The organism is Sphaerisporangium aureirubrum, from assembly GCF_042658925.1.
Lineage (GTDB): Bacteria > Actinomycetota > Actinomycetes > Streptosporangiales > Streptosporangiaceae > Sphaerisporangium > Sphaerisporangium aureirubrum.
This window is the reverse complement of record NZ_JBHSRF010000054.1, coordinates 1-57,671: the sequence shown is the minus strand read 5'-3', so window position 1 is coordinate 57,671 and position 57,671 is coordinate 1. Positions and strand designations below refer to the sequence as shown.

The 57,671-nt window shown below is 70.5% G+C and carries 46 protein-coding genes (1 of these 46 running past the window's edge); 16 read left to right on the top strand and 30 right to left on the bottom strand.

The window, feature by feature from the left end:
* From ACFP1K_RS28220 to ACFP1K_RS28175, 10 genes are all read right to left on the bottom strand, one after another.
* Positions 1-2,754 carry the 5' portion of a hypothetical protein gene (locus ACFP1K_RS28220; RefSeq protein WP_380758823.1) on the bottom strand. Its footprint begins 159 nt before the window's first position, so the window shows 2,754 of its 2,913 coding nt (coding positions 1-2,754); the start codon lies at positions 2,752-2,754; its stop codon lies off the left edge, out of view.
* Positions 2,751-4,142 carry a lipopolysaccharide biosynthesis protein gene (locus ACFP1K_RS28215; RefSeq protein ID WP_380758821.1) on the bottom strand — a complete coding sequence of 464 codons (1,392 nt, stop codon included), beginning with the start codon at positions 4,140-4,142 and terminating at the stop codon, positions 2,751-2,753. The genes ACFP1K_RS28220 and ACFP1K_RS28215 overlap by 4 nt, the downstream gene beginning before the upstream one ends.
* Positions 4,143-4,190: 48 nt before the next feature.
* On the bottom strand, positions 4,191-4,991 hold the full coding sequence (locus ACFP1K_RS28210) for a polysaccharide deacetylase family protein (protein ID WP_380758819.1): 801 nt from the start codon (positions 4,989-4,991) through the stop codon (positions 4,191-4,193).
* 4 nt (positions 4,992-4,995) lie between these two features.
* Entirely contained in the window at positions 4,996-5,982 is a 987-nt protein-coding gene (locus tag ACFP1K_RS28205; RefSeq protein WP_380758817.1) for a glycosyltransferase family 2 protein, read from the bottom strand.
* Between the two features lie 5 nt (positions 5,983-5,987).
* Positions 5,988-6,815, bottom strand: a complete 828-nt coding sequence (locus ACFP1K_RS28200) for a glycosyltransferase family 2 protein (protein ID WP_380758814.1) — start codon at positions 6,813-6,815, stop codon at positions 5,988-5,990.
* A 148-nt stretch (positions 6,816-6,963) separates the two neighbouring features.
* Positions 6,964-7,998 (bottom strand): GNAT family N-acetyltransferase, encoded by a 1,035-nt coding sequence (locus tag ACFP1K_RS28195; RefSeq protein WP_380758812.1) that lies wholly within the window; start codon positions 7,996-7,998, stop codon positions 6,964-6,966.
* A gap of 80 nt (positions 7,999-8,078) precedes the next feature.
* Positions 8,079-8,450 carry a hypothetical protein gene (locus ACFP1K_RS28190; protein WP_380758810.1) on the bottom strand — a complete coding sequence of 124 codons (372 nt, stop codon included), beginning with the start codon at positions 8,448-8,450 and terminating at the stop codon, positions 8,079-8,081.
* Positions 8,451-8,707: 257 nt separating this feature from the next.
* Positions 8,708-10,768: a sigma-70 family RNA polymerase sigma factor gene (locus ACFP1K_RS28185; protein WP_380758808.1), complete on the bottom strand. Its 2,061-nt coding sequence runs from the start codon at positions 10,766-10,768 to the stop codon at positions 8,708-8,710.
* Positions 10,769-11,096: 328 nt separating this feature from the next.
* Positions 11,097-12,890, bottom strand: a complete 1,794-nt coding sequence (locus ACFP1K_RS28180; protein ID WP_380758805.1) for a substrate-binding and VWA domain-containing protein — start codon at positions 12,888-12,890, stop codon at positions 11,097-11,099.
* A 535-nt stretch (positions 12,891-13,425) separates the two neighbouring features.
* Positions 13,426-14,073, bottom strand: a complete 648-nt coding sequence (locus ACFP1K_RS28175; protein WP_380758803.1) for a cation transporter — start codon at positions 14,071-14,073, stop codon at positions 13,426-13,428.
* A gap of 112 nt (positions 14,074-14,185) precedes the next feature.
* Between ACFP1K_RS28175 and ACFP1K_RS28170 the strand changes: the two genes are divergently transcribed.
* Positions 14,186-14,959 (top strand): DUF4184 family protein, encoded by a 774-nt coding sequence (locus ACFP1K_RS28170; RefSeq protein ID WP_380758800.1) that lies wholly within the window; start codon positions 14,186-14,188, stop codon positions 14,957-14,959.
* A gap of 156 nt (positions 14,960-15,115) precedes the next feature.
* Positions 15,116-15,910, top strand: a complete 795-nt coding sequence (locus ACFP1K_RS28165; protein ID WP_380758833.1) for a TrmH family RNA methyltransferase — start codon at positions 15,116-15,118, stop codon at positions 15,908-15,910.
* Here the strand turns inward: ACFP1K_RS28165 and atzF are convergent.
* From atzF to ACFP1K_RS28140, 5 genes are all read right to left on the bottom strand, one after another.
* On the bottom strand, positions 15,880-17,715 hold the full coding sequence (gene atzF, locus ACFP1K_RS28160) for an allophanate hydrolase (protein WP_380758797.1): 1,836 nt from the start codon (positions 17,713-17,715) through the stop codon (positions 15,880-15,882). The genes ACFP1K_RS28165 and atzF overlap by 31 nt on opposite strands.
* A 22-nt stretch (positions 17,716-17,737) precedes the next feature.
* Positions 17,738-19,351: a hypothetical protein gene (locus ACFP1K_RS28155; protein WP_380758795.1), complete on the bottom strand. Its 1,614-nt coding sequence runs from the start codon at positions 19,349-19,351 to the stop codon at positions 17,738-17,740.
* Between the two features lie 3 nt (positions 19,352-19,354).
* Complete coding sequence (locus ACFP1K_RS28150; RefSeq protein ID WP_380758793.1) at positions 19,355-20,035, bottom strand: cysteine hydrolase family protein; 681 nt, start codon at positions 20,033-20,035, stop codon at positions 19,355-19,357.
* A 145-nt stretch (positions 20,036-20,180) separates the two neighbouring features.
* Positions 20,181-20,822 (bottom strand): GntR family transcriptional regulator, encoded by a 642-nt coding sequence (locus ACFP1K_RS28145; RefSeq protein ID WP_380758790.1) that lies wholly within the window; start codon positions 20,820-20,822, stop codon positions 20,181-20,183.
* 97 nt (positions 20,823-20,919) lie between these two features.
* A complete protein-coding gene (locus ACFP1K_RS28140; protein WP_380758788.1) occupies positions 20,920-21,741 on the bottom strand; it encodes a D-alanyl-D-alanine carboxypeptidase family protein in 822 nt (273 codons plus the stop codon).
* Between the two features lie 133 nt (positions 21,742-21,874).
* On the opposite strand from ACFP1K_RS28140, the gene ACFP1K_RS28135 reads away from it, so the two are divergent.
* Complete coding sequence (locus ACFP1K_RS28135) at positions 21,875-22,390, top strand: hypothetical protein (RefSeq protein WP_380758786.1); 516 nt, start codon at positions 21,875-21,877, stop codon at positions 22,388-22,390.
* Between the two features lie 96 nt (positions 22,391-22,486).
* Here the strand turns inward: ACFP1K_RS28135 and ACFP1K_RS28130 are convergent, their stop codons facing one another.
* Entirely contained in the window at positions 22,487-25,885 is a 3,399-nt protein-coding gene (locus ACFP1K_RS28130) for a BTAD domain-containing putative transcriptional regulator (RefSeq protein WP_380758784.1), read from the bottom strand.
* Positions 25,886-26,284: 399 nt separating this feature from the next.
* Positions 26,285-27,349: a lysylphosphatidylglycerol synthase domain-containing protein gene (locus tag ACFP1K_RS28125; RefSeq protein ID WP_380758782.1), complete on the bottom strand. Its 1,065-nt coding sequence runs from the start codon at positions 27,347-27,349 to the stop codon at positions 26,285-26,287.
* 499 nt (positions 27,350-27,848) lie between these two features.
* Here ACFP1K_RS28125 and ACFP1K_RS28120 point away from each other — a divergent pair, with 499 nt between their 5' ends.
* From ACFP1K_RS28120 to ACFP1K_RS28110, 3 genes are all read left to right on the top strand, one after another.
* On the top strand, positions 27,849-28,670 hold the full coding sequence (locus tag ACFP1K_RS28120; protein WP_380758779.1) for a helix-turn-helix domain-containing protein: 822 nt from the start codon (positions 27,849-27,851) through the stop codon (positions 28,668-28,670).
* Positions 28,661-28,855 (top strand): DUF397 domain-containing protein, encoded by a 195-nt coding sequence (locus ACFP1K_RS28115; protein ID WP_380758777.1) that lies wholly within the window; start codon positions 28,661-28,663, stop codon positions 28,853-28,855. The genes ACFP1K_RS28120 and ACFP1K_RS28115 overlap by 10 nt, the downstream gene beginning before the upstream one ends.
* 127 nt (positions 28,856-28,982) lie before the next feature.
* On the top strand, positions 28,983-29,357 hold the full coding sequence (locus ACFP1K_RS28110) for a hypothetical protein (RefSeq protein WP_380758775.1): 375 nt from the start codon (positions 28,983-28,985) through the stop codon (positions 29,355-29,357).
* A 30-nt stretch (positions 29,358-29,387) separates the two neighbouring features.
* On the opposite strand, the gene ACFP1K_RS28105 is transcribed toward ACFP1K_RS28110, so the two are convergent.
* Both ACFP1K_RS28105 and ACFP1K_RS28100 read right to left on the bottom strand, forming a co-directional pair.
* Complete coding sequence (locus ACFP1K_RS28105) at positions 29,388-30,326, bottom strand: hypothetical protein (RefSeq protein WP_380758773.1); 939 nt, start codon at positions 30,324-30,326, stop codon at positions 29,388-29,390.
* On the bottom strand, positions 30,323-30,670 hold the full coding sequence (locus tag ACFP1K_RS28100; RefSeq protein WP_380758771.1) for a PadR family transcriptional regulator: 348 nt from the start codon (positions 30,668-30,670) through the stop codon (positions 30,323-30,325). The genes ACFP1K_RS28105 and ACFP1K_RS28100 overlap by 4 nt, the downstream gene beginning before the upstream one ends.
* A 59-nt stretch (positions 30,671-30,729) precedes the next feature.
* Between ACFP1K_RS28100 and ACFP1K_RS28095 the strand changes: the two genes are divergently transcribed.
* A complete protein-coding gene (locus tag ACFP1K_RS28095; protein ID WP_380758768.1) occupies positions 30,730-31,305 on the top strand; it encodes a hypothetical protein in 576 nt (191 codons plus the stop codon).
* A 143-nt stretch (positions 31,306-31,448) separates the two neighbouring features.
* Positions 31,449-32,078: a LysR family transcriptional regulator gene (locus ACFP1K_RS28090; protein ID WP_380758765.1), complete on the top strand. Its 630-nt coding sequence runs from the start codon at positions 31,449-31,451 to the stop codon at positions 32,076-32,078.
* Here ACFP1K_RS28090 and ACFP1K_RS28085 read toward each other — a convergent pair.
* Positions 32,075-32,899, bottom strand: a complete 825-nt coding sequence (locus ACFP1K_RS28085; RefSeq protein WP_380758763.1) for a PIG-L deacetylase family protein — start codon at positions 32,897-32,899, stop codon at positions 32,075-32,077. The genes ACFP1K_RS28090 and ACFP1K_RS28085 overlap by 4 nt on opposite strands.
* Positions 32,900-33,011: 112 nt before the next feature.
* Between ACFP1K_RS28085 and ACFP1K_RS28080 the strand changes: the two genes are divergently transcribed.
* Positions 33,012-34,118 (top strand): glycosyltransferase family 4 protein, encoded by a 1,107-nt coding sequence (locus ACFP1K_RS28080; protein ID WP_380758761.1) that lies wholly within the window; start codon positions 33,012-33,014, stop codon positions 34,116-34,118.
* Between the two features lie 523 nt (positions 34,119-34,641).
* On the opposite strand, the gene ACFP1K_RS28075 is transcribed toward ACFP1K_RS28080, so the two are convergent.
* The 6 genes from ACFP1K_RS28075 to ACFP1K_RS28050 form a co-directional block, all read right to left on the bottom strand.
* Positions 34,642-35,781: an acyl-CoA dehydrogenase family protein gene (locus ACFP1K_RS28075; protein ID WP_380758759.1), complete on the bottom strand. Its 1,140-nt coding sequence runs from the start codon at positions 35,779-35,781 to the stop codon at positions 34,642-34,644.
* Positions 35,782-35,823: 42 nt separating this feature from the next.
* Positions 35,824-37,011 carry an acyl-CoA dehydrogenase family protein gene (locus ACFP1K_RS28070; protein WP_380758757.1) on the bottom strand — a complete coding sequence of 396 codons (1,188 nt, stop codon included), beginning with the start codon at positions 37,009-37,011 and terminating at the stop codon, positions 35,824-35,826.
* Between the two features lie 79 nt (positions 37,012-37,090).
* Complete coding sequence (locus ACFP1K_RS28065) at positions 37,091-37,672, bottom strand: Pycsar system effector family protein (protein ID WP_380758755.1); 582 nt, start codon at positions 37,670-37,672, stop codon at positions 37,091-37,093.
* A gap of 88 nt (positions 37,673-37,760) precedes the next feature.
* Complete coding sequence (locus tag ACFP1K_RS28060) at positions 37,761-38,783, bottom strand: TerC family protein (RefSeq protein WP_380758753.1); 1,023 nt, start codon at positions 38,781-38,783, stop codon at positions 37,761-37,763.
* A gap of 154 nt (positions 38,784-38,937) precedes the next feature.
* The gene (locus ACFP1K_RS28055; RefSeq protein ID WP_380758751.1) at positions 38,938-40,131 is read right to left on the bottom strand and encodes a hypothetical protein; all 1,194 of its coding nucleotides are present in this window, start codon (positions 40,129-40,131) and stop codon (positions 38,938-38,940) included.
* Between the two features lie 110 nt (positions 40,132-40,241).
* A complete protein-coding gene (locus ACFP1K_RS28050) occupies positions 40,242-40,541 on the bottom strand; it encodes a hypothetical protein (protein WP_347635266.1) in 300 nt (99 codons plus the stop codon).
* A 239-nt stretch (positions 40,542-40,780) separates the two neighbouring features.
* Between ACFP1K_RS28050 and ACFP1K_RS28045 the strand changes: the two genes are divergently transcribed.
* The 7 genes from ACFP1K_RS28045 to ACFP1K_RS28015 all read left to right on the top strand — a co-directional run bounded on the left by ACFP1K_RS28045 (position 40,781) and on the right by ACFP1K_RS28015 (position 50,107).
* The gene (locus ACFP1K_RS28045) at positions 40,781-42,289 is read left to right on the top strand and encodes a helix-turn-helix domain-containing protein (protein WP_380758748.1); all 1,509 of its coding nucleotides are present in this window, start codon (positions 40,781-40,783) and stop codon (positions 42,287-42,289) included.
* A 5-nt stretch (positions 42,290-42,294) separates the two neighbouring features.
* Complete coding sequence (locus ACFP1K_RS28040) at positions 42,295-43,185, top strand: phosphotransferase enzyme family protein (RefSeq protein WP_380758746.1); 891 nt, start codon at positions 42,295-42,297, stop codon at positions 43,183-43,185.
* A 1,021-nt stretch (positions 43,186-44,206) separates the two neighbouring features.
* Positions 44,207-45,382, top strand: coding sequence for a 3-carboxy-cis,cis-muconate cycloisomerase (gene pcaB, locus ACFP1K_RS28035; RefSeq protein WP_380758744.1), 1,176 nt, complete (start codon positions 44,207-44,209; stop codon positions 45,380-45,382).
* Between the two features lie 43 nt (positions 45,383-45,425).
* Entirely contained in the window at positions 45,426-46,553 is a 1,128-nt protein-coding gene (gene pcaDC / locus ACFP1K_RS28030) for a bifunctional 3-oxoadipate enol-lactonase/4-carboxymuconolactone decarboxylase PcaDC (protein ID WP_380758742.1), read from the top strand.
* Positions 46,554-46,860: 307 nt separating this feature from the next.
* Positions 46,861-47,064 (top strand): cold-shock protein, encoded by a 204-nt coding sequence (locus ACFP1K_RS28025; protein ID WP_347635276.1) that lies wholly within the window; start codon positions 46,861-46,863, stop codon positions 47,062-47,064.
* A 138-nt stretch (positions 47,065-47,202) separates the two neighbouring features.
* Positions 47,203-48,921 (top strand): alpha-amylase family protein, encoded by a 1,719-nt coding sequence (locus ACFP1K_RS28020; protein WP_380758739.1) that lies wholly within the window; start codon positions 47,203-47,205, stop codon positions 48,919-48,921.
* Positions 48,922-49,012: 91 nt separating this feature from the next.
* Positions 49,013-50,107, top strand: coding sequence for a phosphorylase family protein (locus ACFP1K_RS28015; protein WP_380758738.1), 1,095 nt, complete (start codon positions 49,013-49,015; stop codon positions 50,105-50,107).
* On the opposite strand, the gene ACFP1K_RS28010 is transcribed toward ACFP1K_RS28015, so the two are convergent.
* From ACFP1K_RS28010 to ACFP1K_RS27995, 4 genes are all read right to left on the bottom strand, one after another.
* Positions 50,098-50,412: a DUF397 domain-containing protein gene (locus ACFP1K_RS28010; RefSeq protein WP_380758736.1), complete on the bottom strand. Its 315-nt coding sequence runs from the start codon at positions 50,410-50,412 to the stop codon at positions 50,098-50,100. The two genes, ACFP1K_RS28015 and ACFP1K_RS28010, sit on opposite strands and share 10 nt — an antisense overlap.
* A 17-nt stretch (positions 50,413-50,429) precedes the next feature.
* On the bottom strand, positions 50,430-54,656 hold the full coding sequence (gene fxsT, locus ACFP1K_RS28005) for an FxSxx-COOH system tetratricopeptide repeat protein (protein ID WP_380758734.1): 4,227 nt from the start codon (positions 54,654-54,656) through the stop codon (positions 50,430-50,432).
* Entirely contained in the window at positions 54,653-55,753 is a 1,101-nt protein-coding gene (locus ACFP1K_RS28000; RefSeq protein ID WP_380758732.1) for an AAA family ATPase, read from the bottom strand. Before ACFP1K_RS28000 ends, fxsT begins: the two co-directional genes overlap by 4 nt.
* 84 nt (positions 55,754-55,837) lie before the next feature.
* Complete coding sequence (locus tag ACFP1K_RS27995) at positions 55,838-57,280, bottom strand: VMAP-C domain-containing protein (RefSeq protein WP_380758730.1); 1,443 nt, start codon at positions 57,278-57,280, stop codon at positions 55,838-55,840.
* Between the last annotated feature and the right edge of the window lie 391 nt (positions 57,281-57,671).

The window sequence follows — 57,671 nt, the reverse complement described above, 5'->3', positions numbered from 1 at the left end:
GAACAGGGCCACCAGGCCGAACGGCGTCCACGGGGTGGAGCGGTCGCCGACCAGGGTCATGCCGGACGGCGGCGGGATCTCCGCGCCCCTCGGGTAGGACCGCAGGGTGTAGATGGCCGCGTCGCGGTTGGTGAAGACCCGTTTCAGGTACTGCGAGGAGTCCAGCGAGGCGCGGAAACGCGCGCCCCAGTCGCCGGAGAAGCCGTGGTTGAGCTCCAGGTACGCCGCCTGGCCCCTGCTCATGATCACGAAGGAGTTGGGCGGCTGGGCCCGCAGCGCGGTGAGCACCCCGGCGAGGTCGGAGGGATCCTGGGTGACCAGGGCCTGGAAGTAGTCGACCCGGTCGATGTCGCGCTCGCGCCACGGCACCGTCGGCGTCACCTCGTCGCCCAGCACCGGCACCAGGTACAACAGCCGCGCGCTCGGCCGGTCGTGGTCGTAGATGTACCGCATCGCGGCGGCCTCGCCGGAGGTGACCCGCTCGAACTTCTCGTTGCCGTACCGCGCCACCAGGAACGCCACCGCCAGCGACAGCGCCGTGCAGGCCGCCAGCACCGCCGAAATCCGTCTGGTGGTCTCCGGCCGCAGCCGCACCTGGCGCCGCCGCACCGGCACGGTCTCCTCCTCCCGCGCCGTGCCGGTGTGCGCGGGGAGGTTCGGGAAGAAGGCGTACGAGCCGAGGATGCACGCCGCGGGCAGCGCGAACAGGTACACCCGCAGGCCGATCTCGCCGCCGTAGCTCTGCAGCCCGAGCGCCAGGGTCGGCACGGCCAGCAGGAGCACCGCCACCCGGTCGCCGACCCCCCGGCGCAGCCGCCGCAGCAGGCCCACCCCGGCGAACAGCAGGATCACCCCGCAGATGCCGAGCCGCACCTGGAGCACGAGGGCGTGCTGCGGGTCGGTGCCCTGGAGGCGGTCCCCGGTGTTCTCCTGGAGGTTGGCGAAGATCTTGCCGATGCCGCCGAACAGCTCGTCGATCCTGCCGGACCAGAACGGCGTGGCCTGGTAGTTGATCCACGCGAGGACGATCAGGCCGAGGAACACCGGCAGCGCCAGCGACAGCGTGCTGCGCCGCAGCAGGATCAGGCCGGTCAGCGCGCCGAGCATCATGAACGGCGTGATCTGGTGGGTGGCCGTGGTCGCCACGAACAGCCCCACCAGCAGGGTCAGCAGCACCACCCGGTCGGTCACGGTCGTCGGCCTGGACGGCAGTTCGCCGGGGGCCAGCCGGTCCAGCCGGGCCAGCAGCCGCCGGATCAGCCCCTTGGGGGGCAGCGGCGCCGAGCGTGGCTCGGCCTTGCCGAACCACCGCAGCAGGATCGCGATGAACACCAGGTACAGGGCGTAGGTGAAGCCCTGTGGCGAGAAGTAGTCCTGCCCGATCCACTGCACCACGATGAACAGCAGCGCGGCGAACCACCGGGCGCGGGTGGTCGCCACCAGGCGGCGCAGGATCAGCACGAACGGCAGCAGGTACAGCAGGTTCGACACGAACGGCGTCCACGCCAGGATGGTCGACATGTCGTCGACCCCGGCGGCGCGCAGCACGAACCCGAACAACGCGAAGAAGCCCGGCCAGGCGAACCGCGCGTCCAGGCCCGGCAGCGTCTCGCCCGCCCGGCCGATGTACTCGGTGAAGCCCGCGTGCACCCAGGCGGTGTGGAACCTCGGCTCGGCCTCCACCAGCGCGGCGGCGCCGTGCAGGGTGAACGTCACCGCGGCCAGCTGGAACAGCAGCAGGCCCTTGCGGTCGGTGTTCTGGGTGAGCGTCACGAAGAACGAGACGATGATCAGCGCGATGGCCGCGAACGCGGTGACCGGCAGCACCGAGACCAGGCCGAGCCCGTCGATGCCGTTCAGGTCCACGCCGCGCATGGGCCCGTACGGCACGCGCAGCGCGAGCACGTACATGGCCAGGCCCTCAAGGGTCAGCAACGGCGGCAGCCACGTCGCCGCGCTCCCCGTCACCCGCGTCACCAGCGACGGCCGCGCCTCCGCCACGGGCCCCCGCCCGATCCGCACCGGCGCCGCCTGCGGCACGGGCTCCGGCTCGGGCTCCACAGGAGGCGCCACGGGCACCAAGGGCTTACGCACCTCGACGGTGGCCTCCGTCAGCTCGGCGACAGGCTCCGGGTCGGGCTCAGGCTCGGGCTCGGGCTCGCTTTCGGGCTCGGGCTCCGGTTCCGGCTGTGGCGCGGTTCCGGACGGCGCCGGCTCGGCGTCGAGCTTCGAGCCGACGTCAAGCTCTGGATCGGTGTCGATCGCCGGATCGCCGTCGAGCCCCGGCTCGGCGTCGAGCGCTGGGTCGGTGTCAGGTCCCGGGACGTCGTCGAGCTCCGCGTCGGTGTCGAGTGCCTCCCCGGTGTCGGCGTCGAGTTCCGCGTCCGTGTCGAGATCCGCGTCGTCCTCGGGCTCGTCCGGGTCGGTGTCCCGCTCCGGCTCCGCGGGTGCGACGACGTCCTCGGGGGGTGCGACGACGTCCTCGGGGGGCGCGACGACGTCCTCGGGGGGCGCGACGACGTCCTCGGGGGGCGCGACGACGTCCTCAGGGGGCGCGACGACGTCCTCAGGGGGCGCGGGCGGGGCCGCCGGGGCGGTGCTCCGGGCCGCGACCACGACCGGGAGGGGGATCACCTGGGTGGCGTCCTCGTCCAGGGGCTCGGGCGGTTCGGGGGCGGGCTCCAGATCCACGCCGGGACCATCGCCGGTGACGGCCGCCTGATCTTTCACGTCGTCGCCTGTCCGTCGCCTCACGTAGACCATGATGCGGCCTCGGCCGCCTCCCGCGCGCTCGCCGTCCGCGGCGTCCCGGGGTGATTGAGTATTTTGCGCAGTCCCGGGAGGATCAGCAACGCGACCAGGAGCTCGCTGAACAGCAGGCCGTACCCCACCGCCGCGACGCCCGCCACCGGCAGCAGCACCACCGAGGACGTCAGCACCAGCACCGCCAGCCCGATCTGCACCACCGCGAGCGTGCGCGGCCTGCTCTGCGCCCGCACCCCGCTCAGATAGATCTCGATGAGCACCCGGGGCAGCACCGCCAGCGCCATCAGCCGCAGCAGCAGCGTGCCGTGCTCGGCGAAGCCGGGCCCGAAGACCGAGAGGATCAGCGGCGCCGCCAGGAACGTCAGCAGCGACACCGGCGCGATGATGAGATACGACCGCCGCATCGCCTGGCGGCAGTTGGCGGCCAGCCGGGACCGGTCGGTGGCCCCCTCCACGGTCAGCGAGACCGCCATGTTGATGGCGAGCAGCTCGATCATCGCGCCGAGGGTCTGCGCCATCGCGAAGTACCCGAACATCTCGCCGCTGATCCGCGAGGCGACGTACACCGGCAGGAAGTACACGATCGCCAGGATGGAGAACGCACCTGGGTAGTCCCCGGCCAGGAACCGGCCGATCTCGCGCAGCCGCGGCGGCCGGGACCCCGCGGGGGCCCGCTTGGCGTGCCGGGGCACCAGCACACCGAAGATGAAGAGGTTGACCGGGACCAGCGCGATCGCGGTCGGGATGATCCACGACACGTAGATGCCGTCGTCGGGCAGCGCGCCCGCCAGCGCGACCAGCAGCCCCATCTTGATCAGCCCGAAGCACAGGCTGTTCACCGGCACCCACACGGCCTTGCGCAGCCCGGCGAGCACCACGTCCTGCAGGGTGAAGATGCACCAGATGGCCACGGAGGCCAGGAAGAACAGCCCCGGCCCGACCCCGGCGAGGGTCGAGTAGTTCTCCCCCCACACCGGCAGTGTGAGCAGGAACCCGACGGCGGCGGCCACGGCGGTCAGCGTGGCGATGAGGTACCCGCGCCCGATCAGCCCGCCCGTGCGCCGCCCGGCGATCGGCACGAACCGCGCCAGCGCGCCGGTGAGGCCGAGCGCGATCAGCCCGGCGAACAGCCGCATGGCCGTGATGAGGGCCTGGCTGCGCCCGAAGTCCTCGGGGGAGTACATGCGCGCGGCGAGCAGCCAGTAGCCCATGCCGAGCACCGCCGTGAGGCCGGTGTTGGCCATCAGGGCGTAGCCGTTCAGGAAGAGAGGATTGCGCAGGTCGCGTAAGAATCGGCGCCGCAGTACGGCCAGCCGTCCGGCCGTCTCGCGCCCTTCCTCCCGCTCCGGCTCGTCGTGCGCGGCGGTCGTGCTCATGGCCGCGTCACCCCCCTCATTCGTCACGCGGCGTCCTCGCGGAAGTGGTCACTCACGCCCGGCCACGTGGCGCAGACCGTACCGCGTGCGCCGCACCACCGCGTATCCCTTGGTCAGGGCGCGCTCCTTCAGGTAGATCATCGGCACGCCGCGGCCCTCCACCGCACGGCGGAAGCGGTCCATGGTGGTGGACCGGCCCACGGTCAGGCGTGGCAGCGCCATCACGTCGGCGCCGTCGTCGGCGAGCGCGTTGGCCACCGCGCAGGCGGCCCAGTATCCGGCCTTGCGCACCTCGCGGCGCACCCGGGTGCTGGAGTAACCGTACGGGTAGGCCATGGTGGCCACCGGGCGGCCCACCTTGTCCTCCAGCAGCGCCTTGTTGCGGCGCAGCTCCTGGCGCAGGTCGTTGTCGGAGAGCTGGTCGAGCTGCGGGTGGCTGTGGCTGTGCCCGGCGATCTCGACGCCGCAGGACGCGGCCTCGCGGATCTGGCTCCAGCTCAGCATGCGGTCCAGCGGCTTGCCCGCGGCGTCCTGCCCGGCGTCGCTGAGCCACCCGCTGGTCACGAACACGGTCGCGGGGAAGCCGAGGCGCTCCAGCACGGGCAGGGCCTCTGTGTGGAAGTCGGCGTACCCGTCGTCGAACGTCACCACCACCGGCCGCTCGGGCTCGGGGGCGCCGCCGGTGCCGTACAGCGTGGCGACGAGGTCGCCGAGGGTCAGCGGGGTGAAGCCGCGGTCCTTGAGGTAGGTCATCTGCGACTCGAACATCGACGGACGGACCGCCAGCGGCTTCGTCCCGCTGGTCGGCCGGTCGGTGACCGAGTGGTACATCAGGATGGGTACGCGCATGTGATCACTGTTCCTGGTCGTTGGGCGCGCCCGTCCGGGTCCCGCGCAGCCGCAGCCGGGCGGATCCGACGGCGAGTCCCCAGGCGGTCCAGGCCAGCCCGACGACGATCGCCCCCGCCCTGGACAGGCCCGCCGGGTCGCCCCGCAGCGCCTCGCCCACGCCGCGCAGCACACCCGCGGGCAATGCCTTCATCGCGTGGGCGCGCTCGCTGGACAGCCCGTCCGCGGCGCCCACGCTCTGCGCCACCAGGGCCTTGGACAGGCCTTCGGCGTAGCAGCGGGAACGGAAGTAGCGGAACGTCGCCCGCACGGCCGGCACCCGGTGCCCGATCATCGCCCGCGGCTCGAACATCATGATCGAGCCGGGTCTGCGCTGGGAGAGCCGGATGCAGAACTCGGTCTCCTCGCAGCCGAGGGGGCGGCTCTTGCGCCCCTGCACGCTGCGGCCGATGCCGGAGTGGAAACCGCCGACCCCCTGCACGGCCTCCCGGCGGAAGGCCGCGTTGCCGCCCATCACGTTGCGGATGGGTTTGCGTTCCGCGGGCAGGCCGCGATAGGTGCACCCGACGGTCCAGTCGAACTCCTCGGGGAACCACCGCGGCCGTGCGCCCGTGTCCCAGAGCGGCTTGGTCAACCCGCCGACCCCCACGACGGCCGGGTCCGCGCCATGCCGCTCGGACATCGCCTCCTCGAACGCCTCCAGCCATCCGGCGTCCGCCACCGCGTCGTCATCCAGGAACGCCACGACGTCACCCGTCGCGGTCGCCGTCCCGGTGTTCTTCCCGCCGGACAGACCCCGGTCGTGGCTGTTCTCCACGACGATCGCGTCGGTGTACTCGCCCTTCAGCCGCAGGTGCAGCTCGGGGTTGTAGTCGACGACGAGGATCAGCTCGTCCGGTGGGCGCCGCTGGCCGCGCACCGAGCGCACGGCCGCGCCGATGTCGTCCCACCGCTCCTCGGTGTAGACGCAGATGACGACGGAGATCTTCATCGTGGTTACGCCGCGCCCTGGTCGGCCGCGGGCTGCCGCTCGGCCGGCACGAGGCCGACGTCGAGCGTGGGCCGCCGCCACTCGCGCATGATGGTCTTGAGCACCCGCCAGCCGTCGCGGACGGCGCGGAGGTTGCTCTCGCCGTGGATGCGGCACCGCTCGTGGCTCGGCACCTCGTGCACCTTCAGGCCCGCCTTGGCCGCCCGGATGTTCATGAGGGTCTCCACCTCGAAACCCGCGCAGTCGAGGTCCAGGGTGTCCAGGTGGCGCGCCCAGAAGGCGTTGTAGCCGTAGCACAGGTCGGTGTACTTCGTGCCGTAGATCCAGTTGACCAGGGTGCGCAGCACGCTGTTGCCGAGCCTGCGGCTGAAGGTGAGGTCGTCGCTGCCGCCGCCGCTGGCGTACCGGGAGCCCTTGACGAAGTCGGCCCCGGCGACCAGCGCGCTGACGAAGTGGACGATCTCGCGGCCGTCGGTGGAGCCGTCGGCGTCGATCATGACGATGATGTCGCCGGTGCACGCGGCGAAACCGGTCGACAGGGCGTCGCCCTTGCCCTTGCCGCGCTGCATCACGACGCGGAGGTTGGGGCGGAGCCTGCGGGCCACCGCGACGGTGTCGTCGGTGGAGTTGCCGTCGACGAGCACGATCTCGTCGATCCAGTGCGGCAGCGTGGCGAAGACGTGCGGAAGGTTCTCCGCCTCGTTCATGGCCGGGACGACCACGCTGACGGTCGGGGATATGGCCAGGTGCGGGGTGAGGGGGGTGAAACGGTCCACGGTGGGAAGCGGTCTCAGGGTGCCAAGCTGAGTCTTCCCATTGTGCTTGGTGGTCATCTCGGGACTCATTTTTGAGGGATGTCCTTCCGGGCGGTCTGACATCGGCGGCGACTGCCAATAGGACCGGCGCGACTGGACGGAGAGGGGTTTCCCCGTCCCGGTCAGAGCAGTAGAGGGGTGTCGGCTCGTTTCGGGGGAGAGCTTTTCAGCTGGCCCCCGAGGGTTCCTTCTGTATGGCGTCGGGCTGGAGGGTGGTACGGACGCGCCCGAAGCCCTTGAGTAACCGGTCGGCCAACCGGTAGAGCGACGGACGATCGACGACGATGCTGCGTGCTTTGTTCACGGGTGTCCGGCCCATCCAGTGAACGGCGGCCGTCGGCGACGGCCGGGAGACCCGGCCCTCGGAGACGTGGATGACGCCGCTCTTCAACCAGCCTTTGTACTCCCGGCCCCCCTTGCCCATGTCGACCTGGCCCAGACCGTGGGACGCGGCCTGCTCCGCCATGTGCAAGTGGTGCATTATCCCGGGGGAGTACCGGGCGAACTCCGGGTCGTACGCGGGGAACCAGCCGACCAGCGTGTTGTGCGTACGCAGGCCGAAGTGCCCCGCCACCGGGGTGTCCCCGGCGTAGAGCATGGTCAGCACGCCGCCGAACGACGGGGTGTCGGTGGCGTGCATCTGCTCGATCAGCTCGACGATCCAGGGCTGGGCGAAGCGGTCCACCCGTCCGGTCCGGCGGTACTGATCGGACTTCCAGTTGGTCAGCGTGCGCATCGACTCGGGATCGGTGGCGCGCCATTCCATCCGGACCTCGCCGTGCTCGCGGGCGAGCTTGCGTTCCTTGTAGCGGATGGTCTTGTAGTTCTTCGGCGAGTGTTCGCGCACGTGCGCGACATAGGCCTCGAACCCCGAGGTGAGGTCCATGACCGGCACGGGCCGCACCGCCGACTCGTGCGGCACGAACGTCGGTTGTCCCGCCACCATATGGTCGAAGTCGAACACCGAGAGCCCGCAGGCCCGCAGCAGCGTGCGGGCGCACAGCTCCAGGCCCGGCTCCGAGATGAGGCCGTGGCAGGTGGTCAGCCAGCTGCCGAGCGGCTTGCCGATGCCGAACGAATGCCGCTCGAAGGGCAGGAACGCGACCACGTCGCCGCCGTCCTCGACGACGGCGACGCGCGCGAAGGAGCGGAGCCGGTCGACGGCCAGGGCGAACTCGACGGAGAGAAAGGGGTTGTCCAAGGAAGGGCACGTCCGCTGGAGGTCACGCCACAGCGCGAGCTCGGGCTCGCCTAAGTCCCCCGGGCGGACCACTGTCACTTTCACTTCGACCGGGCCCCCTCTTCGGTGTGCAGACTGCCGTTCCCCCGGTACAGAGACCGAAGCACCCACATGAACCCACCGAGGACCGCGACGGTGGCCACCCCGGCGCGGGGAGACCAGGCGTCGAAAAGGAGCATGGCCTCGGCTAATAAGACGTTTATAACGAGACTCGCCGCGGCGCCCACCGTTAGAGCGGCGAGTGGGTCACGATCACGCAACAGTCCGACGACCGCGGCGCCCGGGACCACCAGCAGGAACAACGGCGTGAGGATCACGCGCACCGGCGTCTGGATGTCGGCCAGCGCGATCACCGCTCCCGCGGCGCACGCGATCGCCAGCACCCACCCGAGCACTGTCCGATTCGTACGCATGTCTCCTGGCTCCGCGGGTCAGTGGCGTGCAAATAGCTGGTTGATCGCTGTCCTCATAGGACCAACCACCCGATCCGATCGTCAATGCCGACGCCCCAACCCGGTCGCGGGTTTACCGCTTCGCGGAAACAACCGCGGCGCGGCCGGACAGACCACCAACGCCGAATAGCCGATACCCCCGAGACTTTTGGGGTTTCAGGGACCGGCGGTACCCAAGGTACCGCCGGTTTGCCCGGAGTGTGATGCCGAGGGGGGAATCAGCTCGGATCACCTGTCGCGTCACCGCTCGGCGCGTCCGTCGGGACGGGGTCCGGCGGCGAGGTCGGGTCCGGCGGAGGCTCCGACTCCGGCGGCTGCTCCTGCCCGTCCCACGACACCGCGCAGGCGGCCTCTCCCGCCGCCGATCTGAAGGTGACCAGGCCCTCGCCGGATTCGCCCGGCTCGGCCACCACGACCGCCAGGCGCGCCTTCACGCCCACGCCGAGCACGCCCCGGCCCGGCGACACCGAGAGGCCGCCGGACGCCGCCGCCGACCATTCCAGGGCGGCGTTGCGCGCTGAGATGAGGATCACACCTCCGCCTTCCTGCCCGAGCGCCCCCGGGCAGGAGAGCACCAGCCGGGCCGCGGGCTGCGCCGGGGCGCTGCGGGACGGGGAGCGCGTGGCCGAGGGGCGCGGCCTGTCCGTCGGACCGGCCGGGAACGCCGCCTCCTGGGACGGTGTCGGCGAGGCCGCGGGGGACCTGCCCGGCGAGGACCTGCTCGCGGACGGGGCGGGCCCGGTCGGGTCGGGATAGGTGATCTGCAGATCCCCGGGGGTCCGGCTGGGGAACCGCAGCATCTGCGTCCCCGGCGGCGTCGCGTCCTGTCCCGTCGCGACCACCATCGCCCCCGTGGCCAGCAGCACACACGCCACGGCCGCGAACACCGGCGTCGTCCGCCGCCCCTTACGCACCCCGGCCCGCACCGCCCGCCGATCCCTCCGGCCCCGGCCCCGTGGCGCCGTGGCCTGCCCGCCATCCGGTCCGGCGGCGGGCTCGGTCTCCCACTCATGGCCGGAACCGGCGCCGTCCGCGCCGCCGGAGAACCCGTGCTCGGTGCCGCCGGCGTAGCCGGACGACCCGTGCTTCGCGCCGCCGGACGATCCGCGTCTCGCGCCGCCGGACCTGTGCTGAGTACCGGCGTCGTACCTGTCCTCCGCGCCGGCGGCACCTGCGCCGTTCGCGTCCTCGTACCCGTGCGTCGTCCCGGTGGCGTGGCGCCCGTTCGCACCGCTCGCGACGGCGCCGTTCGTCCCCGCGGTGTACCGGACGATGGCGGTGCCGGCGGGATACCGGACGGTGTCCGGGCCGGTGGCGTGCCGTGCGGTGTCCGGGCCTGTGGCGTGCCGTGCGGCGTCCGGGCCGGTTGGCTGCCGGGCGGGGTCCGCGGCGGTGCGGTCGGCCTTTGTGCGGCGGCCCAGGCCGGTGCGATCGCCCCGGGCGCGGCGGTCGGTGCCGGGCGGGGGGAAACCGTTCTTGTCGAACCGCTCGGTCGCGGCGAGGACGGCGGCGCGCTCCGCGTCGTCCCCGATCCCCGAGCACGTCTCGGCGACCCTGCGGCGCAGGGACAGCGGCGGGAACGCGACCGGCACGGCGTCCAGGAGCCGCTCCGAGGTCACCCGGCGGCGCCGCCCGTCGGTGCATTCCTCGCACCCGCCGATGTGCCGGGTCAACCGTCGGCGCAGCGGCTGCGGGAAGGGCCCCTCCAGGGAGTCCACGAGCGCCGACAGGTCCGGGCAGTGCGCCCGCCCCGTCCTGGCCAGGATCACCGCCGCGCCCGCGTTGTCGAGCTGCTCACGGGCCCGCCCGAGCCTGTTCCCCGCCTGCCGGGACGTCAGCCCGAGCACCACCCCGATCTCGGCCGTCGTCAGCCCGTGCCGCACCGCCAGCAGCAGCACGTCCCGCTCCCGCTGCCCGAGCTCGCCGAGCGCCTCCCGGACCACCGCCGTGAGCTCGGGGTCCTCCACGTCCTGGTCGTGCTCGTGCGGCCGCCCCCCGGCGAACCCGTACGCCGGGGTCCGCCCGCGCCGGTCACCGCCCTGCACCCGCGACTCACCGGCGTGAAACCGCGTCAGCGCGTACAGCCACGCCCGCAGCCGCGACGTCTCCCGCAGCAGATCCGCGCGCCCGTGCGCCGTGACGATGGCCGCGTGCACCGCGTCCGCCGCCGCGTCGGTCTCGTGGACCAGCGAGTAGGCGTAGTCGTTCAGCCGATCGGCGTAGGCGTCGTAGAGCCCGTCGGCCGCACGCTCCTCCGCCCGGCGCGCTGCCTCCGCCAATCGCTGATCGTCGGCACGCCCGACCTCCGGCCATCCAGGCACGAATATTCCTCCCCGCAGTACGGGCCCTGACTTGCCGTGCTCTCACACTCGCGAGGACGAAAACCCCTCGCGCCCGGCCCCACACCGCGTAGGACGTCTTATTCCCCAACCCGGTTCACCCGGGATCGTTTGATAATCATCTGGTATGACCTGGGAAAACAGGGTTTGCTGAGGTATGTGAAACGCGTGTGACCCACGAGTCACGCCGCTACTCGGGAACGCGCGGGCCGGGGCACGGCGAAGGCCCCGCGGGCGGGTGCTCGCGGGGCCTTCGGGAGGCGGCGGGTTACTGGCCGCCGTTGCAGTTGGGGGCGCAGAGGCGGCGGGAGATGCCCTCCAGGAAGACCTTGCGGATCTCCAGGGCGTTGTTGGGGAAGAACGCCTCGCCCTGCGTGGCCTTCGCCAGGTTCTGCATCTGGCGGCGGCCGGCCGCGTCGTTGGCGCCGAGGCCGATGATGATGACGCTGATGGGCTGCGTCTCGTCGAACTCGTCGCGGAGCTTGCGGAGGATCTCGGCGTTGGTGATGCCGCCCTCGGGGTCGTCGTTGCCCACGCCGTCGGTGAAGATCAGGATCGTGTTGATCTTGTCGGCCTCGTACTCGGCCTTCATCTTGTCGTAGGCGGCGGCCAGGGTGTCGTTGAGGCCGGTGTCCCCGGTGGGCTTGGCCTTGATGGAGGCCAGGGAGCGGCTGATGACCTCGCGCCGCGTGGTGCCGTCCAGTGGGCCGCCGATGGGGCCGATGCCGACCGCCTGGCGGTAGTCGACGCCCTTGCCGTTGAGGTTGGTGGAGAAGACCCAGGTGCCGATCTCGGTCTTGTCGGGGAAGAGCTTGAGGCCCTCGATCGCGGTCTGCGAGATCAGCCGCATGCGGTCGCCGGGGGCGCCGACGGCGGGCAGGGCCATCGTGCCGGAGATGTCGAGCAGCGCCAGGATGCGCCCGCCGAGCTTCAGGCGGGACCACGCCTGCGACAGCTGGGTCACCGTCGCGGCGTCGGGGATCTTGATCGCCCGGGGCGCCTTCGGGTTGAGGCCGTTGGCCTGGCTGATGGCGCCGCCGCCCTTCCCGTCGGGGGTGCGGAAGCCGTGGTCGCGGATCGTCTTGCGGGCCGTCGCGCCGTTCAGGGCGGTGGCGAACGCCTTGGCCGCGTTCCGGGTGGCCTGGTCCTTGGCGGTGATCAGCACGGGGTAGTCGAGGCTGATCGTGCCCTCGGCCGGGTAGAGGCCGACCATCTGGCCGCCGTTCTTGTTGTTGAACGCCCAGATGCTCTGCTCGGACGCGATGCCGATGGGCGCGCGCGACGACTGCTTGCCCATGGTGGCGAACATGTTCGCCGGGGAGGTCACCGCCGACTCCGACAGCTGCCGCAGCACGCCGACCAGCTGCTCGTCGCCCGCGCCCGAGGTCTTCAGGATGCCGGCGCCGGCGAGCAGCGCGCTCAGGCCGGCGGCGTTCTGGGTGGGGTCGAGCGGCAGCACGCGGACCCGGCGGCCGAGGCCGTCCGGGGTGGCGGCGTTGGCGGCGGACATCAGGCCGCTCCAGCTCGGCTCGCCGAACGCGCTGCCGAGCTTCTCCACCACGGCCTTGGGGGCGGTGAGGATCACGGGGGAGCGGGCGATGCTGCCGACCGGCGCCGAGATGCCCGACCCCTTGGGGGTGGAGCGCAGCTTGGCGACCCAGAGGCTGGAGTCGGGGATCCACATGTCGGAGTCGAACCTGCCCGCCGTCGCGCCCGAACCCGCGATGGAGTTGGTCACACCCGCGGAGTCGCTGTCCTTGACCGTCACCGCGACACAGCCGCCGTTGTCCGGAGTGGCGCTCTTGGAGAAGCCTGCGGCGATCTTGGTGATCGCGGGGGCGATGTCCGGCGACGCGACCACCTGGAGGGCGACCTTGTTCTCCCCGCAGCCCTGATCCCTGCTCATGATCACGTACGCCGCCACACCGAGCAGCACGGCCAGCGCCACGGCGCCGGCCAGGGGTACCAGCACCTTCCCCCGGCCCGCCCGGCGGCGACTCGACGGCTCCTGATAGGGGTTGTAGCCGCCGTCAAGCTCGTCAGTGCGGTGACGTCCGCCCACGGTTTGTCCTCATTAAGGTGTCGATCTTTCCGGAATCCGGACCGCTGTTCAGCGACCATATAGGGAGATCCGGGGTAATGCGTACGGAACCATAGCGGTAACCGTTTTGTCAGCAAAACCGATCTTTTGGTGCGCCGATTACGTTCTGTGAGGCACCGATGGACGCCTTGTACCGATAAACGCGATACATCTTGACAGCCCCCTGACGCGATGTATCGTAACCGCCATACCGAAAGCCCCGGAGGGGGCGAACGGGGGAGGCGCCCATGACCACGCTGGTACGGCTGCGGCCCGCAGAGGCGGCCCCGGTGGCCGGCGCGCGGGTGCCGAGAGGCGCCAGGCCCGATCTCCTGCTGATCGAGTTCGGCGGGCCCGAGTGCCTGGAGGTCATCCGCCGGGTGCTGCGGGACTCGGAGAACGTGCGGGACGTGCTGGTGGCCGGGCGGGTGTGCCGGGCCCTGGCCGATCCCGGGACCGGGCCGGGCGTCGCGGGAGACCTGCGGGCGCAGGGACTGGAGCTGGCCGTGGTCATCCTTCAGTGGGGGCAGGACTCCCCGCGCCAGGCCCTGCCCCCCTCCCGTACCGCCACGCCCGCGAGGACCAGCGCGACCGCGGGGTCCAGCCACCACCAGCCGAACGAGTTGGCCGTGAGCCCCACGAGCACCCCGCCCGCCAGCAGGGAGCACAACACGTTCTGGGTGCCCTCGCCGGTGGTCGCCGCCGACCCGAGGCGCCTGCCGAGCCTGCGCTTGGCCACGCCCAGCAGCGGCATGCTCACCAGGCTGATCGTCGTCACCACCATGCCGAGCACGGTGGGCGCCGACCGCTGACCCGCGCCGAGGTCGTACAGCACGTGCGCCACGAGATACGGCGCCAGCACCCAGAAGCTCACCGCGACGGCCTTCCCCGCCCGCTCCTCCGCCGTGTGCGAGTGGAGCCTGCGGCCGGTGAACCGCCATATGACGATCAGGCTGGCCAGCGCCTCCACCAGCGCCGAGCAGCCCCACCCGATCAGCGCCACCGAGTGGGCCGCGAGGCCCGCCGCCAGGCCGAGCACGCTCTCCGCGCCCAGCCACACCAGCGTTCCCACCGACAGCGCACGCGCCCGCCGCGCGTCCCGCAGGAACGTTCCCACCGCCTCAGCCGGCGGTGGCGGACGTAGGGGGGTGTTGGGATCTGGCACGATGACTCCCTGATCGATTGGAAATCGTCCTGACGACTTTGAGTAGCGTACTCGTCACTCAGAGTGTCGGCGCGTGCTCCGCAGGGGTTGTGGACGGGATGGAGGATGGGCGGTGCCGTTCACGCCCGCGCATGTGGCGGTGGTGATACCGCTGGTCCGGTGGAGGCGGGTGCGGGGGGTGCTCGACCCCTGGGCGCTGGCGGTGGGGGCGATGGTGCCCGACCTGCCGCTGTTCCTGCCTTACCTGCAGGACTACACGCGGTGGCACACGCCCGCGGGGGTGGTCACCGACGACGTGGTGGCGGTGGTCGTGGTGCTGGCGTTCTTCCAGTTCGTGGTGCGCGATCCCCTTACGGCGCTGCTGCCGCCGTCGCTGTCCGGCCGGGTCGCCGCGCTGCCGGGGCCCGCGTGGCGGCGGGCGCACGCCATCGTGCTGGGCGCGGTGGCGGGGGCGGGCAGCCATGTGCTGTGGGACTCGTTCACGCACGACTGGGGCGCGGAGTTCTGGGGCTGGGCGTGGTTGTCGGAGCCGCTGGTGCCGGGACTGCCCGGCTTCCGTGCGGCCCAGTACGCCTCGTCGCTGCTCGGGATGGCGGTGACCGCCTGGTGGGTGGTGACGGCCCTGCGTGCCGAGCCCTCGCAGCCGCCACCCGACCGGCTGGCCCTCCCGGCGGCCGTCCGCTGGGGCGTGCTCGGCGGCGCGGTCGCCGCGGCCTGCGGCGCGGCGGCCGTGTGGACGCTGGTCGACCCGCCCAACCCCGTGTTCGGCTGGGCGGGCGTGGTCACCAAGACCGGCGTCGGCGTGATCGTCGGCTGGTGCGCGGTCATCGCCGCGTACGCCCTGACCTGGTGGCTCCGCCGCGCCGTACGCTCCTCCCGCGCCTGACGGCGGCTCGCACGCTCTTCCCCCGCGTGACGGCGCGGCCCCGCCCGTCGTCCGCGGGGTCTCCGGACCTGGTGTCCGGCGGCGGGGCATACGCTTGAGCGCGTGCCTGATCTCGTTCCGGTGGAGGATCCCGCCGATCCCAGGCTCGCCGACTACATGCGGCTGCGCGACGTCGAGCTGCGCAAGAGCCTGGAGGCCGAGCGCGGGCTGTTCATCGCCGAGGGGGAGAAGGTCATCCGGCGGGCCGTCGCCACCGGGTACCCGATCCGGTCGGTGCTCACCACGCCCCGCTGGCTCCCCGGGCTGGCCGGCGTCCTGGGGGACGCCACGGTCTACCTGGTGCCGCCGGACGTGATGGAGGGCATCGCGGGCTTCACCGTCCACCGGGGCGCCCTCGCGTCCATGGCGCGCGTCGAGCTGCCCGCCGTGCGGGACCTGCTGGCCGGGGGCGGGGACCGTCCGCCCCGCCGGGTGGTCGTCCTGGAGGACCTGGTGGACCACGGCAACGTCGGCGCGGTGTTCCGGTGCGCCGCGGCGCTCGGGGTGGACGCGGTCGTGTTGTCGCCCCGGTGCGCCGACCCGCTCTACCGGCGGTCGATCAAGGTGTCCATGGGCGCGGTGTTCGCCGTCCCCTACGCCCGGATGACCGACTGGCACCACGGCCTGGCCGAGCTGCGCGACGCCGGTTTCCAGACCCTCGCGCTCACCCCCGACCAGACCGCCGCCCCGCTGGACGGGGTCGCCATGGGCGAACGGGTGGCCCTGCTGCTCGGCTCGGAGGGCGACGGCCTGTCGTCCCGCTGGCTGCACGCCGCCGACCAGGCCGTCTGCATCCCGATGAGCCCGCAGGCGATGGCCCTCGGCGTCGACTCCCTCAACGTGGTCGCCGCCGCGGCCATCGCCTGCCACGGGCTGGTCGGTCAGGTCGGGGACAGGCGGGAGAGCAGGTAGCCGGGCCAGCTGCCGTGGGCGCTGATGTCCAGGGCGCCCGCGGCGGCGTAGGACTCGCAGAGGAAGCCGTGGACGTACCGGCCGCCGTCGAGTTCCAGCGTGCCGAGGCCGAGCGGTGGGGCGATCATGGTGAGCAGCGTGCCGAGCGCGGCGGCGCCGATCTCGTACAGCTCCACCTCGACCCGCACCCCGCCCGCCGCGGCCCGCACCAGCCCGGCCCGGGGCACCGCGCCGTCCAGTGCGTAGAGGTGGTAGCGGGGGGCGGTCAGCGCGGTGCCGAGCGGGGTGGCGCCGAGCCCGACCAGTTCCCCGTGCAGCGGCTGGCCCGACCGGTGCGCTCCCACGACGGCCAGCACCGGCACCGGGCCGTCCCCCGGAGGAGCCGGGGACGGCACCGAGGCGAGCGCGGGGGAGCGGGTGGCGGACACCGATCCGTTGGACGCCCTCGGCGCGGCCCCGGCGGCCTTCGCGGACGGGACGGGGTAGGAGGCCGCGACACCCGCCAGGAGGGCGTCGGAGCCCGCGGGGCCGAGCAGGGTGATGCCGTGCGGGCGCCCCGCCGCGGTCATGCCGGCCGGGACGGAGAGACCGGCCAGGTCCAGCAGGTTGGTGAACTTGGTGTAGTGCCCGAGCATGTCGTTGCGGGCGATCGGGTCGGCCAGCATCTCGCCGATCGTGAACGTCGTGGGCACCGTGGGCACGACCAGCACGTCCATCGACGCCCACTCCCGCATGGTGCGGGCCCGCAGCTCCCGCAGCCGGTAGTACCCCTCGAAGGCGTCCACCGCGGTGAGCTGCCGCCCGCCGTCCAGGATCTTCAGCGTCACCGGGTGCACCATGTCGCGATGTCGTTCGGCGAAGCCCCCGAAGGCGGCCAGCCGCTCGGCCACCCACGGCCCCTCGTACAGCAGCCGCCCCGCCGCGACGAACGGATCGAGGTCGACGGGCACCAGCCGGTGCCCGAGCCGGGCCAGCGCCCCGGCCGCCTCCTCGAACGCCGCCGCGGCCGCGTCGTCCCCGAAGAACTCCGGCTCGCGCGGCACCCCGATCCGCAGCGGCCCCACCGGCGGCGCCGTCGCGGGCACCGCCGGGAACGGCCGGGACCACGGGTCGCCCGGCTCGGTCCCCGCGATGACCGACAGAACGGCGAGCCCGTCCGCCACCGACGTGGCGAACACGCTCGGGCAGTCCAGCGACGCGCACGCCGGGACCACGCCGAGCGTGCTGACCAGGCCCCGGCTGGGCTTCACCCCGACCGTCCCGGTGAGCGCGGCGGGCACCCGCCCGGACCCGGCGGTGTCGGTGCCGATGGCGAAGGACACCAGCCCGGCGGCCACCGCCACCGCCGAGCCGGAGCTGGACCCGCCGGAGATCAGCCCCGGCACGAGCGGCGACTCGCACGCGCCGTACGGGCTGCGGGTGCCCGACAGCCCGGTGGCGAACTGGTCCAGGTTCGTCTTCCCGACGAGCAGCGCGCCCGCCGCGATCAGCCGGTCCACCAGAGGCGCGTTGCGGTCGGCGATGTACGCGTACCCGGGACACGCCGCCGTGGTGGGCATCCCCGCCACGTCGACGTTGTCCTTGACCGCGAACGGCACCCCGTACAGCGGCGGCCGGTCCGTCGCCTCGGCGGCCAGCAGCGCCGCGTCGGCGAGCACGTCCCCGGCCGAGCGCAGGGTGATCCACACGTGGTCGTCACCCCGCGCCGCGATCCGCCGTAACACTTCCTCGGCGACGCCGACTGGATCGGCCGATCCGGTCCGGTAGCGGTGGGCGAGTGTCGCGAGGTCGAGGGCGCCGTCCATGCGGTTCCTTCCTAAGCGAGGGTCATGACGCCGCCGGGAGGTCGGCGGTGGCGGGGGCCGGGGGTGCCGGTTCCTCCCGGGCGGCGTCGGTCGTGCCGGGGCCGTCGTCGGCGGCCCCGGTCTTGATGAGGGGGAACAGCAGCAGGATCAGGCCGGCGAACAGGTACCCGAGCGCGACCTGTGGATTGGCGCCCCATTCGACCTTCTCGCCGTGGATGAGGCCGATGTACGCCAGCGCCGCGCCCGCCGCGGCGTACCCGGCGGCCCACAGGAACGACCGGTCGATGATGAACGCCGTGATCGACCCGAGGATCAGACCGGCGAGCACCGCGCCGCCGCCGAGCAGCGCCGTCCCCTCGTACACCGTGCCGCTGGCCGCGATGGTGTCGTATCCGACCTGCCGGGCGCTGGTGCCCGCCGCCGCCAGCGCGTTGTCCATGTACCCCTGCGCCCACGCGGCGATGTTGGGGATGATCGCCATGACCACGGCCACCGCGTGCGCCTTGGGCACGGCCTGGAACGCCTGGGCGCCGATCAGCAGGCCGATGTACAGCAGGATCGGCACGATCGCCGGTGCGGGCAGGATCGCGCCGAGCACGGCGAACATGCCGAGGAAGCAGAACAACGCGATGACGACGCCGGTGGCCATCGAGTAGCTGCCCCGGCCGCCCGCGGCCTTCCATCCGGGGTGGCCGATGTACACGGCGGGCGGGAACGGCGAGCCGAGCATGGAGCCGACCACCGCGCCGGTGCCGTCGGCGAGCAGCACTGACCGCAGGTTGTACGCGTCGCCCGCGGCGGCGGCGCTCTCGACGTTGCTCATGCCCTCGGTGAAGTTGTAGATGCCGAGCGGGATGGCGGTGGCGAGCAGCGGCGAGACCTCGCGCAGGCCGTCGATCAGCAGGTCGAGGTTGAGCGTCGGCAGGCTGATCGCGATGTTGCTCGCGGCGGCGCCCACGTCGGCGGGCTCCATGTAGCCGCCGATCCACGCGATGGCGGTGCCGACGAGCAGCGCGGCCAGCCCGACCGGGATGTTCCCCGGCAGCTTCAGGTTGGTGAAGAACCCGACCAGGATGATGACCAGGACGGGCAGCGCGATCCAGGCGGCCTCCCACATCTGCGCGGCGGGCCGCATCGAGATGAAGGCGATCGAGATGCCGGCCAGGGTGCCGAGCATGGCCGCCCGGGGCGTGAAGCGGCGGATGTACGGCCCGACGAAGGCGCCGATCAGCACGATGACGCCGATGATGAAGCACCAGGCCAGCCCGGCCGCCCACGCCTGGATGGGGTTCTTGGTGGCCAGGTAGGTGGGCAGCATGATGACGAACACCACGATGAACATGTGCGGCACGCTCGGGCCGTACGGCATCGCGCAGACGTCGGTGCGTCCCTCGCGCCGGGCCAGCCGCCGGGCGAGGTAGGAGTAGTACACGTTGCCGATGAGCAGCTGAATGCCCATGGCGGGCAGGATGACGCCGAACACGTCGGAGCCCGGCAGGTGCACGACCCCGAGGCACAGGCCGCTCAGCACCAGCACGTTCACCATGACGTTGAAGCCGAGCCCGAAGAAGGCGTTGGTGTCCCCGGCCACCCACCAGGAGAGACGTTGCTGGTCCGGGGGGGTTGTGGTGGTCATCGGTCAGCTCCGGGTCTCTAGGGCCTTGATGTAGTGGGCGGCGGGGGCGACCCAGCCGAAGATGCCGCCCTGCGCGGCGATCATTTCGAGGCCGTACCGCTGGAATTCGGCGAAGTACGAGCCCACGCAGTCCGACAGCACCAGGCACTCGTAGCCCCGGTCGTTGGCCTCGCGGACCGTGGTGTGCACGCACACCTCGGTGGTGACGCCGGTGACGATGAGGCTGCGGATCTCCCCGTCCTTGAGCACCTGGTCCAGGTCGGTGGCGTAGAACGATCCCTTGCCGGGTTTGTCGATGACCAGCTCGCCGGCGACCGGGGCGAGCTCGTCGATGATGTCGTGCCCGTACTCCCCGCGGATCAGGATCCGGCCCTTCGGGCCCGGGTCGCCGATGCGCAGGGACGGCGCGCCGCGGTTCAGCTTTGCGGGCGGGCAGTCGGACAGGTCGGGCCGGTGGCCCTCCCGTGTGTGGATGACGGTGACTCCGGCCGCACGGGTGGCGGTCAGCGCGTCGCGCAGCGGCGGGATGACCCGCCGGAGCATGTTGACGTCGTTGCCCAGGGTCTCCCCGAATCCCCCGGGCTCGACGAAGTCGCGTTGCATGTCGATGACCAGCAGTGCCGTGTGTCTGGGGTCGAATCCGTAGGCGTACGGCTCAGCCTCGACGAGAAGCGGATCGGACACGTTGGCTCCGTTCTCCTTCAGATCCTCAATCGTCGATTGTCGACAGAATTGTGTCCGGCGCCGGTCGCTACGGTTACGACTCTGTTAGCGGTGCCGCTGAGTGCCGGGGCGACGCCGTGCGGCGACCGTGGATCGGTAGGGGGCGCTAGCCGATGTAGGTCCGCGCGCCGTGCCGCGCGAGGCCGTCCAGGGCGCGCACCTGGTCGCCCGAGGCGATGGCCTCGAACAGCCGCCGGTGCCGCTCCACGCCCTCCGACGGGGCACGCTGCTCGGCCTCCCTGCGCAGGTTGGCGGCCATGTAGAGCTGCAACTTGAGGATGACCGGCTCGTACGCCAGCAGCAGCTGGCGGTGCCCGGACAGCGCCACCAGCGCCACGTGGTACCGCCGGTGCGCCTCGTTCTCGGAGTACGGGTCGTCCTGCTCCACCGCCGCGGCCATGTCGTCCAGAGCCTTGGCGAGGTCGCGCAGGTCGGTCACCCCGGGCAGCGCGGTCTCCACCGCGTAGCGCTCCAGCACGTCGCGCAGGCCGAACAGCTCGTCCACGTCGTCGTGGGACAGCTCGGCGACCCGCACACCCCGGCGCGGCGAGTGCTCCACCAGGCCCTGCTGGCCGAGCAGGCGCAGCGCCTCGCGCAACGGGGCCCTGCTCGTGCCGAACCGCTGGGTGAGCTGCTCCTCGATCAACCGCTCGCCGGGGGCCAGGGTCCCGCTGAGGATCTCGTGACGGATACGCCGCATCGAGAGCTCGACGAGGCTGTGGGGACGCAGCACCCCCTCAGGTTCCACCCGTGCACCTCCTAGGGACGTCGCCACAACTGTCGCAGAGCAGGGACGGCCGTCCGCGTGCGGCCTGGTCCCATCTTCATTTTGTGGGACGACGGGCTCAGGTGGCCGCCACCGCGTCCAGCAGTCGCCGCGCGGTGCGGAAACGGGCGGCGGGCCCGGTGTCGCCGAGCACCACGCCGATCAGTACGTGCCCGTCCCGCTCGGCCGCGAACATCAGGCAGTGCCCGGCCGCCCTGGTGTAACCGGTCTTGACGCCGAACGCCTCGTCCGGCACCAGCTCGTTGGTGTTGCGCCACACGTGCGCCCGGTGCGCCCGGGTCTTCGCCACCGCGTGCCTCTCGGTGCCGACGATCGCGGCGATGACCGGGTCGCGCAGCGCCGCCTGGGCGAGGAGCACCTGGTCGCGGGCGGTGGAGCGGTCGCCGCCGGTCTGCGGCAGGCCGTCGGCGTTGGTGTACCAGGTGTCCTTCATGCCGAGGCTTCTCGCGGCGGCGTTCATCCGCGACACGAACCGACCCACCCCCGGGCCGTACCGCCGGGCCAGCGCCTGGGAGGCGTCCGCGCCGGACGGCAGCAGCATGGCGTACAGCAGGTCCCGCACGGTCAGGCGCTCCCCGGCGCGCAGGCCCGCGCGTGTGGCGCCGCCGGACACCGCGTGCCGCACGTCGGACGCCGAGACGGTGACCACGTCGGTCAGCGGGGCCACCTTGCGCACCACGTACGCCGTCATCACCTTGGCGAGGCTGGCCACCGGCACCCGCCGGGTCTCGCGCTTGGCGAAACGGACGGTGCCCTCGGTCGCGTCGATGAGGTACACCTCGGCGGCCGTCACCTTGGGGGCGGTGCGGGCCTGTGCCGGGGCGAGGAGGCCGGTGGCGGTCAGGACCGCCGCCAGCATGACGGTGATCACCATGCGCATCAGGTCATGATCGCACGTTCGCCTCGATGATCCGGATTCCGAGGGGAAACCAAGCCGCCACACACTGCAAGCGGACGGCAAGCGGGGAGCAACTGCGCGGGCGTAGACCTGAGGTGACTAAAGGGGAGGGATCATGAACACGCGAGGCGGTCTGGTACCGGCGATCTGGAGCGGCACGTCCACGGCGGTCAAGCTGCTGATCGCCAGCCTCGCCTTCGCCGGCGCGTACAGCGGGGTGGAGGCCACGCGCGTCGCCGCCGCGCCCCCGGCCGCCGCGCCCGCCTCGCGCACGGTCATCCAGCTGTCGGCGCAGGCGATGCCCGCCGAGTCGGTCCGCGTCCCCGAGACCGGCGTCATCAGCGTGGCCGCCGCCGAGGGCACCGGGTGCACCCGCACCTACCGCGCGCAGAGCGTCATCGACCCGCGAGGCGCGGACACCGCCGTCCTGTATGACTGGCGGCTGCTGCGCTGGAGCACCGCGACCCGCCAGTGGCGGCCGTACACCGCCTCGTCCCCGGCCGGGTTCCTCGGCGCCGGGCGCGCCGTCGCCTGGCACCCCCGCATCGTGGACAACCCCGGCCTGTACCGGGTCGAGCTGTCGGTCGCCGGCGAGGTCATGCTCAGCGAGAAGTTCCGGGTGAGCTGCTGAGCGCCGGCGCCGGCCGTCGCGGCCCGGCGAAGGGGTGTCCCGGATGGGGCGCCCCTTTTCCGTTGGTCGCTCAGGTTCCGGGTTCGATCGGCCGGCTCAGGTGCCGGGCGGGTCGCCGAGTCCCTTGCGCGCCGCGGTCACCCACCGGGGCACGCCTACCCGCTCGGCCACCGCCAGCGCCTTCTCGTAGTGCGTGCGGCCCTCCTCGGGCTGGCCCAGCCACACCGCGAGGTCGCCGAGGGTCTGCGCCACCGGCCACAACGCGACCACGCCCGTTCCCGCGCCCGCGATGCGGTCGGAGAACGGCCCGAGGGTCGAGTAGGCGTCCTGCATGCGGCCGCGGTCGTCCAGCAGCATGCCCGCGAGCGCCCGCCACATCATGGCCAGCTCGTACAGGAAGTCGGGGCGCACGGCGGGCCGGGTGGCCGCGATCGCGCGGGCGTCCTTGAGGTGGCCGGCCGAGGCCAGGGCGACCGCGTAGGCGTCCAGTGTCCACTTGGCGCCGCGGCGGTGCGCCTCCTCCAGGGGCTCCACCATGTCGGCGGCCTTGCCCTCCACCAGGCGCAGGCAGAACGTGGTGATGAGCGGGAGGTCCTGGCGGCCCTCCAGCATGCCGGCCCGCGCGGTGAGCCGGGCCGCGTTGCGGTACGCCCGCTCGGCCCCCGCCCAGTCACCGGCGATCATCAGCCGCTGGCCCGCGTACCAGGCGCCCACCGCGGACGGCGCGGGCATGTCGTACCGCCTGGCCAGCTGCTCGGCCGCGTTGATCTGGGCGTCCGCCTCGGCGAAGTCGCCGCGGGCCGCCGCGCACTCCATCAGCACCAGGTGCGCGAGGGCCTGGACGGCGATCTGCCCGGACGCCTGGCCCACCTCCAGCAGCTCGCGGCCGATGGCCTCGCGCTCGTCCACCACCGTGATGACGTACGACTGCCGCAGCCGCCCGCTCAGCGCGACCGCCAGCAGGGCCGGGTCGCCGCTGCGCCTGGCCAGCTCCTCGGCCTCCAGCGACGCCTCGTAGCCCCGTCCGGTGTTCGAGCCCTCCAGCTCCAGGGCCAGGGTGGCGAGCAGGCTGGCGCGCAGCGACTGCTCGCCCGGCGGCAGCTCGATCAGCGCCCGCTCGGTGACGTCGACGATCTCCCACGCGGTGCGGGTCAGGTCCCGGGCGATGCCCTTGTGCGGGACCGCGACCGAGGCCGCGATGCGGGCGGTCAGCTCCAGGTCGCCGAGCGGCAGGGCGGCGTCCATCGCCTCGCGGCGGCGGGCCCGCGCGGACGTCATGTCCCCGCACAGCGCGAGCGCCCGGATCAGCCGCAGCTGCAGCAGCAGGCGTTCCTTGGGGACGCCCGCGTCGGCGTGCGCCCGGTCGAACGCCGCGATGGCCCGCTCCCATAACGTCGCGGCCTCCCGGTGCGCGTAGCGCCGCTCGGCCTGCTCGGCGGCGAGGCCCGCGTAGTGGACTGCCTTGGCGGCGGTCTCGACGGTCCCCGCGGAGTCGTAGTGGTGGGCGAGGGCCGCGACGTCCGAGGGCGACATGCTCTCGATGACGTACGCGACGGCGGCGTGCAGGCGGGAGCGGCGCAGGCGCGAGGCGTCGGAGTACAGCGTGTCGCGGACCAGGTCGTGGTCGAAGCGCAGCCTGCCCGGCCCCGGCTCGGTGACCAGCCCGGCGAGCAGCGCGGCCTCCACCGCGTCCACCACGGCGTCCTCGTCGCCCGAGACGTCCACCAGCACGTCGATGTCCACGTCCCGGCCGATCACCGCGGCCTGGAGGAGGATCTGCTGGGCCGTCACCGGGAGGCGTGCGATGCGGCGGCGCAGCACGTCGCGCACCCCCGAGGGGACCTCGGAGATGATCTCGGCGGCGGTGGCGCGGCCGGTGGCGGCCTCGGAGTCCAGCAGGCGCACGGTCTCGCGGACGAAGAACGGGTTGCCGCCGGTCCGCTCGATGATGGTGCCGACCGCGTCCTCGTCGACCTCGCGGACGCAGGTGGCCCGCACCAGCTCGGCCACCGCCTCCTCGCTCAGGCCCTCCAGCTCGACCCGCACCGGGCCGAGGCGGGCCAGGGCGGCGAGCACGTCGGACTGCTGGTCGTTCAGCTCGCCGTCGCGGCAGGTCACGACCAGCAGCACCCGGCTGGTGGCCAGCAGGCTCGGCAGGGCGCGCAGCAGCGCGAGGGTCTGGTCGTCCGCCCAGTGCAGGTCCTCCAGGACGAGCAGCACGGGGGCGTCCCTGGTGATCCCGGCGATGTAGCCGCCGACCGCGCGGTGCAGGCGGAAGCCGCCGGACGCCTGGTCGTCCTCGTCGGCCGGCGCGGCGTCGTCCAGCAGCGGGGCCAGCAGGGAGCCGTACTCGCCGGTGCCGCGGACCGCGACCAGCGTGCGCAGCACCTCGACCCAGGCCCAGCCCGGCGGGGTGGCGCTGCTGTCCGGGCAGCCACCCGCGGTGGTGATCCAGCCCTGGCTGCCGAGGGTCTCGGCCAGCCGTCGTATCAGGGTGGTCTTGCCCGCGCCCGGGTCGCCGCCGACCACCGCGGCGGTGAAGCGGCCCGACAGGGCGTGCGGCGCGGCGCCGGTGAGGCGGGCCAGCTCGGCGTCCCTGCCGACGAACGGCTCGGGGGACAGCGGCGGCATGTCCGGCTGCTCCGGGCGGGGCGGCCAGGTGCCCCGGGGCTCGGCCTTCGGGCGTTGCTGCGGGACGAGTTCCAGGCCCGGATCCTGCGACAGGATGTCGGACTCCATCTTGCGTAACGCGGGTCCCGGGTCGATGCCGAGCTCGTCGGCCAGCGTGGTGCGCGCGCGGCGCAGCGCCGCCAGCGCGTCTCCCTGACGGCCGCAGCGGTACAGGCCGAGCGACAGCAGCCGCCAGCCCTCCTCACGCAGCGGGTTCTCCCCGGTCAGGGCTTCGAGGTCCGGCACGACTTCAGCGTGCAGCCCGAGACGCAGCCCCGCGTCCGCGTGCCGCTCCCTGGCCACCAGCCGCAGCTCGGTCAGCCTGCTGACCTCGGCCTCCGCCCACTGCTGCTCCGCGAAGTCCGCGTACGGCGTGCCGCTCCACAACCCGAGCGCCGTCTCCAGCGCCCCCCGCGCCGCCTCGGGATCGTCGTTGTCGAGATATTTCCCCGCCGACCGCACCAGCGACTCGAACCCGAGCGCGTCCACCTGCTCGGGCGTCGTCCGCAGGGCGTACCCCGAAGCCACCGTCACCAGCAGCCTGTTCGGCCCACCCCGGGGCCTCCCCGGCTCCAGCACCCGCCGCAGCCGTGAAATGTACACCTGGAGCCCCGACTGGGCTCCCTTCGCCGCCTCGTCCGTCCAAAGATCGAACAGCAGCGTGTCCACCGGCACGACCTGTCCCCGCGCGACAAGTAGCCGCGCGAGTACCGCGCGCTGCCGGAGCCCGCCGAGATCAACCTCGTCATCGCCGTCGTACGCCTCGACCGGCCCTAAAACCCGGAACGTCACCATCTCAGCCGCCACGCTATGCGGGCCCGTCAAGCACGCACAAGATATACGCCAAGGCCCGCCATCCTTTCCTGCCCATCCGGAACAGGGCCTCGACCCGATCACCAACGCCACGAGGCTACAGCTCCCACCCCCCGCACCATAACGATGATTCCCCCCCGACCCCCCACACTCCCCCAAACCATTCCCGCAACGCATACCCCAACCCCGCTCCGCCTCCCAGTCCCGGCGTCACGACACGACACGGTCCATACAGAGGCCGCGCTCCGCGCGAAACCCGCAAGGGCTGTTCCCTGTGGGGGGCAAGCCCCCCACACCCCCCGCCTGCCGGGCGCGCCCGTACCGGACCGCGACACGACCCGCCGAATCAAATGCGCTACAGCGGATCGCGCCGCAGCCGCATGAGCGCCGTCCGGTAGTCGGCCTCAGTGGTCAGTTGCGGGTGGCGGGTTGGGGGTCGGGGGTCGAGGGGGTGGGGGAGTTGCGGCGGAGGAGGGTCCAGCCGCCTAGGGCCAGGCCGCCCCAGGGGATTTCGATGGTGTAGGTCCAGAAGCCGAAGAGGATGGCGGCGGCGGTGGCGGCGGCCGGGGGCTGGCCGAAGGCTATGAGGAGGGCGGCGGTGCCGCTTTCCATGATGCCGGCGCCGCTGGGGGTGATCACGGCGCTGGTGAGGACGCGGCTCAGGGCGAAGACGGCCACGGTCTCCGCGGGGCCGGGGTAGGAGCCGGTGGCGGTGAGGCAGGCGGCCATGATCATGCATTGCAGGGCCAGGAAGCCGGTCATGCCCAGGGACAGGCCTGGCCAGCGGTGGTGGACGATGTCGGTGGTGTCGGCGCGGAGGCGGTGGATGGCGTCCCGGGCGAAGCGGTCGGCGGGGCGGATCTTGCGGGGGAGGATTCGCAGGAGGCCGTCCACGGCGCGGCCGAGGAGGTCGGCGGCGCGCTCCCAGTACAGGGCGGCGGCCACGACGGCCACCAGGACGAGGATGGAGACGGCGCCGCCCCAGGCGGCCGTGGTCACGCGGGAGTCGGGGATGCGGCCGGCCAGGAGCAGGCCGACGATTCCGATGGCGGGGAGGATGAAGCGGAACAACGTGTTCCAGATGCCGGTGACCAGCGTGTACACCACCACCGACCGTGTGGCGAACCCCCAGCCCTTGGTCATCGCGAACGTCAGCGCCACCCCGGCGGCGCCGCCGAACGGCAGCAGGTTGCTCACCGCGCTCCCGGCGGCGTTCAGCGTCAGGGCCCGCAGGTGCCCGAGCCCCGGCAGCGCGGACGTCATCACGTAGGTGTAGGCCCACAGGCTGGCGAACCACAGCCCGGTCATCAGCAGCACCATCGGCCAGCTCAGCGCCGCGAACTGCGCCCCGATGCTCTCCCAGCTGACCGTGGCCCCGGTGAGCCCGTGCACGATCTCCGGCAGGAACACCACGAGCAAGACCGCAAGCGCCAGCGACACCACCGACGCCCCGCCCTGCACCCACTTGTTCCCCATCCGGCCCCCTCCGCGCTTCCCGGCCACCGCCACCCCGGGCGACCCCTCCAGTCTCCTCGCCCGCCGCCCGATCGAGCGCCACGGGTACACGCAAACGTACCGGCCCCACCCCTCACACCCCCACCTCGAACCACACCACCCACCCCGAGCCCTCCCCCTCCCACCTCAGGCCGAGGACGGCGCCCGCACGAGCCGCAGAGGGTAGGGAATCCGATAAATCGGGAGAATCGGCTGCTTTCCCCTGAACAGGTCTACTGCTCCGCCTAAGCCGCACTTATGTAGATCTCACGCCAATCGGAACAAGATGAATGTACTGCTCTTCCTGTCGATCGCGTGCTTTCATGGGCCACCCTCGGGCTCTCGTCTTCGGAAATCGCCTTCTAAGGGTGCAGGTCATCGGGTAGTTTTGATTTAGGAATGAATTCACAGTCTCAGCACATTATTCGTGAGACCGGTCCGGTCTCCGTGAGATCCAGTGAGATCATCGGAGAAAAAGGATATGCCTAACCCAATAGACATCAATCCCGAGGAATCTCCGCTGGCGCGTTTCGCGTACGAGGTGCGCACCCAGCGGCTCGCGATCGGCTGGACGCAACTTCAGCTGGCTCGCAAGCTCACCGTGTCCGTCAGTGCGATCGGCATGCTGGAGACCCTCAGGCGCAGGCCCGACCGCCGGTTCGCCGACGCCTGCGACAGGCTGTTCAAGCTGGACGGGGTCTTCCACGAGCTCTGGAAGCAGACGCGCTGGGAGATGGCACCGGAGCACTTCCGGGACTTCATGGAACTGGAGGCGCAGGCCTCCGCGCTCCGGATCTGGGATCCGCTGCTGATTCCCGGGCTCTTTCAGATCGAGCCGTATGCCCGGCGGATCTTCGAGGATGAGCCCGGTATCACTGCTGAACTCGTCGATCAGCGCGTCGCACACCGGATCCAGCGCCAGGCCCTGCTGGGACGCGAGCGGGCGCCCTTGGTCTGGAGTCTCATCGACGAGGGTGTTCTTCATCGGCCCATGGGTGACAAGGGCCTGATGCACGAGCAGATGGTGCGGCTTCGCGAGGCCGTCAAGAACCCCCGGGTGACGATCCAGATCGTCCCCTACTCCGCCTGGTCCGCCGTCGGGCTCCAGGCTTCATTCACGATCGCCGAACTGCGCGGATCACCACATAGCGTGTATGTAGAAAGCGCACCACGTGGTATCACGATAGGAGACCGTGAAACGATAACGGCATTGGTGGGGCGTTTCGACGCTTTACGATCTGCGGCCTTCCCGCAGGCTCTGTCGCTCGGCATCGTCGAGGAAGTGATGACGCAATGGACCTGAGTGGTGCGAAGTGGCGGAAGTCATCCTGGTCAAGTGGTGACGGTGGGACGTGCGTGGAGGTGGCTTCCAATCTGCCTGGTGTGGTCGCCGTCCGGGACAGTAAGAAGCCCGGGGGGCCCGCTGTCGTCGTTGCGCCGGGGGAGTGGCGGGTGTTTCTGTGGGGGGCGCGGGACGGGAGAGTCTGACGTTCGTGGGGGTTTCTGGGGGCGTTTCAATTGCATGACAAGCGCATGCCAACTGCTTGCCAAGTGGGGGAGGTGAACCTGGGTGCACGAGCCGGTGATCGGCCGGCGTTAGTACGGGGAAGAGATCATGAGGAAGCGAATCGGTGCGCTGCTCGGGGGAGTGGCGCTGGTGGGGGCGGGTGTTCTGGGGCTGGCGCAGCCTGCGGCGGCGGCGACGGCTGAGCCTGCGATCTGTGCGCAGGGGGGCAGGCACTTCGTGAAGGTCGTCGGGCTGCCGGGGACGCCGCAGTACACGGTGGTCGGGTACGCGAACTGTGAGCCGGCCGACGGCAAGTACCACTCGTTCGAGGTGGACCGGCTCGGGTCGCAGGGCGAGGTCACGGGGCGTACGACCTTCTGCGTGGCGGACGGGCAGCAGGTGATCTTCGGCTGGGGCTGGCAGTGGGGCCAGTTGTCGCCGGTGCGCGAGGCCGACACCTGCACCCGCCCGCCGGTGGGCTGAGCACTCGGTAAGCCCTCGGGGAGGGCACGCTCAGGAGAGGCGAGTGGCGTACGCGGCGCGGCGCCACTCGCGTCTCAGTCTCTGGCCCGCGTCGATCAGGCCGACCAGCATGATCAGGACGACGATGCCTTTGGCGGTCTGGTCGGCGAGGGGGGTCGCGAAGACGGGGCCGGCCAGGAGGATCCAGGTCAGGACGGCGCAGATCGCGAGATTCAGGGCGATGTCGGCGCGGCGGGTCAGGGTGTGCCACTGGCCCTGCACGACCAGGATGGCCTGGAGCGACAGGCTCGGGATCACGAAGGCGAGCAGCCACGGGGCGCGGTGGCGGAAGGCGTCGTCGTAGGCGAACGCGGTGGTGGGTACACGGCCGGCGAACGCCCAGTCCATGAAGGCGTCGGGGGCGAGCAGGACGACGGTGCCGCAGAGGAAGAAGACGAGCCCGGCGGCGCGGCCGGTGCGGCTGACCCGGTCGTTGTCCACGGGCCTCGGCTTCCAGCGCGCCGTGTCCGGACGGCGGCGGCGGGCCCAGGCGGCCAAGGCGAAGAAGACGAACAGGACGCCGGGCCACCACAGCGATTGGATCGCGACGCCCAGCCACCAGTCGCGGAGCGCGTAGACGGCGTCGTCCGGTGAGGTGATCCGGCGGTGGGTGACGATGTCCAGCAGGCCGAGCAGCCAGATGACGGCCATGCCGATGACGGTGAGGCGCAGGAGGCGGCGGGAGTCGGCGGGGTCGATGAGGTTCAGGGGCGGGCGGTAGCGGGCGGCCACCTCGGCGGGGCGGCCGAAGGTGTGCAGCAGGTCGTGGGTCATGGGTTCGTCGGCGGTGCGGCGCGTCGCGACGGCGCGGTCGGCGAGTTCCTCGCGCAGGAGGGCGCGCAACTCCAGGGCGACGTCCCCGCGTTGCCTGCGGGGGAGCAGCCTGGTCACGTCAGAGACGTAACTGTCGATGAGGTCGTGGGGATTCATGACGGGCCTCCACCGGCCAGGAGGATGTCCATGGTGTCGTTCAGGCCGCGCCAGGTCTCGGAGAGTCTCCGGTACAGGCGGCGGCCCTCGTCGCTGAGCACGTAGTAACGGCGCGGCGGCCCGTCGCCGGTCCGCCATTCGCTGGTCAGGACGCCCTGGGATTCGAGGCGCCGCAGCAGGGGGTAGAGCGTGCCCTCCTCGATGGGCATGCCCTTGTCGATCAGGGACTGACGCAGCTCGTAGCCGTAGCGGAGCGTGTGCAGCTGGGAGAGGACGGCGAGCACGATGGCGCCTCGGCGCAGCTCGAGTTCGAGCTTGTCGAACGCGTGGCCGTCGGTACCCATGTGGCACACAGTACTGTGCGTCGCACGGTAGTGGCAATCGTGCGTGGCACAATCCAGGGGTGCGGTTGTGGACGGTCCAGCACCGAGCGGTCCTCGACGTGCTGGAGGGCTCCGGTGAGCTGGTCGGCGACTGGGCCAGGATGATGATCGGCTCGTACCGTCCCGCCTACGTCGAGATGGTGGCGGAGATGGCGCGGCGCGGCGTCGGCTGCGCGGGGCGGCCCCCGGTGTGGGCGTGGAGCGGCCCGGACACCCGTGACGACCGGGTGGCGCTGACGGCGGAACTGCTGCTGTGCCCCGAAGCGCCGGAGGAGTACGCGCGCTACGTCATCATCGATTTGGAGGTGCCCGGCGAGCTGGTCGTCCTCAGCTCGTACGGACGCTGGAACGACTATCTGGACGCGGTCCTCGCGGGCGGGGGATCGGCGCGCATGGACTGGACGATCGACCCGGAGGAGTTCGAGCGATCCGCCTACGCCGGTGTCCAGGCGTGCCTTCCGCGCCTGGACGGCCAGTGGGTCCTGAGCGTCCGGCCCTTCGAGCCCTCGGACGAGCCGGACGAGAGCGGCGCCGAGGCAGGCGGACTCGCCTCGCCGCACGGGGCCGCGCCGGCTCCGGCGGCCGGGCCGCAGTGATCCGTCTCCGGTACGGTTGACGGGACCCCCGGGCCGGCGACGAGCCGCCGTGATGGCGTCACCGCAATGCGATTCGGGCATCATGCCAGTTCAGCATGGGCGTTAGCGAGCGCGTGCGAACGGACGCGGAGTACGCTTCGGAAATGCCCGACTCAGCTCCCGTGCTGGACCTCGACCTTCGGCTGGTGCGGTACTTCACGGCTGTCGCCGAGCACCGGCACTTCGGCCGTGCCGCCGTGGCCCTCCACATCACCCAGCCGTCCCTGAGCCGCCAGATCCGCCGTCTCGAACAACAACTGGGCGCCCGCCTGCTGGACCGCACCCCGCAGGGCACCCTGCTCACCGAGGCCGGGGTGGTCTTCCTGCCCCGGGCCAAGGCGCTGCTGCGCTCCGCCGCCCAGGCCGCCGCCCAGACCCGGGCCGCGGCCCGGCCCAGCCGCATCACCATCGGCTACACCAGCGATCTCACCGTCACCCCCGCGGTGCGCGAGATGCGCCACCGCCACCCGGACGCCGACGTGCGCACCCTGCATCTGGACGGCAACGAACCGCGGGGAGCCTTGCTCGACCACCGGGTGGACGCGGCGGTGACCCGCCTGCCCCTGCGGACCGACCAGCTCCATGTGACGGTCCTCTACGACGACCTGACCGCCATCCCCCTGCACGGCGTCGAGCCCGGCCACGTCGTGCTCGCGACCCGCGCCGGCGACCGCAACCGCCTGCTCACGGCCTTCCGCAGGTGCGCCGAGGCCCACCTCACGGGTCCCGGTTAGACGGGCTCGCCCGGCGCGGGGTCGAAGGGGTGCTTCAGGCGGGTGCCCGGCGGAAGGTCGCGCCGCACGTACCACTCGGTGCCGAAGACGAGGCGGTACAGCGGGCCGGGGACCCGGAGCATCACGCCGAGCGTGCGCTCACCGCCGCCGCCCGAGGCCTGGGTCGCGTGGGCGGACATGCTGGCGCGTTTGGACTTCGCGTACTTGCGGACGTTCACGCGGTGGGTGATGACGTCGCCGGGGGAGTAGGCGAGCTCGAAGGAGCGCATGTCGAACTCGGGGGGGAAGCGATGGACGCGCTGGGCGAGACGCAGCGCCCGTAGCAGGGGGTCACGGTTGACGGTGGCCTCCAGCAGGATGGGGGTGCCGGCGATCACCGCGGCCCGGCCGCCCACGCGGTAGACCTGGACGTGGTCGGGGTGGCCGTAGCCGCCCGCCGGGTCGTAGATCGTCAACAGGTCGGCCTGCTCCTCCTTGAGCACGGTGGCCAGCCGCTGCGCGGCCTCCTCGATGTCGGCGTCCATGAAGGCGTTCTCGGGCCGGTCCGCCCCGCCGCCGCCGCTCTCGCTGAGCCCGGAGTCGCCGTAGCCGAGCAGCACGACCCGGGCCACGCCGAGGACGGCGGCCGATTCGTACAGCTCGGCGGTGCGCGCCTCGGCCAGCTCGTCGCCGTGCGGAAGGTCGGCCAGGCCGCGCTCGCCCGCCGTGGCCACGACCAGCACCACCCGATGGCCCTCGGCCGCGAGCATCGCCATGGTCCCGGCCGTCAGCAGGGCCTCGTCGTCGGGATGGGCGTGGAAGAACACCGCGGTACGTGCCATCGCCCAATGATCCCACGGGGCGTTCCCTCGGATAGCGGGGGTCTCCTGGTCGAGGCGGATTTTTTCGATGATCGCGTTTGAAGCGGGCAGAGGGCTCTGACAGTCTGGCGGGGTGCGGATCCTCCACGTCAGCGACTGTTATCTGCCCAGGCTCGGCGGCATCGAGGTCCAGGTGGCCGATCTGGTGCGGTCGCAGGGCGAGGCCGGGCACGAGGTCGAGGTCGTCACGGCCACGCCCGGCGAGACCATCGCCGGGGTGCACCGCGTCGTCGCGTCCATGCCCTTCGACCTGCCCGTCCATCCCCGGGGGGTGGGGCACATGCTGCGGCTGATGGCCGCGCGGCGCCCCGATGTCGTGCACGTGCACACCGGGGCGGTGTCACCGTTCGCGTGGATGGGGGTGCGCGCCGCGACCCGTCTCGGGCTGCCGGTGGTGGTGACGGTGCACAGCATGTGGGACCCGGTGACGCGGGGCGTCTACCGCGGGCTGGACTCCCTGTTCGGCTGGAGCCGGTGGAACATCGCCGCCACGGCCGTCAGCCGGGCCGCCGCGCGGCCGGTGCGCGCCGTCGCGGGCCCCCGGGTGCCGGTGGACGTGGTGTCCAACGGGCTCGATCTCTCCTCGTGGCGGCCCCAGGCCGGGGACGTGGTGCCGTCGCGCGGGGACGAGGTGCACATCGTGGCGGTGGGACGGCTGGCGCCGCGCAAGCAGCCCGTGCGGCTGGTGAAGCTGCTGCGGGAGGCCAGGGCGCGGGTGCCGCGGTCGATTCCCATGCGGGCGACGCTGGTGGGGGACGGCCCGGCCCGGGGGACCATGGAGCGGTTCCTGCGGTCGCACGGCATGCAGGGGTGGGTGTCGCTGCCCGGACGGTACTCACGGGATCAGATTCGTGAGCTGCTCGCCTCGGCGGACGTCTTCGTGGCGCCGGCGCCGCGGGAGTCGTTCGGGATCGCCGCGCTGGAGGCTCGGGCCGCGGGGGTGCCCGTGGTGGCGCGGGCGCAGAGCGGGGTGGCGGACTTCGTCCGGCCCGGCAAGGAAGGGCTGCTCGGGCGGAGTTTCCACGAGCTGGTGGTGGCCGTGGCACGCCTCACCCGGGACCGGGAGCTGCGGGAGTCGATCGCGGCGAACAACCGGGAGACCGAGCCGGTCCGCTGCGCGTGGCCGAACGTCCTGGCCGGGATCGAGCAGTCCTACAAGCTCGCCGCCGGTCGGGTCTGACCGGTCGCCTTTGACCGGCGGACCGTCGTACGGGCGCCGAATTCGCCGCGCCGTTTCTCGCCGCGCCGGGCGCCCAGGGCGTCACGGGCGTGGCGGCGGTGGGGTTGCTGGGGAGAGGTTCAGAAGGGGAGGACTCGGCCGGTGGGGGTGCGTAGGTCTAGCGGGGCGGGGGAGCCGGTGGGCTTGGGGCGCTGGGTGATGAGGATCCGCTTCATGGCCTGCTCCTTTGGTACGGGCGCACACTTCCCTCGTTCCACGTCGGCGGACAGGTCGTCGTAGCGTCGCGGCGAGCCGAGATCCAGTACCCCCGGCCTTCACCTCCTGTTTACCCTTTGCCGACCTGTCGCAGACGTTCGCGACCCCAGTTTGTTCGATCTTGATGAGAGTGGTAACCCCTACTGCGCCCCCGGGACGGGACGGCTGGGGAGGGGGTGGGGGCCCCTACCTGGTTTCTTGCGGCGGGACGGCATATTCGCAGCGTAAAAACCTCATGTTTCCAACAAAGTCATGATTTGTTGCAATCTCACACCTCGGCAAGCGGGTCGGGTAGGACCGTTATCGATGCCGTGAGCGGGGTAGAGGCGAGCATCGCGCCGAGGCGGAGAGCCTGTTCCGTGGCGCCGCCGAGGGTGAATTCGAGCTGCTTGGCGTGCAGGAAGTAGCGGTGGACGAAGTACTCCTCGGCGATGCCCATGCCGCCGTGGACGTGCACCACCGCGTGCGCGACGCGGTGACCGCCGTCGGCCGCCCAGAACTTGGCGGTGGCGACGGCTCGCGAGCGGGTCTCCTTGGTGGCCTTCGCCTCAGGGGAGAGGAGCCAGGCTGCTTGCCACGTGGTGAGCCTAATGGCTTCCACGTCAATGTGGCAGTCGGCCAGGCGGTGGCCCACTGCCTGGAAGGAGCCGATGGGGCGGCCGAACTGGTGGCGGCGGGTGGTGTAGTCGGCGGCTGCTTCCAGGGCTCGGGAGGTCACGCCCAGTTGCTGGGCGCACAGGCCCAGGGTGGCCATGTCTTTTATGTCTTCTATGTCTGGTGCGTTGAGTCGTGCGTCGTACGGGAGGGTGAGGTCCAGGGTCAGGAGGCCGGTGGTGTCTCTGGCGGTGGTCCGCTGGGGGGTGATGGTCAGGCCCGGGGTGTCTTTGGGGACCAGGAAGACGTGGCCGCCCGCCGGGATCAGGATCAGGTCGGCCATCGTCGCGGCCGGGACGCCGGTGCGGGTGCCTTTCAGGTGCCAGCCTGAGCCGGTGTCCTCGGCGGCCGGGTCCTGGGCGCCCGGGGAGGACGCCAGGGCGGCGGTGAGGATGGCGTCTCCGGCTGCCACCCGGGGGATCCATCGCTCGCGCTGGGCCTCCGTGCCGAAGGTCGCGATCGTCCAGGCGCCCATCACGGCTGTGGCGTGCAGCGGGACCGGGGCCAGGACGCGGGCCGCCTGCTCCAGGACCAGGCACTGCTCCAGGGGGCCGTATCCGCCGCCGCCCAGGTCCGCCGGCAGGGCTATCCCTAGCAGCCCGGCCTCGGCGAGGGTTCTCCACAGGTCCTGGTCGAACCGCTCGCCGTCCCTGCTCTCGATCTCGGTCAGCGACTCGTGGGTCACCCGGTCGGTGAAGATCTGACGGGCGAGCCGGACCAGCTCGTGCTGGTCCTCGGTGTAGGCGAAGTCCATGGGCTCTCCGGGCGGGGGAACGGTGAGTGCGTGGAGCGGGGGTCAGCGTGGGGGGCGGGGCATGTTCAGGGCGAGCATGGCGATCATGTCTCTTTGGATTTCGTTGGTGCCGCCGCCGAAGGTGAGCATGAGGATGGTGCGGTACATGCGTTCTATGCGGCCGGAGAGGATCGCGCCGGGGGTGTTCGTCAGGTGGGCGGCTTCGCCCAGGCATTCCATCAGGAGGCGGTAAGCCTCAATGGCGAATTCGGTGGCGAAGACCTTTGTCACGGAGGCGTCGGCGGGATTGACGCGGGTGCCGTTGTCCAGGCCCCAGGCGATCTTCCAATTGACCAGTTTGAGAAATTCGACCTTGGCGTGGACGCGGCCCAGATTGGCGCGGAGCCATTCCTGGTCGATCAGGTGGCCGCCGGACGGCGAGGGGGTGGTGGCGGCCCAGTCGCGGACCGCGGCCAGCAGGGACTGGAGGCCGGCGGCGGAGCAGAGGGCGACGCGTTCCAGGTTGAGCTGGCCGGTGATGAGCCGCCAGCCGTCGCCGGGGGCGCCGACCATCGCGGACGAGGGGACGCGGACGTTGTCGTAGAAGGTCTGGCTGGTGACCTGCCCGGCCATCGTGGGGACGGGGGACCAGGAGAAGCCGGGCGCGGTGGCGGGGACCAGGAACACCGACAGGCCCTTGTGGCGGGGCGCCCCGGGGTCGGTGCGCACGGCCAGCCAGACGTAGTCGGCGACCGCGACGAGGCTGGTCCACATCTTCTGCCCGTTGATCACCCACTCGTCGCCGTCCGGCTCGGCCCGGGTGCGCAGCGCCGCGAGGTCGGTACCGGCCTCCGGCTCGGAGTACCCGATGGCGAAGTGCAGCTCCCCGGCGAGGATCCGGGGCAGGAAGTACTCCTTCTGCTCCGCCGTGCCGTACTCCATCAGCGCGGGCCCGACGCTGCCGAGGGTGAGCAGCGGGATCGGCACCCCGGCCGCCGTCGCCTCGTCCGCGAAGACCAGCTGCTCGACCATGGTGCGGTCCTGGCCGCCGTACTCCTTGGGCCAACCGATGCCGAGCCACCCGTCCCGCCCGAGGGTCCGGATGATCCGGCAGTACGCCCCGTCCCTTCCCATCGAGAGGGTCTCCCCGAGCGCCATCTCGGCCCGCAGGGCGGGTGTCATGAGCGCGGTGAAGTACTCCCGCAGCTCCGCGCGCAGCCGCTCCTGTCCCGGTGTGTAAGCGATCTTCACTGGTTCTCCACCGCTCGTGAGCCGGATGCCAAGAGTGCCACGCGCTCCTGTACCAGAGCAATCGCTTGGTACCTAGCGGTCAGCCCCCGCGCAGCACCATGTCCGCCCCGATCGCGACGACCGTCGAGAAGATCGCCCCCGTCAGCAGCCAGAAGCCCCAGCGGATCAGCAGATACTTGCGGCTCACGATCTGGCTCACCCGCCGCACCTGGCCGGACAGCCGCTGGAGGTTCTGCTCCGACACCGACATCAGCGCCTCGGCCAGCGCCTGCCCGCTCTCGAAACGCACCACGTCCCCGAAGTACTCGATGATCTCGCCGTCGATCCCGTCGTCCCCGGGCCGGGCGCCGTTGAGCCGCGGGTACACCGCCCCCGCCAGGCACGCCAGCGACCCGAGGGCCAGCGCCACGCCGGTCCACCACAGCCACTCCACACCGTCGGACAGCTGGAACGGCGACCAGCCGCCCGCCGCCAGGCCACCGGCCACGGCACCGATGGCGATGCCGACGATGCCGAGCAGCACCTGCGCCTTGGCGTCCGCCTTGTTGATCTCGTCGCGGGCGTGCGACAGCAACCGCGTGGCGTAGGCGAGCGCCACGGCCTCGGGCTCGGGACGGGCGGGCCGCGGCGGGCCCAGGACCTTACCCAGATGACGTAGCACGCTTCTCCTCAACGATCCACCCTCGGCGCTCGGCTCCTGGCGAGAGGATTACACGTCCCCAGTGGATGATCCACTGACAATTACTAGTTCAGCGCCGCGCCGGTTCCCCGCCGTCCCGGCGCTGCGGCTCCTTGCGCGAGCGCCCGATCCGTCCCGGCCGGGCACGCTCCTCGGGATGCTTCCTGACCCGCAGGAGGCTCGCCCCGATGGTGCCGAGCAGCACCAGCACGATCACCCCGAGCGAGAGCGGCGTCGGGATCTCCGGCACGGACTTGGAGACGTCCTCGTGCAGGAAGGACAGCACCAGCTTGACCCCGATGAACGCCAGGATCACCGACAGCCCGATCGACAGATACACCAGGCGTTCCAGCAGCCCCTCGATGAGGAAGTACAGCGCCCGCAGCCCGAGCAGCGCGAACGCGTTGGCGGCGAACACGATGAGCGGCTCCCGGGTGATCCCGAAGATCGCCGGGATGGAGTCGAGCGCGAACAGAAGGTCGGTGCCGCCGATGGCCACGAACACCACGAACAGCCGTGTGGCCACCCGGTCGCCGTCCTCCTTGACCACCAGCTTCCCGTCGTGCAGTTCGTCGGTGACCGGCAGGCGGCGCCGCGCCCACCGCATGACCCAGGTGCCGTCGACGTCGGGCTCGTCATTGCGGTGACGGATCAGCTGGACGGCCGTCCACAGCAGGGCCAGGCCGAACACCAGGAACGTCGGCGAGAACAGGCTCACCGCGGCGGCGCCGGCCAGGATCAGCGCCGCGCGCAGCACCAGCGCGGCGGCGATGCCGAACAACAGGGCCTTCTGCTGGTGTTCCGGCGGCACCGAGAACTTCGCCATGATGATCACGAAGACGAACAGGTTGTCGACGGACAGGCTTTTCTCCACCACCCAGCCGGCGAAGTACTCGGTGGCGACGCCCCCGCCCTCCACCAGCCACAGCGCGGCCCCGAAGGCGAGGCCCACCGCGACGTAGAAGACCGTCCACAGCGTCGCCTCGCGCAGGCCCACCGTGTGCGGACGGCGGGCGGCGACGAGGAAGTCGAGCGCGAGCAGGGCCACCACGATGCCGACGACTACGAGCCATCCCCATGCTGAACCGACCATGTGCGGTGCCTTTCGTCGGGGCGGCATGTGCCGTCGCTCCGCGCGGCGGGCCGGGCCCGCACCCGGGGCGAGGGTGCTCCCTTACCCGGCCGCGAGGCACGCATTCCTCGGGCGGCCGGAAGCGCGGGACGTCCGGCCGCGCCACCGGGGACGTTCAGCCGCGCCGCAGGAAGAAGTCGTCCTCCTCGTCCCCCCACCCGACGGCGCCCGCCACCCACAGCCGGGAGGTGCCGGGCACCTGGGCGACGGCGGTCCTGCCGACGTCGTCCGACTGGGGGTACTGCTGGTTCTCCTGCTCGCGCCGCAGCAGCGGGCCGTACGAGGTGTCCCACGCCCCGCCGTCGAAGCGCAGGATCAGGACCTGGCCGGAGTGGGCGGCGTCCACGCCGGTGATGAAGACGTCGTCGGCGGCCAGGGCCGTGACGCCGCCGAGCTCGCCGGCCGCGACCGGCACGGGCACCTGCCACCACGCCTCGCCGTCCGAGCGCAGCACGAGCGGGGTCTTCGCGCCGCCGCCCGGCGCGGTCACGGAGCCGACGGCCCAGATGTCGGTCGGTGAGACCGCCCAGACGGCCTGAAGCACTCCGCCGGGGACGTCGGGTGTGCGGCCGCGCTGCCAGGAGTACGCGCCGCCCTTCTCGGCCTTGCCGTGCCACACCATCGGGGTGCTCGGCGTGCCGGAGGACACGGCCGCGTCGGCGCCGACCGCCCACACGTGGCCCTTCGACGCGGTGACCGCCTGGAAGTACCCGTCGGCCTGGAAGGCGCGGCGGAACGCCTGCCCGTCCCACGCGACCACCTGCCCCTGGGTGCCCGAGTGCGCCACCAGCCAGGTGACCTCCCGGGTGACCGCCACGTCGGTCAGGTTGTACTCGGCCGCGACGCCGAAGGGCCGGTGACCGGTCCAGCGGGCGCCGTCCCAGTGCGCCGCGTAGGCGTACCGGCCGTGGCCGACGACCCAGGCGTCCCGCGGGTCGCGCGCGTCCACGCCCTCCAGGTGGACGACCTCGGCCGGGTCCAGCCGGGTCAGCCGCCAGCGTTCGCCGTCCCAGTGCTGGAGCGTCGGCCGGCCCTCGTCGTCCTCGGCGGCCCGTTCGTACCCGACGGCCCAGGCGTCGCCCGGACCGGTGGCGGCCACGTCCAGCAGCGCGGAGCTCGGGCGGGTCCTGGCCCCCGGCACGACGCGCCACTCGGGGGAGGCGTCGGTCTCACCGGTGGCGACCGGGGCGGGCGTGGCCGGGGCCGAGCCGGACGGGGGGACGGCCGGTGGCGGGGCGGCCGGCTCCCCGCCGCCGCAGGCCGCGGCCATGAGCAGGCAGGCGGCGGCGATCGGCAGGCGCGTCCTCATGGGAGGCCATGGTGGCAGGTGGCGCCGCCACGTCGCCACCTGCCCGGACATACGCACGGCCCGCGCCGGGGCACTGGGCGCGAGCCGTACGAGACCTCGGGCGCCGGTCCTCAGCGCCGGATGACGTGGAGCACGCTCGCGATCCGTTCCGCCGCCGTCACGATGTCGGAGGCGTGGCCGATGCGGCCCGCCCACGACAGCCAGAACCACCATTCGCCGTCGGCAGCGTTGGCCGCCAGCACGTCCTCGGTCACGGCGGGCGCCATGGGGTTGATCACCCGCAGGCGCGGATACAACCCGGTGCGAGCCGTCAGGCGCACCTGGAACGCGTGGGCTTCCAACTGCGCGGCGAGTCGCTCCAGGTGGTCGATGGCTTCGGCCGTCTGGGTTCTCGAGTCTGCAGTCTTCATCGTGGTCTCCAGCGGGGACAGGGTGACCGGTCGGGACAACACTGAACCTGTGCGCGTCCTGCGGCAATCCGAGCAAATCCACTGATAAGTGGAATACCGGCGGTTGGGCCTGGGGTTTACGTGGAAACGACGCGAATGGCAAAGCATCAGTCCCATAACGCTCTGGGCCATTAGGTGCCGACTGGTTAACATCGGGGAAACATCCGTAAGGCCGAACACACCAGTGGCGGAGGGCAGAGATGGCCCGAGGTGAGCATTCCCCGGCGTGCGCGCGACGCTGGCGGGAGCAGGCCGTGTCCCGGCAGTGGTCCCTGTGGCAGACCGCCCAGGCCATCCACAGCTGTTGCGGCGTGAGCCTTCTCAAAGCTCACCGGCTCGCCCGGGGGTGGTCGGCCCGCCAGGCCATCGAAGAGCTCGAACGCCTCTGCGAGACCCACGCGCTCGGGCTGCCCCGGGCCAGCATCGACCTGCTGAACGCCTGGGAGAACAACCGCGCCCGCCCCCGCCCGCAGACCATCGACCAGATCGCCCGGCTGTACGCCGCCAACGCCGTCCGCCTGGGCCTCGCCGCCGACTTCTCCGACGACGGCGACGCGAGCAACGTCGTCATCGTCGCTCCCACGCGCACCGAGCAGGAAACCCCCCAGCAGCCCCGCGCCACCGTCGCGGCCCCCTCGGCGCCGTCTTCCGCTTCCTCCGCCTGGTCAGCCGACGCCGACGACGAGGCCGAACGCCGCGCCCTGTTCCACCACGCGCTGCTCAGCTCCGGCATCCCCCTCAACGGCCGCCTGCTGGCCGAGGTGGAACGCACCCGGCAGGACATGGACCGCACCCTCGCCACCGGGTCGGTCAACGAGGACCAGCTCGACCGGCTCGACGAGCAGGTGCTGCGCTACCGCCGCGAATACATCAAGAGCGCGCCGCTGCCCATGCTGTACCGCCTGATGCTCGAGATCGCCGACGTGCGCAGGCTCGTCTCCACCCGGCAGCCCGCCATCAGCCAGCGCCGCCTGCTCAACGCCACCACGATGCTCGCCCTGCTGTCCGCCGACGCGCTGATGAAGCTCGGCGACACCCGCCAGGCCCACGCGTGGTACGGCACCGCGCGCACCGCCTCCGACGACGTCGGCGAGGTGCGGCTGCGCGCCCTGGTGCGGGCCCAGGAGGCCATGCTGCCGTACCACTACGGCGACCTCACCGAGACCGTCCGGCTGGCGCGTGAGGCACGGATGCTGGCCGGGAGCGCTCCAAGTTCCCCCGCCGCGCTCGGCGCCGCCGCCGAGGCGCGGGCCCTCGCGCGCATGGGCGAGCACCAGGCGGCCCGGGTCGCGCTGGCCGAGGCCGAGCGCATCTTCTCGCGCATGCCGCCCGAGGACGACCACCTCGCGTTCCGCTTCTCCGAGCGGCGGCTGCAGTTCTACCGCATGGGCACGCTCATCGAGCTCGGCGAGAGCGAGCAGGTGCAGGAATGGCTCGACCGCTCGTCCAGCCCCTACACCATCGACCCCGCGCTCGTGCTGCTCGACCAGGCGGCGCACGTCGCCCGCGAGGGCGGCTACGACGAGGCGTGCCGGCTGGCCGAGCAGGCGCTGGTCCAGGTGCCGCCCGAGCACCGCACGTCCATCGTGGTGAACCGCGCCAGGGCCTTACTGTCCAGCGTGCCGCCGGGACAGCGGCGCATCCCGGCCGCCCGCCATCTCCACGACCTCGTCGCGGAAGCCGGCCCGCAACTCGCGGTGGAGCGTTGAAAAGCATGCTGGCGGATGAGGCCGCCACCATCCTGCGGGAAGTGTGTGAGAACGTCGGTCTCGACGCGACGGACGCCCAGCTCCTCCGGGTGCGGAGCAACGCGGTGTTCAAGCTCCGTGACGAGATCGTCGTGCGCATCGCCACCGCTCCCGACGCGCTGACCCGGCTGCCCGTCGTGCTCGCCGTGGCGCGGTGGCTCGCCGACCAGGGCTTCCCCGCCGTGCGGCCCGCCGACGAGCTGTGCGAGCAGCCTCTGGTGTACGACGGGCGGGTCGTGACGTTCTGGCACTACGTCCCCGCCAGCGGGCGGCCCACCACCTCGCAGCTCGGCGACATCCTGCGCGAACTGCACATGCTTCCGGTGCCGCCGTTCGCCCTCAAGCGCCTGGCCGATCCCCTGGCCGAGGTCCGCGAGTCGGTCGAGCACCGCAAGGAGGTGCTCACCCCCGGCCAGCGCGCCTGGCTCCGTGACCGCATCGCCGAGCTCACCACCCGCTGGCGCTCCCTGAACTCCTCCGGCCCCCACGTCCTGCTGCACGGCGACGCCTGGATCGACAACCTGCTGCGCTGCCAGGACGGCCACGCCGTCCTGTGCGACTGGGACGGCGTCGCCGTGGGCCCCCGCGAATGGGACCTCGTCCACACCTACCACGGCCAGCGCCGCTTCGGCCTCACCGAGGCCGAGGTCGACGACTTCGCCGGCGCCTACGGCTCCGACCTCCGCGAATGGGGCGGCTACCCCACCTTGATGGAAATCCGCGACATGTACGCCGTAGGCATCCACATCCGCAACGCCGCCCGAGACCCTTTCTCCCGCAAAGAACTCCCCCGCCGCCTGGACTCCCTAACCCGAGGCGACGGCCTAGCCCGCTGGTACCTAGCCGAACCCGCCTAACCCCACCCACTCGCGGCCCCCCGCCCCAATCCGCCTGTATGCCCTCATCTCGGCGCCGGTACGGCGGGACGTGGTACGGCGAAGCCGACAATCAAGCTGTGGCGTACTTCTGTCGGCGTCCAGCTGTCCACCGCTGTCGGCTGTGTCTTCGATCGGCGCCGAGGCGGCGGGACGTGGTACGGCGAACCCGGCGCCGCCGTACGGCGGAAACCCGGCGTGTGTGCGGCGCCGATGAGATGGTCCTCGCGGAGGCCGCGCTCCGCGCGAAGGGCGCAAGGGCTGTGCTCATGCGGGGGACACCCCCGCGCCCCCGGCCCTGCCGGGCTCACCACGCTCCGCAGCGATGCACTTCGCTCCATGCCCCGCCCCCTCGCTTATCGTCATCCTTTGAGGCTCTGCGCTCCGCTGCCGCGACACGGGACGTGGTACGGCGAATTCAGCGCCACAGTGCGCTGGGAAACCCGCCAGGGGTCGGCAGACCAGGAGATGTCATGGGATTAACCAGGTCAGACCCTTCTCGGGCTGAGGTGGACAGCCCCACCCGTTGTCGATTCCCACCGTGTCGACCATGGCCCCCCCGATTCCTGGGCCATCCATCACCGCATGTGTACGTCACCCCGCGAGCGTGGCCGCCGCGGCGGCCGACGACCACCACCTGGCGGTGTCACCCCACGAAGCCGTGTGCCACCTCGCGAACCCGTAAGGCTCCCGCGAACCGGCTCCGCGTCCCTGGGTGCCGCTCCGCGTCCCCGTCTGCCGCCCGGCGAACCGAGTGCCGTTCCGTGATCCTGGGTGACATTCCGGGAAGCCGTGTGCCGTCCCGCGAACCTGGGGGACACCCCGCTAAAGGGGGGCACCCCGCGAACCCGTGTGCCGCCTCCCCGTTGCGGGGGACGTGGTGTGGCGAATTCGGTGTCGTGTGGTGGACGGCTGGGCTGTGGGGGAGTATCGATGATCGGGCAGAATGTATGGCCCCGTTACCGGGGCGGTGCCTGGTGAGTGCGACGCGAGGATGTTCTAAGTGACCACCGAAACAAGCCGCATCGGCGATGCCGGGACGGATGCCGGGCTGTTCTCGCCGGTGCGGGTGGGGACGGCTGTGGAGGCGGTCGTTTCGGAGGTGGCGTTTGTCAGGGGGATGCTGGACGCGGAGGCGGCGTTGGCGCGGGTGCAGGAGCGGCTGGGGGTCGTGCCGGAGGGGGCGGGGGAGGCGGTCACCCGGCTTTGCGGGGGGGTGAGTGTCGACGTCTGGGCGTTGGCGAGGGGGGCGCGGGATGCTGGGAATCCTGTGGTGCCGTTGCTGGACGCGTTGCGGGCGGTGGGTGGGGATGAGGCGGTGCATCTGCATCGTGGGGCGACGAGTCAGGACATCGTGGATACCGCGCTGATGCTGATGGCCGCCCGCGCGAAGGAGATCATCCTGGCCGACCTGACGCGCGTCCTGGACGCCCTCGCGGGGGTGGCCGACGCGCACAGGTCCACTCCGATGCCGGGACGCACGCTGGGCAAGCACGCGGTTCCCATCACGTTCGGGCTCAAGGCCGCGGGGTGGCTCCTGCTGGTCCGCGACGCGCGGGACGCGTTGCGGCACACGATCCTCCCCGCCCAGCTGGGCGGGGCGGCGGGGACGATGGCGGGACTCGGGCCGGCGACGCTCATCGACGCCTACGCGGGCGAACTCGGCCTGGCCTCGCCCGTGACCCCTTGGCACACCCGCCGCACCCCGGTGGCCACCCTCGGCGCGGCCCTCGCCACGACGACGGGCGCCCTGGGGAAGATCGCGGGAGACGTCGTGCTGATGGCCCAGGACGAGATCGGCGAGCTGGCCGAGCCACCGGCCCCGGGACGGGGCGGCTCCTCGGCCATGCCGCACAAGCGCAACCCCGTCCTGTCGGTCCTGATCACCTCCGCGGCGCAGCAGGTCCCCGCCCTGGCCCAGATCCTCCAGGCGTCCCTGACCGCCGCCCACGAACGCCCCACCGGTACCTGGCACGCCGAATGGCTCCCGCTGCGCGAATGCCTCCGCCTCACCGGAGGCGCCGCGCGGACGGCCGCCGAGCTGTGCGAGGGACTGGAGATCGCCCCCGAGCGCATGGACGCCAACCTGCGGATCACCGGCCACCTCACCGGCGGGCTCGGCGCGTCCGAGGACCTGGTGGCCCGCGCGCTGGAAGAGTACCGGGCGAGTCCTCCCTGATCCCCCGGCCGGGGCGGTGTGACCGGCCGTTACCCCGAAGAACATGATCGAAGGAGGCGGCGTGGAGCTGCGCCACCGGATCGACGGGCCTGACGACGCACCCCTGCTGGTGCTCGGCCCCTCCCTCGGCACGACGACCCACCTGTGGGACCCCCAGATCTCCGAGCTGACCCGCACCTGGCGGGTCCTGCGCTACGACCTGCCCGGCCACGGCGCCTCGCCCGCCACCAAGCGCTCCTTCGGCATCGACGACCTCGCCGACGAGGTGCTCGCCCTGGCCGGGCCGGGCAGGTTCGCGGTCGGCGGCGTCTCCCTGGGCGGCGCGGTCGCGCTGTCCATCGCCGTCCGCCATCCCGACCAGGTGTCGGAACTGGTCCTGTGCTGCACCGCGGCACGGTTCGGCGAGCCGGCGAGCTGGCGCGAACGGGCCGCCCGGGTGCGGGCCGAGGGCACCAACTGGCTCGCGGGCATCGTGACGGCCCGCTGGTTCACCCCGGGCATAGAGCCGGAGGTCGCCGAGCCGGTCCAGGCGTCCCTGCTCGGCACCGACACCGAGTCGTACGCCCTGGCCTGCGACGCCATCGCCGAGTTCGACCTGCGCGACCACCTTCCGAAGGTCACCGCCCGCACGCTGGTCATCGCGGGGGACCGCGACCCGGCCACGCCGGTGGCCCAGGCCGAACTGCTGGCCGAGCGCATCCCCCGCGCCCGGCTGGCGGTGGTGCAGGACGCGGCGCACCTGGCCAACGTCGAGCGGGCGTCCACGGTGACGGAGCTGATGACCCGCTTCCTCGGCCACGGCCACGGCATGAAGGTCCGCCGCGAGGTGCTCGGCGAGGCGTACGTCGACCGCGCCCTCACCTCCGGCCTGACCGCCGACTTCCAGGAGTTCATCACCCGCTACGCCTGGGGCGAGATCTGGACCCGCCCCGGCCTCGACCGCCGCACCCGCAGCGTCATCACCCTCACCGCGCTGGTGTCCCGCGGCCACCTGGACGAGCTCGCCCTGCACCTGCGGGCCGCGCTGCGCAACGGTCTCACCCCCGACGAGATCGGCGAGGTGCTGCTCCAGACGGCGATCTACTGCGGCGTCCCGGCCGCCAACGCGGCCTTCGGTGTCGCGTCCCGGGTGCTGCGCGAGGCGGAGGCCGGGGAGGATGCCGAGGGGTGACACGGCGCGGACGGAGGGTGGCGGAAAGGCGCTTTCCGGCACCCGTCCAGCCGCCCCCAGAATGGACAAGTCCAATGGTCACGACACGTGTAACCCGTTTGTGATCGGGGGTACGAGCGGATACCCTCGTCGTGTTGCGGTCGTGGTTTTCTCGTTCGGCTTTACCAAGCGCTCGCGGGAAGTTTCCTGACGTGTGGTCGCATCGCCCGCTCCGTGGTCACCACGGGGAGTCCGGTCCGGCCCGCCGCGCAGCCCCGGGTCGCCGACTTGGCGACCCGGTGAATTACCCCATACCAGGGAGAAGCAGTTGTCTGAAGGCACCGTCAAGTGGTTCAACGCCGAGAAGGGCTTTGGATTCATCGCCCCTGATGACGGTGGTGCCGACGTGTTCGTGCACTACTCCGCGATCAGCGGTCGTGGCTACCGCAGCCTGGACGAGAACCAGCGCGTCGCCTACGTGACCGTACAGGGGGCCAAGGGGCCCCAGGCCGAAGAGGTCACCCTCCTCTGAGGCTCGTTCAGATCCGGCCCGTGCCGCCACCGGCGCGGGCCAGCACGCTTTCCCGGGCCGGTCACCCCACGGTCGCCCGGCCCGGGTTCGCGCCGCCCTTCTGGATAGGCGGCGCCGCTCCGGGGTAGTCGCGGGCGAATGAGACTCAGTACCACTTCGGACGTGTGGTGGAAGAACGCCGTCGTCTACTGCCTTGACGTGGAAACGTACGCCGACGGCAACGGTGACGGCATCGGCGACTTCCGCGGCCTCGCCCAGCACGTCGACCATCTCGACCGGCTCGGCGTCACCTGCATCTGGCTGATGCCGTTCTTCCCGACGCCGGACCGGGACGACGGGTACGACATCAGCGACTTCTACAGCGTCGACCCCAGGCTCGGCACGCTCGGCGACTTCGTGGAGTTCATGCGCGTCGCCAACGACCGCGGCATCCGGGTCATCGCCGACCTCGTGGTCAACCACACCTCCGACGAGCACCCGTGGTTCAAGGACGCACGTTCCAGCCGGGACTCCAGGTACCGCGACTGGTACATCTGGTCGGACAAACCCGAGCCCGACGACCCCAAGGGCGTGGTCTTCCCCGACGCCGAGGACAGCCTCTGGCAGCTCGACGAGAGCACCGGGCAGTACTACTTCCACCGCTTCTACCGGTTCCAGCCGGACCTCAACACGGCAAACCCCGAGGTGCGTGACGAGATCGCCCGCGTCCTCGGGTTCTGGATGGAACTCGGCCTGTCGGGCTTCCGCGTCGACGCGGTGCCGTTCCTGGTCGAGGAGGTGAAGAGCGAGGAGCAGAAGCCGGACGGCAAGCTGCCGGACGTGCACTCCTTCCTGCGCGAGACGCGGGCGTTCATGAAGCGCAGGAACGGCGGCGCCATGCTGCTCGGCGAGGTCAACCTCGAATACCCCGACCTGCTGAAGTACTTCGGCGACGACCTCGGCGACGAGGTCACCATGTGCTTCGACTTCATCGGCATGCAGCGGATGTACCTGTCGCTCGCCCGCGGCGACGCCACCCCCCTGGCCGACGCACTGCGCGAACGCCCGGCGCCTCCCAAGGACTGCCACTGGGCGACGTTCGTCCGCAACCACGATGAACTGACCCTGGACAAGCTCTCCGAGAAGGAACGCCAGGAGGTCTTCAAGGCCTTCGGCCCCAAAAAGGACATGCAGCTGTTCGGCCGCGGCCTGCGCCGCCGCCTCCCGCCCATGATGGACGGCGACATGCGCCGCATCAAGATGGTCTACAGCCTCCTGTTCTCCCTCCCCGGCACCCCCGTCCTCTTCTACGGCGAAGAGATCGGCATGGGCGAGGACCTCACCGCCGAAGGCCGCCAGGCCGTCCGCACCCCCATGCAGTGGACCCCCAACCGCAACGCCGGCTTCTCCTCCGCCGACACCCTCCCCATCAAGCTCGTGGAAGGCCCCTTCGGCCCGGAAAAGGTCAACGTGAGCGCCCAGCGCCGCGACCCCGACTCCCTCCTGATGTGGATCACCACCCTGGTGGAGCGCTACCGCGAATGCCCCGAACTGGCCTGGGGCGACTACGAGATCCTGAAAACCGACACCCCCGAGGTCCTGGCCCACCGCGCCGACATCGACGGCGAAACCGTAGTGGTCCTCCACAACTTCTCCGACCAAGAACTCACCTGCAAGGTCCCCATCAAGGGCTTGGCCCCCGACGAGATCCTCACCGACCTCCTGATCGAAGGCACCGTAAAAGTCCCCAAGAACGGCCAGACCACCTTCGACCTGGCCCCCTACGACTCCCGCTGGCTCCGCGCCAGCCCCCCCGACGAGGCCCCCGCCGCCTCCGCCGCCATCGAAGACTCCGAATCCCCCGACACCGGACGATGACGACCACATCGCTAACGGGGATCGGCATGTGCCGGTACCATCGATCCTCACATGAGATGGAGAGCGTTGCCCGAAGGGACTCCTGAAGAGCATGTCAGCTCCGCCGGAAATCGGTGTGCTCACCGCTCTCACCGTGGAGAACACCGCGGTGTCCCACGTCCTGGGGAGTTCGAGGCTGGCCCCGGCCGCGCGTGACCCCAACCACTACGCGGCCGCGGCCCTGCCCTGCGGCACGGTCGTCACCACGACCCTCGTGCGGACGGGCAACGCCCCCGCGGCCGACGCGTGCGCGCACATGGTCCGCAGCTTCCCCAGCATCCGCGCCATCGTCATGTGCGGCATCGCCCTCGGCGTGCCGAGCCCCGGCGACCCGGAACGAGACGTACGCCTCGGGGACATCGTCGTCGCTACCGAAGGCATCATCCACTACAGCCACAAAAGGGTCACCGACCAAGGCACCACCCTCCGCGGCGACCCCCTCCCCGCCTCTCCTTGGCTGCTGCGAGCCGTAGGCGAAATCCGCACCGCCCAACTCCTGGGCGAGCACCCCTGGCGGTCCTACCTGGAAACCCCACCCTCAGAGACCTTCCACCGCCCCACCGGCCACCCCGCCGAAACCCGCGTCCACTACGGCCGCATCGGCAGCGGCGACGAACTCCTCCGCAGCGCCACCCGCCGCGACGAGATAACCGCCGCCAGCCACCTCCTAGCCATAGAGATGGAAGGCGCCGGCGCCTCCCTGAGCGCCGCCCTAGGCGGCCGCGAATGCCTGGTGATCCGCGGCATCAGCGACCACGGCGACGCCACCAAATCCGACCAATGGCACCCCTACGCCTCCCTAGCAGCCGCCGCCTACCTCCGCACCCTCCTCGACTCCTTCCCTCCCACCCGATCCGCCCCCCCACCCCCCATGGACCTGGTCCACCTGATGGAACGGATCCCATCCCTGCAAACCCCCAACGACCGCGACCTGGTCCTGCAACTCCTGGGCCCCCCTATCTCCATCAGAACCCGCCGCGACCCCCGCACCCGCATAGCCCTCCACTACTTGGCGATAATCTGCGCCGACTCCCCGACCGGCTTCACCGATCTCCTCACCACACTGTGGGAACTGGAGGGTGCGACCTCCCGCGCCGTCAACGACCTGGCCACTGCCCTCGGAATCCCCCTGCCGGATCAGTCGTGATATGACTTCGCGCTCACGTCACCGCTGACGAGCACCCAGGCGATGAAGGTCGACCACGACGCCGGCGACACCATCACATGGAGACCGGGATTCTTGCTGTCTCTGATTGCACGGCAAGAGCCCAGATCGGCCACGCTCACACAACCCCCCTGCGAGTCGCTACGCTTGCTCTTTCGCCAGGCAGCATGGCGCAGAATCTCGCTATTGATCACGTTTAGGCTCCGGTCGGTTATTGAACCAGCCACCAGGCGGGCACCGATGTATTTTGGTATTGATTCGTTAGGCGGTCCGAGGGAGACGTCCATGCGGCGCGGAAATCCGTCTACAGCGGGATAGGATGGATATCGCAATTGGCTCGTTTTCCTTGTTTCGCCGCCTGTACGGCAGGATGGTTGGCACCCAAGGTTTCTACTAATTTGGCTATCGTGTCTTGGAAGAGGGCGTCATCCTCCTGTTCAAGCACCTTCATATCCAGGCACAGATTCTGTGCGCAGGCAAGTGTCGTGGGGTGGCTGTCGCCGAGCACACGCCGTAGTTGCTCCAGTGTTCGCCGGTCTTGCTCATGCGCGGGCACCAAATCCCCCAGCGTGAACAGGTCACTGGCCAGGTTCACCGCACAGACCAAAGTATGAGGGTGGTCCGGGCTCAGCGACTCTGTGAGCATTCGTAGAGCTTCGCTGTCGATGTCCCGCGCTGCCTGGACGCGGTCTATGAGTCTCAGACTCACTGCAAGGTTGACGCTTGCCGCCGGAGTATTAGGGTGCTGTGGGCCGAAAATTTGTTCGTAGGCTTCCCTGGCGGCGGCGCCCAGTTCCACCGACGACTCGAAGTCCCCGATGTTACGCAGGTTGACAGCGTGAATGAGTGAAACGCCCACTGTTGCTTGATACTGCTCGCCGTAGCGGGCGCTGAACAATGCTAGGGCTTCCCTCGAAAGATTAAGAGCCTCCTGGTGATGCCCCGCTTTACACGCCATCACCGACATCAGAGCAATGGCGTCCATGGTTCCGGGGTGAGAGTTCTGATAAGTACGGCGCATGACCTCGACGTGTTGTTTTTGAAGACGATAAGCCTCCAGGTAACGCCCGCACTCCATTTCGTCGATGATCAGGGCGGCGCGGGTGCTGCTCGTGCTGAGATGATCAGGCCCGTACATATCCGCCTTGCGGCGAAGGGTGTCCAGATCCAGTTCCCGCGCCCGCGCAGGCTCACCGTTGAGCCGCCAGTCGATTCCCAACAGGTGGGCTTGTTGCAGGGTCAAAGGGTCATCGCTGCCGAAACGCCGGCGCAGGGTCTCGAAGGCCTGCTGGTCGATCTCCACCGCTTCGGCGAACTTCCCGAGATACCGCAGGTCCGCTCCTAGGTAGCCCACGGCTTCGAGTGTGCGCTCATGGTCAGGCCCGAGCCGGGCCTGCAGGCTGTCTCTGACGTGGAGGTGGTGCCGGTAGGCCTCGGGGAAGTCGGCGAAGATGCGCAGCGCTCGGCCGAGTCGCAGTTCGGCGGCGAGTGTCGCGTCGTGGTCGGCCCCCAGGGCGGCGGTCCAGGTCTCCACCGCTTGTTGCGCGAGTGCCTTGAAGCCGTCGGTGTCGCCCCACGTGAAGAGATAGTCGATGAGGTCGAGGACGAGGCGCCCGGCCCACGCATCGTGGCAGTTCACCAGGCCGGAGGCGAGCACGTGGGGAAAGAGCGCCTGGTAGTCGGGCCACCGCGTCAGGTTGCCCGGCTCCTTGGGGTTGGCGTTGGTGAGCAGCATGTGGCCGCAGTGCCGGAGCGTCTCCGCTTCCTCCTTGCTGAGCTGGCTCGTCACCACGCGTTGCACCAGCCGATGCAGCGAGATGGTGTTGTCGCGGTGGTTCAGCTTGGCGAGGGCGTATTGGTTGATCGCCCGGATGGTTCGCGAGAGCTCGATGGGGTCGGCGAGGGCATCTAGCAACTCAGGTGGGCCTTCGAGGTCGCGTGTTCTGGTGAGCAGCGACCGTGGGATCGGCTCGGGCGCGAAGAAGGCGCAGACCTGCAGGAGTTGCAGCGCGGCGGGGTGACTCTCGCGGAGCCGGTCGAACGAGACGTTCCAGGCGGCGGCCACGGGAATCTCCGCGCCCTCGACGCTGAGCAACTCCTGCCGCTTCTCGTCGAACAGCTGGAGATACTCCGAGATCGGCATGCCGGTCTCGGACAGCCACACGGCGGCCTGCTCGATCGCGAGCGGGAGATCACCGAGCCGCTCGGACAGTTCGTCGGCGTCGTGATCGCTCAATTCCGGCCCGCGGATCCGCAGTAATTGACGGCTTTCCTCACGCTTGAAGACGTCCACCTCCAGTGGCGCGGCGTGGCTGAACCACTCGCGAGAGCGTGAGGTGATCATAATTTTCCCGGGACCGTTCGTGGGAAAGAACTGCCTGATTTCGTCGACGTCTTCCGCGTTGTCGAATACCAGCAGCCAGTTGGCGTACGGTCTCCCGAGTCGCAAGGCCTCTTTGACCGCCGGAACGGCCATATTCGGTTCGGTCATGTTGAGTTTGAGATGTACGGCGAGGTCGACGAAGGCCTGGCGCACCATGGTCAATCGTTCCGAGGGAATCCACCAGATCAGGTCGTAGTCATCCTGGTGGCGGTAACAGTATTCAATGGCGATCTGGGACTTCCCCACCCCGCCGAGCCCGTGAAGTGCCTCCGGAAGCACCGCCGTCGTTCCTGTGGACAGCCGTTGATGGAGTAAGGTCAGTAAATCGCTTCTACCGGTGAAATTCAGATTTTTCTGGGGAACATTCCAGACCGGGACCGGCTCGAATGCATCACGCCTGGGTGGGATAGGCACCGCACTCATATCGACGCTACCTCCAAAGGTGTCGGCGGGCGGAGGATTCCTGGCGACGTGCCGGTACACGTTGCTCTCAGGCGTTGAGCGTGCGAGACGAATGATCCGGGCCCAGCCAGTCCCGGTTCTGTCCATGCCGGCGAGTGATTCGTTCGTGGTGAGGATCGCGTTCCGCAATTGCCGGGCGGGCTTCATATAGGGCCCTGCCATGGCTTCAAGGGCGGATACGGCGGGATCCAGCAGAGGGTAAAGATCCTCGGGTAAGTCGGGCAGCGCTGCGTCGGCAGGCGCGATGACGACGTCACGCAACCTGCGCAGCGCGTCGACCTCCTGCCCCAGGAGATCCGCAACGGTGACCACGACCTGGGCGGTGTCCGAGCGCCTTCCCGCGCTGAGGAGCGCCTGTCGCACGCCGGGGATGAAGTCGTAGCGCACATCACCGGCGATCAGCAGCGTTCTGCCGCCCTCGTGTGTGCGGTGTACGAGGTCGCTGCCCAGTACTTCGGCGAGTTCGGCGTCGGTGGTCCGAGGTAGCAGGGTTCGCTGTATCAGGTTCACTATCGCCGGACTCAGCGGAGCGGCGGCGAGAAGTGTGGCAAGGGTGAATGCAGCCGGAGTGGTTTCCGCATGGAAGCGCCGGACGCGTTGCTCCACCGAGAGACTATGATCGACCTCCCCGCTCGAGGGGGTGGCCTGGTCGAGTGAGCAGGTGATCGCCGCGCCATCCCACCGCGTACGCACTCCGGCAACCAACTCCGCCCAGGCCTTGATCTGGGTGCTGTCCGCTTCGAGTACAGGAACGAGTACTTCACCGATGCGGCTTGGCTCGTATTTGGCATTGGGTGAGACTCGCAGCGGGGTTCGGACCACGGTCCGCGAGGCGTCGACCCCGGTGCGCTGCCACAAGCGTGCGGGCAACGAGTGGATGATCGCGACAGCGCTACCGGTTCCCCACCTCGCCAGCAGGCGATGAGCCGCACGGCTGTGCCAGGCGTGTGCCATTCCGTTGGTCAGCACGATGATCAGGCGGCGTGAGGTGTTCCTGGGGTGGGTCAGACGTCCAGCGGGAATCTGTTTGCTGAGCGGGCCTGGCGGGCGCAGTAGTAGGCCGGCGGCTTGATGGTGGGCGGTCTCGAGCAGGTTGACCCTGCATCTGCGGAATGCGTATGAGGCCGCGATGGCGGCTGCGATGCGCCATGCCTGTTCCTGTTGGAACTCCGGAAACGGGCCCTCGTCCACGACGATGTCGACGTCGACGAGTGGCTCCTCGGCTTGGGCGAGCACCGGTAGCCACAGCCCATCCCTGGCGGCTCGTTCCGCTGTGGCCACTTCGTCCATGCGTAAGGGCTCGTGGGTCGTCGGCACGGTACGGAGGAGAGTCCTGGCCGCCCTGGTGATGGATCGGGATTGTTTCCCTTGCGCCGCCGTGATCGGCGTCCAGGTTGTGGCGCCCGGGCCGGCCAGGGTGACCACGTTGATGGTGGAGTTCGTGGTTTCGTTCGCTTCGCGGGGAAGGTCGCCGCTAGCCGACGTCTGCGAGCCAGGAGGTCGGTCCGAGTTTTGATGGAGGTCCCCTCCTGCCTGTGGATCGTCGGCGGAGATCCGTTCCGGGTCGGGCCGCGCCATGGTGGAGCAGGAATGAATATGTGCGGCGAGCCAGATGAGCTCACCGATCTGTCTCCACTCTTGCCGGGCTGGAGAAGTACGTCCTGGTCGGCTCGTCGCTTCGGTCATCCGGTGCCGGCCGAATCGAGTCGATGCAGTACAACGTCGAGTACCTGTCTCCAGCTCGCGTCGTCCATATCGCTTGGGTTCACCTGTCCCTGGATGGCGAGATACAAAGCGTTCAGCAGTTGATCGGCGGCGACCGGCTGGCGGCTGCGATACTCCAGGAAATCCCGGATGAGTTGCTCCATATAGGGCTCGCTTGATTGGGAGAACCGGGCGGCGAGGAGAGCGGCCAGGCGATCGGCTGAGGGCTCTGGCATCGTCAGTTGCACGCATCGGCGTAAGAATGCCGGGGGAAGGTCTCGTTCACCGTTACTGGTGATGACGATGAAGGGGAAGGCCCGGCAGGTGACCACGCCTTTTTGGATGGTGGCGGTGCGTTCGCCGTCGGCGGTACCAACGACAACGGTGTCGACTCTGGAGCGGATACGACAGAGTTCGGGAATCTGGTAGGAGCCTTCCTCGAACACGTCGAGCAAGTCATTGGCCAGATCTGGGTCGCTTTTGTCGAATTCATCGATCAAGAGGACCCGCGGGAGCTCATAAGGGAGCAGGGCGGTGCCGAGAGGACCCAGTTGCATGTAGTCGCCGATGTCCCGCTCGCGGTTGTCATCAGGATCTTCCGGTCCGGCGGACGGAGACTCGGCGCGCCAACGGGCGTCCTGTACGCGGGCGATCGCGTCGTATTCGTACAGGCCTGACCTCAAGGTGGTGCGGCTGTTGATCGGCCAGCGTAGAACGGGGCCCAGGCGTAGCTCGCGACTGACCTGGTAGGCGAGGGTCGATTTGCCGACTCCTGGCGGGCCGGTCACGAGGAGGGGTCTGCGCAGGCAGAGCGCCACATTGACAGCGACGACCTCTTGCCCGGAGGCGGGGAGGTGTGGCGGCACGAGCGCCACAGGGCCGAGTCGGCGGTCGAGGTCGGCGAGATCTTCGGGAGGCGGCTGCAACACAGGTTCGCCCTTGAAGTCGCGCCAGGGCGGTGGGGGCGGCAGTGTCTCGAGCAGGGAGACGTCCATGACAGGTCGTCCGGCACCGCGATAGATGAACCAGTCCGTGGGCACGTTCGCGAGATCGTCGTCGGGGGGCCTGTCGGCGCTCATCTCAAAATCCTCTTCTCAGCGTACGGCCGCCTCGCGAGAATCCGTGTTGCAGCATCCTCCTCGCGTGGCACGCGTGCAACCGTTTCATATGGTCGAGGGCCCCAGTGGCCGGATATCGGGAATTCGGTGGTTAGGGTCGTCCCAGATCAGGGATACGTGGCGGCAGGCCTGGCTTTGTGTTTCGCCTGCCATGGTGGACGCACGTAGGAGTTTGATGCTCGTCGGTAGGCTTTTCAGTTTCGTCGGTAGCAGGGCGTCATGCAACATGCTACGGAATTCGCCGTTGACGGTGGCGTCCCTGCACCATAGGACTGCCGGTACACCGGCGTCGATCACGGCCTCGAGTTGGGAACATCCGGGTTCACGATCAGGAGGGCCGGAAAGTACGCTGGTTACAACGCGATCGGTGGCGATCAGTTGTCCGTGGATCACTTGAAGATCGGTCTCCTCATGCAGCGGCATCAAATGGACCTCCCCCTCCGTGGTCATGAGCCGTTCCCACCGGTTCATCCAGCGGCCGTGCTTGTGCCGTGGGCGGAGTAGAGGGCCGCTGCGGAGGACCACCTCGTAGTCCATGCCGAGAGCACGTGGCTGCAACGCGGTCCGCGCCTGCCAGGTCCATTGGTCCACCGGCAGGTTGATCAGCTCGGGTGCGAGCAGGAATTCGATGACCAAGGGTCCCCTGACGCCGTACCCCCAGCTCTCCTCGGCTTCTCTGACCAGGCCGAGAATATGTGGGCCGAGCTCAGGGAAGGGAATAAAGGCGTCATATCCGCGGACGGGGGCCCAGCGGGTCTGATCCGCCTGGTTCCAGGGGGTGACGCGGTAAATGTTTCGCTCGTCATGAGGTGCGGGTAACGGTTCGATCTCTATGATCAGGCAGATAGGAAAGTCGTCGCGGGCCTGGAACGGAAGCGGTTGGTGCAGCAAGACGTCCAGCTCCGTGGCCGCGACGTGTGCGCCGTCGTCGCGCAGCGCGTCGCGTTTGCGAAGCGCCCATCGGCGTAAAGCGCTGAGGAGTTCGGATGACACGGGTGCCTCCATGGCCATCAAACTCGTGAGCAGCGCGACGAAGCGGAGATGGGGTGCCAGGGCGTCTCGGTCCACGTTCATGTCGACCAGATAGTGGAAAACATCCAGAACGGTGGTGAGCCCAGCAGGGTACAGGAAGGAGGTTCTGCCCATGGCTGCGTGATAAAGCGCGACAAGTTTCTCTGTCTCGCATTCGCGCAGGAGTCCCTCGATATACTGGGCGTCGTCTTCGGCTAGGTTGTCGGCGGCCAGGCCGAGAAGCCGCCTGATCTGATTCACCTTGGGGCTGCCGGACGCCAGGTCTTCGACGGCGCTGATGAGCGCACGCCTGACATCGTCCTCCTCCAGGCACTTGCGTACGATATTGAAGTAGAACACCTGCTGTAGGGGTGATTCGCCGACGGAGATGTGGCGGGACAGTTTTCCGGTCATGACAGCCAGCAGTGTTTCGGCTCGCATCTCAGGAATACTGGTCAGTACATTGGCGACCAGCATGGGATCAACTGTCCGTGGCACCCGCACCCCTTGCCGACATGCCCCCCAAGGCGCTCGTGCGCCCTCCCCTGCCAGTAGAACGGTATCTGTAACTTCAGACACAGGGAAGGCGGACTATTGGCATTTATCATGCTATAACTCTATGTTCTACATCTTCCGGACATTAGCCGGAAGGGTGGTTGCGCAATCCGAACCTCATCGATGCCCGCCTGGCCCTTGGGGTTCGGGCACGGGGAGAGGAACACGCGGGCGGCCATCGCTGGTCCCAGGGTGTTCGGCGTGTTCCGCGGCGGTGGACCCTGAGATGGCGGAGAGGAAACCCTGAGCGAAGGGTTTTCCAGGGGTGACGAGCGTCGGGGTCGAGGTCGGGGGTGGGTCAGGGGAGGAGGTG

Coding starts and splice junctions, on each gene's coding strand:
- ACFP1K_RS28075 (WP_380758759.1), bottom strand. CDS start 35,781: ATGGACTTCGCCTACACCGAGGACCAGCACGAGCTGGTCCGGCTCGCC.
- ACFP1K_RS28020 (WP_380758739.1), top strand. CDS start 47,203: ATGAGACTCAGTACCACTTCGGACGTGTGGTGGAAGAACGCCGTCGTC.
- fxsT (WP_380758734.1), bottom strand. CDS start 54,656: ATGACCGAAGCGACGAGCCGACCAGGACGTACTTCTCCAGCCCGGCAA.
- ACFP1K_RS28010 (WP_380758736.1), bottom strand. CDS start 50,412: ATGGACGTCTCCCTCGGACCGCCTAACGAATCAATACCAAAATACATC.
- ACFP1K_RS28215 (WP_380758821.1), bottom strand. CDS start 4,142: ATGAGCACGACCGCCGCGCACGACGAGCCGGAGCGGGAGGAAGGGCGC.
- ACFP1K_RS28125 (WP_380758782.1), bottom strand. CDS start 27,349: ATGGGGAACAAGTGGGTGCAGGGCGGGGCGTCGGTGGTGTCGCTGGCG.
- ACFP1K_RS28110 (WP_380758775.1), top strand. CDS start 28,983: ATGAGGAAGCGAATCGGTGCGCTGCTCGGGGGAGTGGCGCTGGTGGGG.
- ACFP1K_RS28000 (WP_380758732.1), bottom strand. CDS start 55,753: ATGAGCGCCGACAGGCCCCCCGACGACGATCTCGCGAACGTGCCCACG.
- ACFP1K_RS28050 (WP_347635266.1), bottom strand. CDS start 40,541: ATGAAGACTGCAGACTCGAGAACCCAGACGGCCGAAGCCATCGACCAC.
- ACFP1K_RS28155 (WP_380758795.1), bottom strand. CDS start 19,351: ATGACCACCACAACCCCCCCGGACCAGCAACGTCTCTCCTGGTGGGTG.
- ACFP1K_RS27995 (WP_380758730.1), bottom strand. CDS start 57,280: ATGCTGGTCGCCAATGTACTGACCAGTATTCCTGAGATGCGAGCCGAA.
- ACFP1K_RS28100 (WP_380758771.1), bottom strand. CDS start 30,670: ATGGGTACCGACGGCCACGCGTTCGACAAGCTCGAACTCGAGCTGCGC.
- ACFP1K_RS28015 (WP_380758738.1), top strand. CDS start 49,013: ATGTCAGCTCCGCCGGAAATCGGTGTGCTCACCGCTCTCACCGTGGAG.
- ACFP1K_RS28085 (WP_380758763.1), bottom strand. CDS start 32,899: ATGGCACGTACCGCGGTGTTCTTCCACGCCCATCCCGACGACGAGGCC.
- ACFP1K_RS28140 (WP_380758788.1), bottom strand. CDS start 21,741: ATGCGCATGGTGATCACCGTCATGCTGGCGGCGGTCCTGACCGCCACC.
- ACFP1K_RS28045 (WP_380758748.1), top strand. CDS start 40,781: ATGGCCCGAGGTGAGCATTCCCCGGCGTGCGCGCGACGCTGGCGGGAG.
- pcaDC (WP_380758742.1), top strand. CDS start 45,426: ATGATCGAAGGAGGCGGCGTGGAGCTGCGCCACCGGATCGACGGGCCT.
- ACFP1K_RS28135 (WP_380758786.1), top strand. CDS start 21,875: ATGAACACGCGAGGCGGTCTGGTACCGGCGATCTGGAGCGGCACGTCC.
- ACFP1K_RS28060 (WP_380758753.1), bottom strand. CDS start 38,783: ATGGTCGGTTCAGCATGGGGATGGCTCGTAGTCGTCGGCATCGTGGTG.
- ACFP1K_RS28055 (WP_380758751.1), bottom strand. CDS start 40,131: ATGAGGACGCGCCTGCCGATCGCCGCCGCCTGCCTGCTCATGGCCGCG.
- ACFP1K_RS28120 (WP_380758779.1), top strand. CDS start 27,849: ATGCCTAACCCAATAGACATCAATCCCGAGGAATCTCCGCTGGCGCGT.
- ACFP1K_RS28040 (WP_380758746.1), top strand. CDS start 42,295: ATGCTGGCGGATGAGGCCGCCACCATCCTGCGGGAAGTGTGTGAGAAC.
- ACFP1K_RS28165 (WP_380758833.1), top strand. CDS start 15,116: ATGCGGCTGCGCGACGTCGAGCTGCGCAAGAGCCTGGAGGCCGAGCGC.
- ACFP1K_RS28205 (WP_380758817.1), bottom strand. CDS start 5,982: ATGAAGATCTCCGTCGTCATCTGCGTCTACACCGAGGAGCGGTGGGAC.
- ACFP1K_RS28210 (WP_380758819.1), bottom strand. CDS start 4,991: ATGCGCGTACCCATCCTGATGTACCACTCGGTCACCGACCGGCCGACC.
- atzF (WP_380758797.1), bottom strand. CDS start 17,715: ATGGACGGCGCCCTCGACCTCGCGACACTCGCCCACCGCTACCGGACC.
- ACFP1K_RS28115 (WP_380758777.1), top strand. CDS start 28,661: ATGGACCTGAGTGGTGCGAAGTGGCGGAAGTCATCCTGGTCAAGTGGT.
- ACFP1K_RS28105 (WP_380758773.1), bottom strand. CDS start 30,326: ATGAATCCCCACGACCTCATCGACAGTTACGTCTCTGACGTGACCAGG.
- ACFP1K_RS28190 (WP_380758810.1), bottom strand. CDS start 8,450: ATGCGTACGAATCGGACAGTGCTCGGGTGGGTGCTGGCGATCGCGTGC.
- ACFP1K_RS28200 (WP_380758814.1), bottom strand. CDS start 6,815: ATGACCACCAAGCACAATGGGAAGACTCAGCTTGGCACCCTGAGACCG.
- ACFP1K_RS28090 (WP_380758765.1), top strand. CDS start 31,449: ATGCCCGACTCAGCTCCCGTGCTGGACCTCGACCTTCGGCTGGTGCGG.